Origin of the sequence: Cellulophaga sp. RHA_52 (genome assembly GCF_007827205.1) — a bacterium.
Taxonomy (GTDB): domain Bacteria; phylum Bacteroidota; class Bacteroidia; order Flavobacteriales; family Flavobacteriaceae; genus Cellulophaga; species Cellulophaga lytica.
On the sequence record NZ_VIRZ01000001.1, the window covers coordinates 2436201 to 2493563 of the forward strand.

Annotated in this window: 62 protein-coding genes and 1 tRNA gene (2 of these 63 running past the window's edge); 16 read left to right on the plus strand and 47 right to left on the minus strand. The window is 30.9% G+C overall.

Annotation, left to right across the window (positions count from 1 at the left end):
• The 4 genes from JM80_RS10765 to JM80_RS10780 all read right to left on the minus strand — a co-directional run.
• A protein-coding gene (locus JM80_RS10765; protein WP_144710065.1) for a hypothetical protein crosses the window boundary here: on the minus strand, window positions 1-156 show its 5' end (the start). It extends 558 nt beyond the left edge of the window; 156 of the gene's 714 nt are visible here — the first part of the coding sequence; it begins with the start codon at window positions 154-156; the stop codon falls past the left edge of the window.
• 25 nt (window positions 157-181) lie between these two features.
• On the minus strand, window positions 182-1129 hold the full coding sequence (locus JM80_RS10770) for a tRNA-dihydrouridine synthase (RefSeq protein WP_013622804.1): 948 nt from the start codon (window positions 1127-1129) through the stop codon (window positions 182-184).
• 71 nt (window positions 1130-1200) lie between these two features.
• Window positions 1201-2304, minus strand: coding sequence for a toxin-antitoxin system YwqK family antitoxin (locus tag JM80_RS10775; protein ID WP_144710067.1), 1104 nt, complete (start codon window positions 2302-2304; stop codon window positions 1201-1203).
• Window positions 2305-2554: 250 nt separating this feature from the next.
• On the minus strand, window positions 2555-3088 hold the full coding sequence (locus JM80_RS10780; RefSeq protein WP_038507035.1) for a hypothetical protein: 534 nt from the start codon (window positions 3086-3088) through the stop codon (window positions 2555-2557).
• Window positions 3089-3286: 198 nt separating this feature from the next.
• On the opposite strand from JM80_RS10780, the gene JM80_RS10785 reads away from it, so the two are divergent.
• Window positions 3287-4501 carry a hypothetical protein gene (locus JM80_RS10785; RefSeq protein WP_144710069.1) on the plus strand — a complete coding sequence of 405 codons (1215 nt, stop codon included), beginning with the start codon at window positions 3287-3289 and terminating at the stop codon, window positions 4499-4501.
• Between the two features lie 49 nt (window positions 4502-4550).
• Here the strand turns inward: JM80_RS10785 and JM80_RS10790 are convergent, their stop codons facing one another.
• Together JM80_RS10790 and mnmE are read right to left on the minus strand one after the other, a co-directional pair.
• Window positions 4551-4784 (minus strand): hypothetical protein, encoded by a 234-nt coding sequence (locus JM80_RS10790; protein ID WP_144710071.1) that lies wholly within the window; start codon window positions 4782-4784, stop codon window positions 4551-4553.
• An 83-nt stretch (window positions 4785-4867) separates the two neighbouring features.
• A complete protein-coding gene (gene mnmE / locus JM80_RS10795; RefSeq protein WP_034645492.1) occupies window positions 4868-6256 on the minus strand; it encodes a tRNA uridine-5-carboxymethylaminomethyl(34) synthesis GTPase MnmE in 1389 nt (462 codons plus the stop codon).
• Between the two features lie 225 nt (window positions 6257-6481).
• Between mnmE and JM80_RS10800 the strand changes: the two genes are divergently transcribed.
• The 3 genes from JM80_RS10800 to JM80_RS10810 all read left to right on the plus strand — a co-directional run bounded on the left by JM80_RS10800 (window position 6482) and on the right by JM80_RS10810 (window position 10163).
• Window positions 6482-9007: a DPP IV N-terminal domain-containing protein gene (locus JM80_RS10800; protein WP_144710073.1), complete on the plus strand. Its 2526-nt coding sequence runs from the start codon at window positions 6482-6484 to the stop codon at window positions 9005-9007.
• Window positions 9008-9180: 173 nt separating this feature from the next.
• Complete coding sequence (locus JM80_RS10805; protein WP_034645375.1) at window positions 9181-9549, plus strand: DUF4870 domain-containing protein; 369 nt, start codon at window positions 9181-9183, stop codon at window positions 9547-9549.
• 125 nt (window positions 9550-9674) lie between these two features.
• Complete coding sequence (locus tag JM80_RS10810; RefSeq protein ID WP_013622763.1) at window positions 9675-10163, plus strand: hypothetical protein; 489 nt, start codon at window positions 9675-9677, stop codon at window positions 10161-10163.
• Window positions 10164-10245: 82 nt separating this feature from the next.
• Here the strand turns inward: JM80_RS10810 and dnaN are convergent, their stop codons facing one another.
• From dnaN to JM80_RS10835, 5 genes are all read right to left on the minus strand, one after another.
• Window positions 10246-11367, minus strand: coding sequence for a DNA polymerase III subunit beta (gene dnaN, locus JM80_RS10815; protein WP_013622762.1), 1122 nt, complete (start codon window positions 11365-11367; stop codon window positions 10246-10248).
• A gap of 129 nt (window positions 11368-11496) precedes the next feature.
• Window positions 11497-13164 (minus strand): gliding motility-associated ABC transporter substrate-binding protein GldG, encoded by a 1668-nt coding sequence (gldG, locus tag JM80_RS10820; RefSeq protein WP_144710075.1) that lies wholly within the window; start codon window positions 13162-13164, stop codon window positions 11497-11499.
• A complete protein-coding gene (gene gldF, locus JM80_RS10825; RefSeq protein WP_013622760.1) occupies window positions 13164-13895 on the minus strand; it encodes a gliding motility-associated ABC transporter permease subunit GldF in 732 nt (243 codons plus the stop codon). Before gldF ends, gldG begins: the two co-directional genes overlap by 1 nt.
• Before the next feature lie 4 nt (window positions 13896-13899).
• The gene (locus JM80_RS10830; protein ID WP_013622759.1) at window positions 13900-14196 is read right to left on the minus strand and encodes a putative quinol monooxygenase; all 297 of its coding nucleotides are present in this window, start codon (window positions 14194-14196) and stop codon (window positions 13900-13902) included.
• Window positions 14197-15027, minus strand: a complete 831-nt coding sequence (locus JM80_RS10835; RefSeq protein WP_144710077.1) for an S-adenosyl-l-methionine hydroxide adenosyltransferase family protein — start codon at window positions 15025-15027, stop codon at window positions 14197-14199.
• Window positions 15028-15155: 128 nt separating this feature from the next.
• Here JM80_RS10835 and JM80_RS10840 point away from each other — a divergent pair, with 128 nt between their 5' ends.
• Complete coding sequence (locus tag JM80_RS10840; protein WP_013622757.1) at window positions 15156-16109, plus strand: PhoH family protein; 954 nt, start codon at window positions 15156-15158, stop codon at window positions 16107-16109.
• Window positions 16110-16118: 9 nt separating this feature from the next.
• Window positions 16119-17069, plus strand: coding sequence for a phosphoribosylaminoimidazolesuccinocarboxamide synthase (locus tag JM80_RS10845; protein WP_034645384.1), 951 nt, complete (start codon window positions 16119-16121; stop codon window positions 17067-17069).
• A 47-nt stretch (window positions 17070-17116) separates the two neighbouring features.
• Here JM80_RS10845 and JM80_RS10850 read toward each other — a convergent pair whose 3' ends face one another.
• A complete protein-coding gene (locus tag JM80_RS10850) occupies window positions 17117-17521 on the minus strand; it encodes a response regulator (protein WP_013622755.1) in 405 nt (134 codons plus the stop codon).
• Between the two features lie 6 nt (window positions 17522-17527).
• Window positions 17528-19822 (minus strand): PAS domain S-box protein, encoded by a 2295-nt coding sequence (locus JM80_RS10855; protein ID WP_144710079.1) that lies wholly within the window; start codon window positions 19820-19822, stop codon window positions 17528-17530.
• Window positions 19823-20092: 270 nt separating this feature from the next.
• On the opposite strand from JM80_RS10855, the gene JM80_RS10860 reads away from it, so the two are divergent.
• A complete protein-coding gene (locus tag JM80_RS10860) occupies window positions 20093-20479 on the plus strand; it encodes a YchJ family protein (RefSeq protein WP_089119213.1) in 387 nt (128 codons plus the stop codon).
• Window position 20480: 1 nt separating this feature from the next.
• Here JM80_RS10860 and JM80_RS10865 read toward each other — a convergent pair whose 3' ends face one another.
• From JM80_RS10865 to JM80_RS10895, 7 genes are all read right to left on the minus strand, one after another.
• On the minus strand, window positions 20481-21824 hold the full coding sequence (locus JM80_RS10865; protein WP_144710081.1) for an exonuclease domain-containing protein: 1344 nt from the start codon (window positions 21822-21824) through the stop codon (window positions 20481-20483).
• Window positions 21821-22594, minus strand: coding sequence for a LexA family transcriptional regulator (locus JM80_RS10870; RefSeq protein WP_013622751.1), 774 nt, complete (start codon window positions 22592-22594; stop codon window positions 21821-21823). The genes JM80_RS10865 and JM80_RS10870 overlap by 4 nt, the downstream gene beginning before the upstream one ends.
• Before the next feature lie 122 nt (window positions 22595-22716).
• Window positions 22717-23793 carry a cytochrome d ubiquinol oxidase subunit II gene (gene cydB, locus JM80_RS10875; RefSeq protein ID WP_144710083.1) on the minus strand — a complete coding sequence of 359 codons (1077 nt, stop codon included), beginning with the start codon at window positions 23791-23793 and terminating at the stop codon, window positions 22717-22719.
• Window positions 23794-23795: 2 nt separating this feature from the next.
• On the minus strand, window positions 23796-25127 hold the full coding sequence (locus tag JM80_RS10880; RefSeq protein WP_144710085.1) for a cytochrome ubiquinol oxidase subunit I: 1332 nt from the start codon (window positions 25125-25127) through the stop codon (window positions 23796-23798).
• A gap of 144 nt (window positions 25128-25271) precedes the next feature.
• The gene (locus tag JM80_RS10885) at window positions 25272-25859 is read right to left on the minus strand and encodes a methyltransferase domain-containing protein (RefSeq protein WP_034645399.1); all 588 of its coding nucleotides are present in this window, start codon (window positions 25857-25859) and stop codon (window positions 25272-25274) included.
• Window positions 25859-26155: a thioredoxin gene (gene trxA / locus JM80_RS10890; protein WP_144710087.1), complete on the minus strand. Its 297-nt coding sequence runs from the start codon at window positions 26153-26155 to the stop codon at window positions 25859-25861. Before trxA ends, JM80_RS10885 begins: the two co-directional genes overlap by 1 nt.
• A gap of 136 nt (window positions 26156-26291) precedes the next feature.
• Window positions 26292-26365: transfer RNA gene (locus JM80_RS10895), tRNA-Met, on the minus strand.
• A 138-nt stretch (window positions 26366-26503) separates the two neighbouring features.
• Between JM80_RS10895 and JM80_RS10900 the strand changes: the two genes are divergently transcribed.
• Window positions 26504-26887, plus strand: a complete 384-nt coding sequence (locus JM80_RS10900) for an START-like domain-containing protein (RefSeq protein WP_013622743.1) — start codon at window positions 26504-26506, stop codon at window positions 26885-26887.
• 54 nt (window positions 26888-26941) lie between these two features.
• Window positions 26942-27787, plus strand: a complete 846-nt coding sequence (locus JM80_RS10905; RefSeq protein ID WP_144710089.1) for an aminotransferase class IV — start codon at window positions 26942-26944, stop codon at window positions 27785-27787.
• Here the strand turns inward: JM80_RS10905 and JM80_RS10910 are convergent.
• The 5 genes from JM80_RS10910 to JM80_RS10930 form a co-directional block, all read right to left on the minus strand.
• Window positions 27784-28344, minus strand: a complete 561-nt coding sequence (locus JM80_RS10910) for a YqgE/AlgH family protein (protein ID WP_013622741.1) — start codon at window positions 28342-28344, stop codon at window positions 27784-27786. The genes JM80_RS10905 and JM80_RS10910 overlap by 4 nt on opposite strands.
• Before the next feature lie 113 nt (window positions 28345-28457).
• On the minus strand, window positions 28458-28730 hold the full coding sequence (locus JM80_RS10915) for an HU family DNA-binding protein (protein WP_013622740.1): 273 nt from the start codon (window positions 28728-28730) through the stop codon (window positions 28458-28460).
• Window positions 28731-28906: 176 nt separating this feature from the next.
• Window positions 28907-29854, minus strand: a complete 948-nt coding sequence (fmt, locus tag JM80_RS10920) for a methionyl-tRNA formyltransferase (RefSeq protein ID WP_144710091.1) — start codon at window positions 29852-29854, stop codon at window positions 28907-28909.
• Between the two features lies 1 nt (window position 29855).
• Complete coding sequence (locus JM80_RS10925; protein ID WP_144710093.1) at window positions 29856-31754, minus strand: ATP-dependent DNA helicase RecQ; 1899 nt, start codon at window positions 31752-31754, stop codon at window positions 29856-29858.
• Entirely contained in the window at window positions 31754-32296 is a 543-nt protein-coding gene (locus tag JM80_RS10930; RefSeq protein WP_013622737.1) for an AAA family ATPase, read from the minus strand. Before JM80_RS10930 ends, JM80_RS10925 begins: the two co-directional genes overlap by 1 nt.
• Before the next feature lie 95 nt (window positions 32297-32391).
• On the opposite strand from JM80_RS10930, the gene JM80_RS10935 reads away from it, so the two are divergent.
• The 3 genes from JM80_RS10935 (at window position 32392) to murA (ending at window position 34765) form a co-directional block, all read left to right on the plus strand.
• Window positions 32392-32679 (plus strand): DUF493 family protein, encoded by a 288-nt coding sequence (locus tag JM80_RS10935; RefSeq protein WP_013622736.1) that lies wholly within the window; start codon window positions 32392-32394, stop codon window positions 32677-32679.
• Between the two features lie 103 nt (window positions 32680-32782).
• The gene (locus JM80_RS10940; protein ID WP_034645409.1) at window positions 32783-33442 is read left to right on the plus strand and encodes a DUF4290 domain-containing protein; all 660 of its coding nucleotides are present in this window, start codon (window positions 32783-32785) and stop codon (window positions 33440-33442) included.
• Between the two features lie 15 nt (window positions 33443-33457).
• Window positions 33458-34765 (plus strand): UDP-N-acetylglucosamine 1-carboxyvinyltransferase, encoded by a 1308-nt coding sequence (murA, locus tag JM80_RS10945; RefSeq protein WP_013622734.1) that lies wholly within the window; start codon window positions 33458-33460, stop codon window positions 34763-34765.
• Here murA and JM80_RS10950 read toward each other — a convergent pair whose 3' ends face one another.
• The 13 genes from JM80_RS10950 to JM80_RS11010 form a co-directional block, all read right to left on the minus strand.
• A complete protein-coding gene (locus JM80_RS10950; protein ID WP_013622733.1) occupies window positions 34766-35206 on the minus strand; it encodes a hypothetical protein in 441 nt (146 codons plus the stop codon).
• A 108-nt stretch (window positions 35207-35314) separates the two neighbouring features.
• Window positions 35315-35779, minus strand: a complete 465-nt coding sequence (locus JM80_RS10955; protein ID WP_144710095.1) for an SRPBCC family protein — start codon at window positions 35777-35779, stop codon at window positions 35315-35317.
• A 2-nt stretch (window positions 35780-35781) separates the two neighbouring features.
• Complete coding sequence (locus JM80_RS10960) at window positions 35782-36249, minus strand: TspO/MBR family protein (protein WP_370511815.1); 468 nt, start codon at window positions 36247-36249, stop codon at window positions 35782-35784.
• The gene (locus JM80_RS10965; RefSeq protein WP_013622730.1) at window positions 36230-36415 is read right to left on the minus strand and encodes a Lacal_2735 family protein; all 186 of its coding nucleotides are present in this window, start codon (window positions 36413-36415) and stop codon (window positions 36230-36232) included. Before JM80_RS10965 ends, JM80_RS10960 begins: the two co-directional genes overlap by 20 nt.
• A 2-nt stretch (window positions 36416-36417) precedes the next feature.
• Window positions 36418-36951 (minus strand): glutathione peroxidase, encoded by a 534-nt coding sequence (locus JM80_RS10970; protein ID WP_051456081.1) that lies wholly within the window; start codon window positions 36949-36951, stop codon window positions 36418-36420.
• A 16-nt stretch (window positions 36952-36967) separates the two neighbouring features.
• Window positions 36968-37651, minus strand: a complete 684-nt coding sequence (locus JM80_RS10975) for an SDR family NAD(P)-dependent oxidoreductase (RefSeq protein ID WP_013622728.1) — start codon at window positions 37649-37651, stop codon at window positions 36968-36970.
• Between the two features lie 96 nt (window positions 37652-37747).
• A complete protein-coding gene (locus JM80_RS10980) occupies window positions 37748-37969 on the minus strand; it encodes a hypothetical protein (RefSeq protein WP_013622727.1) in 222 nt (73 codons plus the stop codon).
• Between the two features lie 4 nt (window positions 37970-37973).
• On the minus strand, window positions 37974-38660 hold the full coding sequence (gene folE / locus JM80_RS10985; RefSeq protein WP_013622726.1) for a GTP cyclohydrolase I FolE: 687 nt from the start codon (window positions 38658-38660) through the stop codon (window positions 37974-37976).
• Between the two features lie 57 nt (window positions 38661-38717).
• Entirely contained in the window at window positions 38718-38993 is a 276-nt protein-coding gene (locus tag JM80_RS10990; RefSeq protein WP_013622725.1) for a TIGR03643 family protein, read from the minus strand.
• Complete coding sequence (locus JM80_RS10995; RefSeq protein ID WP_144710097.1) at window positions 38990-40414, minus strand: SDR family oxidoreductase; 1425 nt, start codon at window positions 40412-40414, stop codon at window positions 38990-38992. The genes JM80_RS10990 and JM80_RS10995 overlap by 4 nt, the downstream gene beginning before the upstream one ends.
• Window positions 40415-40417: 3 nt before the next feature.
• Complete coding sequence (locus JM80_RS11000; protein WP_144710099.1) at window positions 40418-41032, minus strand: flavin reductase family protein; 615 nt, start codon at window positions 41030-41032, stop codon at window positions 40418-40420.
• A 6-nt stretch (window positions 41033-41038) separates the two neighbouring features.
• On the minus strand, window positions 41039-42349 hold the full coding sequence (locus JM80_RS11005) for an AarF/ABC1/UbiB kinase family protein (protein WP_144710101.1): 1311 nt from the start codon (window positions 42347-42349) through the stop codon (window positions 41039-41041).
• Between the two features lie 4 nt (window positions 42350-42353).
• Complete coding sequence (locus tag JM80_RS11010; RefSeq protein ID WP_034645423.1) at window positions 42354-43013, minus strand: TetR family transcriptional regulator C-terminal domain-containing protein; 660 nt, start codon at window positions 43011-43013, stop codon at window positions 42354-42356.
• Window positions 43014-43201: 188 nt separating this feature from the next.
• Between JM80_RS11010 and JM80_RS11015 the strand changes: the two genes are divergently transcribed.
• Together JM80_RS11015 and JM80_RS11020 are read left to right on the plus strand one after the other, a co-directional pair.
• Window positions 43202-44053, plus strand: coding sequence for a T9SS C-terminal target domain-containing protein (locus tag JM80_RS11015; RefSeq protein WP_144710103.1), 852 nt, complete (start codon window positions 43202-43204; stop codon window positions 44051-44053).
• Between the two features lie 108 nt (window positions 44054-44161).
• Complete coding sequence (locus JM80_RS11020; protein WP_034645427.1) at window positions 44162-45007, plus strand: DUF2911 domain-containing protein; 846 nt, start codon at window positions 44162-44164, stop codon at window positions 45005-45007.
• Between the two features lie 77 nt (window positions 45008-45084).
• On the opposite strand, the gene JM80_RS11025 is transcribed toward JM80_RS11020, so the two are convergent.
• The 9 genes from JM80_RS11025 to JM80_RS11065 form a co-directional block, all read right to left on the minus strand.
• Complete coding sequence (locus JM80_RS11025; RefSeq protein WP_075695724.1) at window positions 45085-46794, minus strand: sodium:solute symporter; 1710 nt, start codon at window positions 46792-46794, stop codon at window positions 45085-45087.
• A 109-nt stretch (window positions 46795-46903) separates the two neighbouring features.
• Window positions 46904-49402: a PIG-L family deacetylase gene (locus tag JM80_RS11030; protein WP_144710105.1), complete on the minus strand. Its 2499-nt coding sequence runs from the start codon at window positions 49400-49402 to the stop codon at window positions 46904-46906.
• 121 nt (window positions 49403-49523) lie between these two features.
• A complete protein-coding gene (locus tag JM80_RS11035; protein WP_051456083.1) occupies window positions 49524-50567 on the minus strand; it encodes a magnesium and cobalt transport protein CorA in 1044 nt (347 codons plus the stop codon).
• A gap of 11 nt (window positions 50568-50578) precedes the next feature.
• On the minus strand, window positions 50579-51121 hold the full coding sequence (locus JM80_RS11040) for a mechanosensitive ion channel domain-containing protein (RefSeq protein ID WP_013622714.1): 543 nt from the start codon (window positions 51119-51121) through the stop codon (window positions 50579-50581).
• Window positions 51118-52053, minus strand: a complete 936-nt coding sequence (locus JM80_RS11045; RefSeq protein ID WP_144710107.1) for a septum formation inhibitor Maf — start codon at window positions 52051-52053, stop codon at window positions 51118-51120. Before JM80_RS11045 ends, JM80_RS11040 begins: the two co-directional genes overlap by 4 nt.
• Before the next feature lie 34 nt (window positions 52054-52087).
• A complete protein-coding gene (locus tag JM80_RS11050) occupies window positions 52088-52678 on the minus strand; it encodes a Maf-like protein (RefSeq protein ID WP_013622712.1) in 591 nt (196 codons plus the stop codon).
• Window positions 52679-53206, minus strand: a complete 528-nt coding sequence (locus tag JM80_RS11055; protein WP_013622711.1) for an HAD family hydrolase — start codon at window positions 53204-53206, stop codon at window positions 52679-52681. It abuts the gene before it with no gap.
• Window positions 53190-53954 (minus strand): Rossmann-like and DUF2520 domain-containing protein, encoded by a 765-nt coding sequence (locus JM80_RS11060; RefSeq protein WP_013622710.1) that lies wholly within the window; start codon window positions 53952-53954, stop codon window positions 53190-53192. The genes JM80_RS11055 and JM80_RS11060 overlap by 17 nt, the downstream gene beginning before the upstream one ends.
• 34 nt (window positions 53955-53988) lie before the next feature.
• Entirely contained in the window at window positions 53989-54363 is a 375-nt protein-coding gene (locus tag JM80_RS11065) for a hypothetical protein (protein ID WP_144710109.1), read from the minus strand.
• Window positions 54364-54460: 97 nt separating this feature from the next.
• Here JM80_RS11065 and JM80_RS11070 point away from each other — a divergent pair, with 97 nt between their 5' ends.
• Window positions 54461-54862 carry a group III truncated hemoglobin gene (locus JM80_RS11070; protein WP_034645444.1) on the plus strand — a complete coding sequence of 134 codons (402 nt, stop codon included), beginning with the start codon at window positions 54461-54463 and terminating at the stop codon, window positions 54860-54862.
• Between the two features lie 107 nt (window positions 54863-54969).
• On the plus strand, window positions 54970-57363 hold the 5' portion of the coding sequence (ccsA, locus tag JM80_RS11075; RefSeq protein WP_186439766.1) for a cytochrome c biogenesis protein CcsA. The gene runs 804 nt beyond the window's last position; the window shows 2394 of its 3198 coding nt (coding positions 1-2394); its start codon is at window positions 54970-54972; its stop codon lies off the right edge, out of view.

Consider the following 57363-nt stretch of genomic DNA (forward strand, 5'->3'; position numbering starts at 1 on the left):
AATTATTGGCAGAATATTATCGGTTAATGGAAATTTAGTATTTAAAAGAAGTATTATGAATCCAAAAACTAAAAGAGCATAACTAGAATAAACTATTTGTTTTGTTATAGAAAGTTTTTCTTTAATAATTCTGTATTTATAAGCAGTAAATTTCAAATTATATTAGGTATTTATTTAAATTCTATCTTTGGTCTTTAATAATATCTGCTACAGCTTGTTTGTACTTAAATTGGTTACCAGCCTTTTTTATTGCTTTGTATGTTTTTTTTGGGTTGTTAGTTGCTAATGAAAAGAACTCCCAAAATCCTAACATTTTCATTTTTATAGGTGTTGGTCCAGACAATAATTCATCATACTGATGGTAAATAGTATCGTGAAATTCTTTAAAAATTTGCCATCTACCTTTAGGATATTCTGTTGAGTTGTTTTTTATCATACTTGGTAAAAACGGATCTGCAATTAATCCACGTCCAATCATAAAATGTTGTATGCTAGGAAACTGTTCTTTCATTTTTTTAAATTGAGCCACAGTAGTAATATCACCATTATAATACAATGTATGTTTGGCAACATCTACACATTTTTGAAAACCTTGTAAATCTACACCACCTTTATATAATTGTTTGCCTAACCTGGCGTGTATAGCAATACTTTTTAGAGGATATTTATCTAGTACAGAAAAAGACTCTAATATTTCATTACTATTCTCGTATCCTAGTCTCATTTTCATAGAAACGGTAACATCTGTTTCACTATGTGCACGGTCTAAAATATGGTCTATTTTCTCTGGATTACAAATAAGTCCAGATCCCATTCCGCTATTGGTTACCATAGGGTAGGGACAACCTAAATTCCAATTAAGTTCTTTATACCCTAAAGATTGTATGTATTTTATAGCAAATATAAATTGATCTGCATCTGCCGTCATTACTTGTGGTATAAGGTCTAAAGATGTATTTACCTCCGGATTTAAATCTCTTTGGTAAGAGCCCTTTATTACCATTTTTTTATTAAACCTAATGTAAGGCGCATAATAGGTATCTATACCACCAAAAAATTTTTGATGTGCATTTCTAAAGTTATAATCTGTAAAGCCTTGTAAAGGAGACGATAATAGTTTGTATGACATTAATTGGTTTTAAAGTAACAAAGATAAACCTTTGCTATCCTCTTTTTTAAATTTAAGTTGATTAGAAAATTTTAGTTATAAGTCTTCTCTAAAACTACTTTGTCATTTTTGTATTCAATTTCTTTAGAAATTTTACCATTTAATTTATAATATTTCCAAGCGCCTGTTTTTTCATCATTCTTATACAATCCTTCACTTTCTACTTTTGCTGCTTCATTATATGTTTTAGCAATTCCGTTTCTTCTTCCGTCTGCATATGTATAGGTAGTTTCTAGCATATCATCACTGTTGTAGTGTTTCCACTCGCCAGATTTATATCCTATTTTAAAATGACCTTCTGTAACAAGATTTCCGGTTTTATAATATTTTTGGTACAAACCATCTTTATAACCGTCTTTTGAGTTTACTACTTCTTTTTTATTACCGTTATCATAAAAACTAGTTTCTGTAATAGGATAACTAGCAGCATATGTTCTTTCGCTTAATAAAAGTCCGGCAGAGCTATAATATTTACTAATCCCATCTTTTTTATTATTTACATATGTTTCTACAGAGGTTAGTTTGCCATTTGGGTAATATTCTTTTTTAATATAATTTCTAGGAGCGGTATATTCTTTTTCCCAAATTACACGGTTGTCTTCTGTTTTCTGAGACCATTTACCTGTTGCCTTATCAGCATTGTAAAAAGATGTTTCTACCAGTTTAGTACCCATATTTCCATCTTTTAAATAGGTAACCCATTTACCGTCTTTTAAGTCTTTTTTGTAATTTTCTAAACGTTGTACTTTCCCTTTTTTATCATAGGTTTTCCACTCACCATCTTTAAGTCCGTTCTTATAATTAAAATCTTCAAAAACATCACCATTTGTGTAGTATGATGTACTTTTTCCATTGGCTTTTCCGTTTTCATCAAAAACCATTTCTTGTTCCAAATTACCAGAAAAATCATAGTTTTTTTTAGTTCCAACCATTTTACCATTTGCAAAAGTCACCTCTGTATATGCACCACTGTTTTCTGCAATTTTGTAGCTTCCGTTTAAAACTTTATTATCAGTTTTAAATAATGTTTCTTTACCAAAACGTTGTGTATCTACGTTTTCCCACATTAAGTAATTTACTTGTGCATTTGTAGTTACAGCAAGCAAAAAGGTTAGTATTAGTACAATGTTTTTCATAATTAAAAAGGTTTTGTTTTATGGTAATGTTATTATCTTTTTTAAATGTACTTTATACTTGGCGTATCTAAATACCGCAATGTTTTTTGTTTAGATTATAATATATTTTCGTGAGTATTTGACATATATTCTGTTTTAGTTTTTAATGAAAAAAAGTAAAATAACGTGGTAATAGTAAAAACACATAGGCATTAAACAGGCAATATTACTTGTTTAAAAATAAAGGTTCTTATATGTGTTTTGGGCTACATTATAGTATTCTTCTATTTTCTGTAATTGCTTCTTTATAAACTTTAGACTCTTTTAACTGTAGATCTGTAGCTAAGGTTTTTATAAATGGAATACCTAAATCTTCCCACTCACTAACTTGTGCAGCATTCAACCTTATTTCTCTAACTTGGTTTGCAATACCGCCAAGAAAAATCCATAAATGGTAATGGTTTGTACTTGTTTTACTAAATATATAAAACCAATCTTCCCAATGTATAAGGGTATCTTTAGATTTTAATAGTTGTAAGTGTATTTGCTTAATACTTATGTTATTATCAAGCACATATAACTCAAAAAAATCTTGGTTACTATTGTTTACATAGTTAAATATTTCTGATTTATTTTTATCAGATAGTTTATAATCAACCTTTAAAAAAATGACTAATTCCTCTAAATTTGTAAAGTTTAATGAGGTTTTGTAGTAATATAATTTGTCTTGCCAAACTTTATAACTAGTAGTAATTTTAGATAAAATAAACTTGTCTGTTTTGGTATAAATTAAATCTAATGGCATTTGTAAGTATTGTGTTTTTTAAACTAATGTATGTTTATTTTAGTCTAAAGACGTCTATTTTCTCTCTTTTTTGTTTAACCAAGCAGCCTGTAAAAGTTTTTTTTAATATTATTTATTTACAGATATAAATAAATGCAACTTTGTTGCGTTAATGATTCATTTGCATATATTTGTGCATTAATAATTAAAAACACACAAATGAAAAAGACTTATTTATTACCTCTTTTAGCTATATCTGCTTTATTTACAGCTTGCTCTAAAGATGATGACAGCGTAAATGACGATGTAGATCATAATGATGAACATAAAAACGCATCATTACTAATTTCTGATGCAAATTCTGCTACATTAAATTTTATTAATGTAGATAATGAAGAAGTTACAGCTTACCAAGCATCTTATGCAAAAGGTAGTGTATATGTTACAGAATCTGGTAGGTATGCTGTTATAACGCATAGAGATAATAACTATACAGAAACATTTAATATTGGTGGAGAAATTGACCACGGAGACCATAGTCATAATTTAGGAGAAACTGGTTTTGGAGCTATAAAATTTGAAAGTCAAAAGCCAACACACTTTAAATCTGAACAAGATTATGTCGCTGTTTATAATGACGGAGATGCTACTCTAAGTATTTTTAATGAAAAAACTATAGAGAATAGTACAACTGTTAAAAATATACCAACAGGCACTACTGCACATCATGGCGCAATGGTAATTTTTAAAAACGGAAACATAGCAGTTACAAATTTAGGAAACGGAGCTGTTTTGCCTGAGAAAGTACATATTATAAATCAAGATGGTGAAGTTGTGTCAAAAGAAGAACAAAGTTTAAGTACCTCCGGAATTCACGGTAGTGCAGGTAACAACACAACGGCTCTTTTTGGTTCTAATACCGGTGTGCTGGTTGTAAAAGACAACGGAGAACAAAAAATTATTGATTACCCAACTAATTTTGAAGAAAACGTATGGTTTGGAAGTATACTAGGTACAACTTCTGATGCTATTTTTGTTGGATATACCTCTAGTAAAGGTGCTTACTTTATTAATATAAATAGTGAGGAAATTACACCAATACATGAAACTGCAGAATTATTTAAATGTATGGTTTCTAGAGATAAAAAAGAGGTTTTAAGTTTAACAAAAAATGGAGATATTAAAGTTACCAATGTAATATCTAATTCTGTTGTATATGAAGGTAAATTATCTATTACAATGGATACAGAATCTGATGGCCACGGATCTGTTACTAGTAATATAGATTATTTTGATGATTCTTTATACATATCTATTCCGTCAGAAGAAAAAATTATAAAGTGTAACTTAGAGGAAATGGAAGTTGTTAAAGAATTTAATTTAGGTATAACACCATATCAATTTAAAATATTGGAATACGATATAGAGCACTAGAAAGAACTTATTTTATAAAAGAAAAACCGAGTCTTTTGCTCGGTTTTTTTTATTGTTTTTGTAAAAACAATCTAATTTCTTTACGTAAGGATATTTCTGGCTTTGGCAAGGGTATTGTTTGTCTAAATTTTTTACTTCTAGTAAATTTAGAATAGGTTATTTTATGTTTTTTCCAAACCTCAGGATACAACTCTAAGAACTTATTAAAAAAACTCTGTTCGTTAATTTTACCTTCTATTTTAGAAAGTACTTCTTTAAATTTCTGTTCTTGTTCTATAATCATCTTGTAAACTGTTTGTTGGTATTGCCTAGTTTTTAAAGGCAATTAATATATAGAAATAGTTAATAATAAAGTAGTTTAGCTAGTTATTTTCCAATACAAAAATTAGCAAAAATATTACCAAGTAGTTCATCATTAGAAACCTGTCCGGTAATTTCACCTAAGTGGTACAGGGCATCTTTTAAGTCTATAGCTAGTAAATCTCCAGAGATACCACCATCCATACCAAGTTGTACTCTTTCTATACCTTCTAGAGACTTTAATAAAGCATCAAAATGCCTAGTATTGGTAACAATAGTTTCGTTATTACGCAACGCACCTGTATTTACAAACTCTAAAAGTTTGTTTTTTAAGGTTTCTACGCCATCGCCAGTTTTGGCAGATATAAATAGCGTAGAAGGTATTTCGGCCTCTATAGTTTCTATTTGTTCTGGCGTGTATAAATCTTTTTTATTGGTAATTACAACAAGTGTTTTTAACGGAAACTGATTTTTTATTCGCTCAATTTCTACTTTAATACTTTCTAAGTTTTCTATAGCAGGTGTAAGCGGACTTAAATACAATACCACTTGGGCTTGTTCTATTTTTTCAAACGTTTTTTTAATTCCAATACTTTCTACAACATCTGCAGTTTCTCGTATACCAGCTGTATCTATAAATCTAAAACCAACACCACCAATAGCTATTTCATCTTCTATTGTATCTCTTGTGGTACCAGCAATATCACTTACAATTGCGCGGTCTTCATTTAAAAAAGCATTTAATAAGGTAGATTTACCCACATTTGGTTCGCCAACAATAGCTACAGGAATTCCGTTTTTTAGTACGTTACCAACAGCAAAGGAATCTATTAATCGTTTTAAAACCTCTTGTATTCTAGACAGTAGCGTTATAAACTGTGTGCGGTCTGCAAATTCTACATCTTCCTCCGCAAAGTCTAATTCTAACTCTATTAAAGACGCAAAATTTAAAAGTTCTTCACGTAGCTTTTTTATTTCTGATGAAAATCCGCCTCGCATTTGCTGCATTGCAATTTGGTGACTAGCCTCATTGTCAGACGCTATTAAGTCTGCTACAGCTTCAGCCTGACTCAAATCTAACTTGCCATTTAAAAAGGCGCGTAGTGTAAATTCACCAGCATCTGCCATACGGCAACCATTACGCAAAAACAGTTGTATAATTTGTTGCTGTATGTATTGTGATCCGTGACAAGATATTTCAATAACATTTTCACCTGTGTATGAGTTAGGACCTTTAAAAAGTGATACCAAAACTTCATCATATACCTTTGTACCATCTACTATATGCCCTAAGTGTATGGTATGCGTTTTTTGCTTGGTTAAATCTTTATTACGTACAGATTTAAACTTAGCATTTGCCAATGTAATTGCGTCTGGCCCAGAAAGCCTAATAACTGCTATGGCACCAGCGCCAGATGGTGTTGCTAATGCAACTATAGTATCTTGTGAAAACATAAATGCAAAAATACAAATTATTAAAGTTGATGTGTATTCATTTTTCATTAAATAAATACTGTAAATAGCAAGAGAACGTAAGGTGTAACTTGTTAAATAGAGAAAGGCGCAATAAAAAAGCAACTATGCATCATAACAAAAAGTTAAATCTCACTAGGTTAAGATGTGTAATTATATTTTTGTTAACAACTAACAGAAACCTAACAAACTCAAAAAATCTAAAAAATGATTAAAAAAATGGCCTTGTTGCTATTGTTTGCCGTATGTACTACGGTAACATTTGCACAAGAAGAAACTAGCAATGTGCCAACACCTAATTACAGGCAAGCGGCAAAATTTTCCCCAGATAATTTAAAAAAAATTGTACATTCTACCACAGTTAGACCTAATTGGTTAAAAAAAGGAAATCGTTTTTGGTACCAGTACAAAACTACAGAAGGAGCAAACTTTTATTTAGTTGATGCCGACCGTGGAACCAAAACAAAACTGTTTGATAATGCAAAAATGGCACAGTGGTTAACTTTAATTACCAAAGACCCGTATGATGCTAAGCACTTACCACGCTTTAATTTTAAGTTTGTTAAAAATGAAACAGCCATACGCTTTAGAGTAACATCTAAAGAAAAAGTAGATGTTGTTGATGATAAAAAAGACGATAAAAAGAATGATACCATTTCTAAAGACTCTACTAAAGCCAAGAGTGCTAAAAAAGCACCTAAAAAAGAGAACAAAGTATATTATTTAGAATACAAATTAGGAGGTAATGGTTTAACTGTTATTAATAATAAAAAAGAAGACGAAAACAAAAAACGATGGGCTAATATAGCTCCAGATAGTAGCATTGTATTGTTTTCTAAGCAGCACAATTTATATTGGATGGATAAAGCCAACTATTTAAAAGCTGTAAAAGATGAAAAAGATTCTACCATTGTAGAACACCAATGGACTAAAGATGGTGTAGAAAACTATGGCTATGGTGGTGGCTCATGGGGAGAGAACAACGAGACTAAAGAAGAGAATAAAGACAAACGTAAGGGGATAAGAGGGTATTGGTCTCACGACTCTAAAAAGTTTGTGTACCAACGATCTGATTCTAGAGATTTAAAGGATTTATGGGTTATAAATTCGGTTGCTAAAAAAAGACCAACTTTAGAAACGTATAAATACCATATGCCGGGAGAAAAAGAGTTCTCTAAACCAGAAATTTTGGTTTTTGATATACCTTCTAAAGAAAAGCTTGCTGTAAAGTTAGACACTACAATACAGCAAAGTATTGATATTTATAGCGCACCTACTAAAAAAATGAATTTTAGTGATGATTTTAGACCTTCATTATTACTTTCTAAAAAAGGTAAAATTTATTTTAGTAGTACTAGTAGAGATCGTAAAAAAGTACATATTAATGTTGCAGATATAAACACAGGGGAGGTTAAAACGCTTATTAAAGAGGAACTTAATACCTATGTAGAGACTAAGGACATTGTGTTATTTAATAATGAGCAAGAAATTATTCAATGGTCAGAGAGAGACGGTTGGGCACATTTTTATTTGTATGATGCAAACGGTAATTTAAAAAACCAGATTACCAAAGGTAGTTACCACTCTAATAGTTTTGTGGGTGTTAATGAAAAAGAGCGCACATTATTTTTTACTGCTAATGGTGTTACTAAAGAGCAAGACCCGTATTACGAGCATCTTTTTAAAATTAGCCTAAATGGTACAGGATTAAAAAACTTAAATAAAGGAGACTATAATACTAGTACTAGTATGGCAGACTCTAATAGGTTTTTTGTAAACAATTACTCTAGGGTAAATACAGTTCCAAAATCTGAACTAAGATCTAGTAATGGTAATGTGGTATTAAAGTTAGAAGAGGCAGATTTATCTGCACTTATGGCAACAGGTTACAAATTTCCAGAACCGTTTAAAGTAAAGGCAGACGATGGTATTACAGATCTTTACGGAGTAATGTATAAGCCTTTTGATTTTGATGAAACTAAGAGTTACCCGCTTATAGAATATGTATACCCAGGACCACAAACAGAGGCTGTAAATAAATCTTTTTCTGTTTCTATGAATAGGTTAGACAGGTTAGCGCAAGTTGGTTTTGTAGTAGTTACTTTAGGTAACAGAGGTGGACACCCAAATAGATCTAAATGGTACCACAACTACGGTTATGGAAATTTAAGAGATTATGGTTTAGCAGATAAAAAATACGTTGCAGAGCAATTAGCAGATAAGCATAACTTTATAGATATTTCTAAAGTAGGAATTTTTGGCCACTCTGGAGGTGGATTTATGTCTACCGCAGCAATGCTAGTATACCCAGACTTTTTTAAAGTAGCAGTATCTTCTGCAGGTAATCATGATAACTCTATGTACAATAGTTGGTGGAGTGAAACGCACCACGGAGTAGAAGAGGTAAAAGATGCTAATGGTGTTATTACATATAAATACGATATTGATAAAAACCAGACTCTAGCAGCTAACTTAAAAGGTAAATTAATGCTGGTAACTGGTGATGTAGATAACAATGTGCATCCTGGTGCTACAATTAGAATGGCAAACGCACTAATTAAAGCAAATAAGAGATTCGATTTTATGATAATGCCTGGCCAAAGACACGGTTTTGGTAGTATGACGGAGTATTTCTTTTGGTTAAAAGCAGATTATTTTAGCAAACACTTTTTAGGTGTAGAGGCTACAAATGTAGATATGTTAGAAATGAATAGAGCTAAACCAAAACACTAACTCTAGTTGGTAATATAAATGTATAAAACGCTCATATTGTATTATATACGAGCGTTTTTTTAGTTTTTATGTTGATGATTTTTTAGATTTAAAAGAAAATTTTATGCTTTTTAGTGTAACATTTTATAAAATATAACTACTGATATAGTAATAACATCAAAATCAATCAAAAAATGGAAATCATCAATCAACAAAAAACAACATCAAGGTCTGATAACGGATTATTAGCAGTTACACATTTAACACAATTACTACATTATTGTACAGGTGTAGGAGGCTTTATAGTGCCTTTAGTACTTTGGTTAACTACTAAAGATAGCGTAGAAGGTATGAACGAGCACGGAAAATCAATAGTAAATTTTCAGTTAAGCTTACTGCTTTATATTATAATTAGTGTTCCCGGAATTTTATTATTTGGTTTGGGCTTATTAGGCTTTTTATTTGTTGGTATTATAGGTTTTGTAATGCCAATAGTAAATGCTGTAAGAGCTGCAAACGGAGAGTCGCCAAGCAAATTTATGACAATCTCATTTATATCTTAATGCACTAATAATAAGTATTTTACAAAATCTGTTTCTAAAATTTATTTAGAGACAGATTTTTTTTTGATTTTATATCAAAATTATAGTCTAATTTTGCACCACACACATTAACTATAATTAAAATTATGAAGAAGATTGTATTAGCAGTAATGCTATTAGCACTTAGTGCAACAAGTTTAACAGCACAAGAGCAAAAAACAGAAAGCGTAGAAAAAGTAGAAAACACTAAAACTACAGAAGAAGTATTAAAAGCAGAAGAGGAAGCAAAAGCCAAGACTGAAGAGGCAGCTAAATTAGCAGAAAAAGAAGCTAAAAAATTAGAAAAAGAGCAAAAGGCTGCAGAAAAGAAAGCTAAAAAAGAAGCCAAAGAGGTTAAAAAGAAAGAAAAAGAGGCCAAAAAAGAAGCAAAACTAAAAAGCGCAATTGCCAAGCAAAAGAGAAATGTATCTAAAGTAGAAAGAAAAATTACAAAATTAGAGAATAAATTATCTCAGGATACTGCAGCAGGCAAATTATCTCCTGTAGCTATAGAAAAACTAAAATCTTCTATAGCAAAGCAAAAGCTTAAATTGGTAAAAGAAAATGTAAAGCTTAATAAATTAGAACGCAAGTAATAAGATATTAGTAATACAATTAAGAATAAAAAAAGAGGACATTATGTCCTCTTTTTTGGTTTTTTATGTTGGGTATTTTAATTTATGCGTTGTTAAGCATAACTGGCATTACAAGCATAGTTACGTGCTCGCCTTCATCTACACCATCTATAGGTGTTAAAATACCTGCTCTGTTTGGTAAACTCATTTCTAAAGAAACATCATCAGAACTTAAATTACCTAGCATTTCTACTAAAAATCTAGAGTTAAATCCTATTTGCATATCATCTCCTTGGTAAGAACAAGTTAAGCGTTCTTCTGCTTTATTGCTGTAGTCTATATCTTCAGCAGATATATTTAACTCTGCACCAGCTACTTTTAAACGTATTTGGTGAGTAGTTTTGTTAGAGAAAATAGATACACGTCTAACAGAACTTAAAAGCTGAGTTCTAGAAATACTTAATACATTTGGATTCTCTTTTGGTATAACCGCTTCATAGTTAGGGTATTTACCATCTATTAGTCTACAAATTAGTTCTGTATTGTCAAAAGTAAATTTAGCATTACTTTCATTGTACTCTATGGTTACATCATTTTCACTACCACCTAATATCCCTTTTAATAAAGTTAAAGGTTTTTTAGGCATAATAAATTCTGCTACCTGAGATGCAGTAACATCTGTACGTTGGTATTTTACAAGTTTGTGAGCATCTGTAGCTACAAACGTTAAATTTTCTGGAGAAAACTGAAAAAATACACCACTCATAACTGGTCTTAGGTCATCATTACCAGCAGCAAAAATTGTTTTGTTAATTGCAGTTGCTAAAATATCACCTAAAATAGTTGTAGTACTTGGGTTAGATAATTCTACAGCGTTAGGAAATTCTGCACCATCTACGTATGCTAAAGCATATTTACCGTGGTTACTACTAATTTCAACTGTGTTGTTTTCCTCTACAACAAAAGTTAATGGTTGCTCTGGAAAAGTTTTTAGTGTTTCTAATAATAATTTTGCTGGTAAAGCAATTGTACCTTCATTATCAGAATCTACCTCTAAAACAGAACTCATTGTGGTTTCTAAATCTGAGGCAGAAACAGTAAGACTGTTTTGCTTTAATTCAAACAAAAAATTATCTAAAATTGGCAATGTGTTACTGTTATTAATAACACCGCCTAAAACTTGTAATTGCTTTAACAAATAAGTACTAGATACTATAAATTTCATCAGCTATATAATTTTCTTCATTTATGGTTAGGCTCTCAAATGCCTTTAAGTATTTTTCAAAAAGTTTAAAAAATCCTTGAAACAAAGATATTTTAATTGTCCTTTTAACGAAAACAAACTTATTAACACTTATTTACCGTATTTATGTTTTCTATAATAATTAAATATTAAACCAAATAGTAGCGTTAAAACCACTGGTAATGCTATGTTTATAAGTTGCCACTTGGTTTTTTGAGCTACAATTTTTTCTTTATCTAAGAACGGAATTGCAACTTTTTTTGTTCGGATGTTTATAAGTCCGCTATCATCTAACAGGTAATTTATGCTATTTACCATAAAATCTTTGTTCCCGTAAGCGTTATTTGTCCATTTGTCATAACCAAGTTGTAAAGGCTTTCCTTTGCTTATTTGGTTTTTTATAACATCACCATCTGCAATAACCAACATTTTATTGTTTGTACCAACTTCTTTGTTGTTTTTTAGCGCAAATGGTTTTATGCGGTTATTGTAAACAGATTTAAATTTACCTTCTACCAAAACAGCTAAAGGTTTATTACCATTGTTGTATTCTTCTTTGTTAGGGGCTTTATTAACCAAATCTAAGCTAATAATATTTGGTGTGCCTACCACTGTAGATAAGGGAGAACTATAGTATAAAATATGTTTATTATACTCGTTATTATTTAAAACATCTATACTGTTTGCAAACTGTAAACGTAAAGCTTCTAAATTGTTATTTATAGGGTGGTCATTTCTAGAAAAAACCATTGGGTTAAATGGCCAAGGTACAGGGTTGTATTGAGAGTTATTGCCATCTCCTTGTGCTAAAACAATTTGTGTAGCGTATATATCTTTAACCAAAGCAGGGTTTATACGTATGCCATATTTAAAAAAGAAATCTTTTAAGTTTAAATCTCTAGGAAAAGCTAAAGATTTACCTTCATTATTAAATAAACTATCTAGCTCCATACTAACGTTATCTATAAGCCACATAGATTTTCCGCCATTTACAATGTATTGGTCTAACACATATTTTTCTTTATCTGTAAAAGGCTCCGTAGGTTTTGCAATTAAAGCAAGATCGTACTCTTTTAATTGAGTTAATGTTTTCTCTGGATTACTAGCAACAGAGTCTAAGGTAAAAGCTCCAATATTATAATATTCTTTAATAGTAGAGAGGTAATCTGCAAGGTAAATATCTTGTAATTCACCATTACCTTTAATAACGGCTATTCTCTTTTTGTCTTTAATATTTAGTTTGCTAAAAGCATCTGCAAAAGAATACTCTAAATGTTGTATAGAGTTGGTTACGCGCTCTTCTGTAGTAGCTCCTAATTTATTTTTAAGCAGGGCAACTTTTACAGTTTTATTGTTGTAGTTAACTATTGCCCAAGGAAAAACAAATTCCTGAGACACTTTTCCGTTTTCTTCTACAGTAACATTAGCAGGTGTTAGGCCTAGTTTTTGCATTTCTGCAATTGCATTTTCAGATGAGCCTGTAGTTTCTAAAGGGTTAATAAAATTAAATTTTATATTGCTATTTTCAGCCTTAAATTCTTCTAATATTTGTTTTGTTTCGGACTGTAATTTTACAAATTCACCTGGCAATTGTCCTTCTAAAAGAACATCTATAATTACAGGATTAGTAAAATTTTGTACGGTTTGTAAAGCAGCAGAAGATAATGTGTATCTGCTGTCTTCTGTAACATCTATTCTTGTGTATATGTAGTTAGATGCAATATTAAGTACAACTAAAGCAATAATACCAATAGCTATGGAGGTAAGAGTTTTTTTCATTATTGGTTTAAGTTTTTAAGTTGAACAACAGTTAAAAACAAAAAAAACACTGTAAGGCTAATAAAATAAATTAAATCTCTAGTGTCTATAACACCGCGTGCAATACTCTCAAAATGTGCTTTCATTCCTAATGAGGCTATAGCAACAGATGTGCTACCGTCTGTAAACAATGTGCTAATACCTTGAAAACCGTAAAAGCAGGCAAAACAAAGAATTAAAGCCAGTAAAAATGCAACTATTTGATTTTGAGAAAGGGTAGAAGCAAAAATTCCAATAGCTGTGTAACTAGCCATTAAAAATAAAAGTCCAAAATAAGAACCAAACACAACTCCCATATCTATATTACCAATTGTTTGCCCTAGCTGAGATAAAGAGTATACATATAAAAATGTAGGTATAATGGCTATAATTACTAAGGTAAGAGTTCCTAAAAATTTACCAATAACTGTTTGCCATAAAGATATTGGTTTAATAAATAACAGTTCTAAAGTTCCTGTTTTACGTTCTTCAGAAAAACTTTTCATTGTAATGGCAGGTATTAAAAATAAAAATACCCAAGGAACAAGAAAAAAGAAGTTGCTTAGGTCTGCAAAACCATAATCAAAAACATTGTATTCTCCTTTAAAAACCCATAAAAACAGGCCGCAAAATATTAAAAATAAGCCAATGACCATATAGCCAATTGGCGACGTAAAAAACGACTGTATTTCTCGTTTGTAAATGGCGTACATCTAATTAATTTAAAGTTTCATTTTTATTTACAGTCCAAGCTTCTGGTTTATCTGCAAATAGTATTTTAGTTTTTGCCCAAACACCAATAAATAAATCTGAGTGTCTGTAAGCCTCTAAAGCATTTTCACTATCCCAATAACTATATGTAAAAAATATAGCAGGGTTATTTTTGTCTTGGTATAGCTCTAAAAAGTTACATCCATCAAAATTTCTAATTAAATGTTTAGACTGGTTAAATATATTTTCAAAGCTAACAATATTTTCAGTTTTAAACGTCAATTTTACAATGCGTACTATCATTTATAAAAAATTAATGGTTATGGTGTCTCTATAATCTAATCCTAATAGGGTAGATGCGCCACCAACAGTGGTTAAATTGCTTTTATAAATAGCAAGTTCTAAAAACTGAGATGAGTTAAAAAGTGCTAATAAATCTCCAGGACCATTGCGTCGGTTTTTTTCTGCATCAAAGTTAATAATATCACTATACTTATTATGTATTGTTTTTAATACTTTACCACGTACTCTAACCTCATAATCTCTACCATTTTTATAAGCTTCAAATAAGTTTTTTTGAATATTGCTAACAACGTTTCCGTAATTATCTATGTAAACAATATTGCCAATTATGGTTTTGCCTCCATCTATTAATTGCGGAACAAAGTCTTTAAAAGTCTTTAAATTGGTAAATGGCTTGCCTACAACTTCCATTTTACCACCACGAGCTAAATGGCAAGCAGCTTTTATAAAAACATCGTAAGTAGGGAAAGAGCCATTTTTAGTGTCTGGTATGTTAATAGAAACTATTTTTTCTGGTTTAACTTCAGAAGTTATTAAACAAACAACGCCGTTGTTAGCACTTATAAAATAATGCCCATCAACATAAGTAATAATATGTTCATTTTCTTTGGTAAGCTCGGCATCTACACCTACAATATGCACTGTACCCTTAGGAAACGTTTTGTACGAGTTTTTAAGAATATAGGCACATTCCTGTATGCTAAACGGATTTATGCTGTGTGATATATCAACAATAGTTGCATTTTCAATTTCGCTGAAGATTGCTCCTTTTAGTGCGCCAACAAAATGGTCTTTGTATCCAAAATCAGTAGTTAGTGTTAGTATTGTCATTTATGACTGTTGATATGTTTTTTGCCGTGGTGAAGTGATTTTGATTAAATTTGTTATACAAAATTACATAAAAAAATAGCCAACTAAAATTTATATTTACGTCCTAACCTTTTAATACATTTTTTCATTTGAACGAAATCATAATTGAACTCACAGAAATAAGTCCCAGAGAATTTTTTGGGCATCAAAATGCGCATATAGATTTATTGAAAAAATACTTTCCAAAACTAAAAATTGTTGCCCGTGGCAGCAAGATAAAAGCTTACGGAGATGATGAGCATTTAGAAGAATTTGATAAGCGTTTAGATATGCTTATGACCCATTTTGCTAAGTACAATAAAATAGACGAAAATGTAATTGAAAGGGTTTTTACTAGCAATAGCCAAGAAGATTACGCCACAAAACAGAGTAGTGGAGATGTTTTAGTACACGGTGTTAGTGGTAGACTTATTAAAGCACAAACTGCTAACCAGCGTAAACTAGTAGAGGCTGCAACCAATAATGATATGGTTTTTGCTATTGGCCCTGCAGGTACAGGTAAAACATATACTGGTGTTGCTTTGGCAGTAAAAGCTTTAAAAGAAAAACAGGTAAGGCGTATTATTTTAACTAGACCAGCGGTAGAAGCAGGAGAAAATTTAGGTTTTTTACCAGGAGACTTAAAAGAAAAGCTAGACCCTTACATGCAACCGTTGTATGATGCTTTGCGTGATATGATTCCGGCAGAAAAATTAGCACATTACATAGAAAACGGAACCATACAAATTGCACCAATGGCATTTATGCGTGGTAGAACACTAGATAACGCTTTTGTTATTTTAGATGAAGCACAAAATACTACGCATGCCCAAATGAAAATGTTTTTAACACGTATGGGTAAAAATGCAAAGTTTTTATTAACAGGAGATCCTGGCCAAATAGATTTGCCACGTAGAGTAATTTCTGGTTTAAAAGAAGCTTTACTAGTTTTGGGTAATGTAGATGGTATAAAAATTATTTACCTTGATGATAAAGACGTTGTAAGGCACAAATTGGTTAAAAAAGTTATAGAAGCATACAAAAATATAGAGCATCAAAATTAAAAAGCACTAATGAATACAATTACAGATACCAATTTTAAATTTCCTAAACAAGTAAACGTTTACAAAGGTAAGGTTAGAGAAGTATATCGTTTAGAGGATGATATTATGGTAATGGTAGCAACAGACAGACTTTCTGCATTTGATGTGGTTATGCCTAAAGGAATACCATATAAAGGGCAAATACTAAACCAGATAGCTACAAAAATGATGAATGATACAGCAGATATTGTTCCTAATTGGTTATTAAAAACACCAGATGCAAATGTAGCTATTGGTCACGCTTGTGAGCCTTTTAAGGTAGAAATGGTTATACGTGGGTATATGTCTGGACACGCAGCTAGAGAATACAAAGCGGGAAAAAGAATGCTTTGTGGTGTGCCTATGCCAGAGGGATTAAAGGAAAATGATAAATTTCCTTCTCCAATTATAACACCTGCTACTAAAGCAGAAATGGGAGACCACGACGAGGATATTTCTAGAGAAGATATTATAAAACGAGGTATAGTTTCTGAAACCGATTATAAGCAGTTAGAAGATTACACTTTTGCTTTATTTAAAAGAGGAACAGAAATAGCAGCAAAACGAGGTTTAATTTTAGTAGATACTAAGTATGAATTTGGTAAAACTAAAGACGGTAAAATTGTTTTGATTGATGAAATACATACTCCAGATTCTTCTCGTTATTTTTATGCAGATGGTTATAAAGAAAGACAAGAAAAAGGAGAGCCACAAAAACAATTGTCTAAAGAGTTTGTACGCCAATGGCTAATAAGCAATAATTTTCAAGGGTTAGAAGGGCAAACATTGCCAGAAATGACAGATGAGTATATAGCGTCTGTGTCTGAGAGGTATATAGAGTTATATGAAAATATAACAGGAGAAACTTTTGTTAAAGCAGACATCTCAAATATTCAAAAAAGGATAGAAACTAATGTTTTAGAGTGTTTGCAAACACTATAGTATACTTAAAAAGTAAAAAGACCGTAATATAACGGTCTTTTTACTTTTTAAGCATTTAAGTTTTCTATAATAGATTTTAATTGTCCTGGTTTTATAGGTTTAATAATGTAACCATTAATTTCAGATACATTATTAGCACGTTCTATATCTACAGGGTCTACAGAAGATGAAACCATATAAACCGTAATTTTTTTGTCTAATTGAGGTTTAAATTTTACGTATTCTTCCATAAATTGAAAACCATCCATTATGGGCATATTGTTATCTAAAAAAATAACATCGGGAAGTTCATAATTATTTTTAATGTTATCTAGCATAAAATCTTTTGCTTCTTCTCCATCAGAAAAAACCATAATTTTTTTTGCCAAGCCTAATGCTTTAATTGTTTTCACTATTGTAAATTGATAGATATCATCATCATCAATAATACATACGTTAAAATGGTTTTTCATAATTTTTTAGTTTAGGGTTACTATAAAGGTTGTTCCTTTATTAACGTGGCTTTTAGCGCTAATTGAGCCGCCAAGAGATTCTATTTGTACTTTGGTCATAAATAAGCCTATACCTTTTGCTTCTGGATGTCTATGAAAAACTTTGTTTAAGCCAAATAATTTGTGGCCGTGTTTTTCTAAGTCTATACCTAAGCCATTATCTTTTATGGTTAAGGTTATTCTGTTTTTTATTAAAGTTGTTTTTATCTCTATTACAGGGTCTCTATCTGGTGATTTATATTTAATTGCGTTACTAATTAGGTTTAAAAAAATACTTTCTAAATATAACTTGCTATATAGTACTGTATTTACAGAAGAGAAATCGCTAACTATTGTTGCGTTTGTAGCTTCTATTTCACCAGTTAAAATTTCCTTAGTTTTATTTAAAATGTCTTCAAATTTTAATTTTTTAAGCTCGGTTGGTGCTCCATTAGAAGTCTTTAAGGCTTCTACAAGTGTGTCTAATGTTTCTGTTAAATGGCCAATAACAATTTCAAACTTGCTAAAAATCTCTGCTTTATCCTCTTCATCTGTAGCGCTATTATAAAAACCTAAAAGAGAGTTTAAATTACTTACTGGAGCTCTTAAGTTATGTGATGTTATATGCGCAAAATCTGCTAGCTGTCTGTTTTTATTTAATAGGTTATCGGTTAAAACTTCAAGTCTTTCTTTGGCTTTTAATATTTTATACTCTGCGTGTTTTTGCTCTGTAATATCTCTTATGGCAACAGAAATAAGTAAACCTTCTTCTGTCTCTAAGGGAGATAAACTTATTTGAATTGGTATTTTTTCTCCATTTTTATGTAATGCATATAAATCTTCACTTTTTTCTGCTTCACTAGTTTTAATAGTTGTAAAAAAGTTATTATTATTGGTTTTATATGTATGCATAAACTTCTCTGGTATAAGAAGTTCTACAGGTTTATTTTTTAATTCTAGAGATGAGTAGCCAAACAACTTTTCGGCCTGTTTATTACTAATTTGTATACAACCTTCCTCATTTACAATTAGCATTGCATCTGGTGCAGATTCTAACAGTCCTCTAAACTTTAATTCTGCCATACGTAACTGCGTTACATCTTGGCAGGTTCCCATCATTTCTATGGGTTCTCCTAACTCATTGGTAATAAGTTCTCCTAATAAATGTACCGTTTTTGTAGTACCATCTTCTAATACAATACGGTGTAAAACATCTGTAAACTTACCTTCTTTTACAGTTATATCAATAAAGTTAGAAACCTCTTTGCGGTCTTCTGGATGAATATGATTAAAATACGTGTCAAAAGTTACATTTTTTAATGTATTTGGGTCTCTACCAAAAATATTATACATATTGGCAGACCAAGTAATGTCATTATTTACCATATTCCAGCTCCAATTCCCCATCATGGTAATTTGTTCTGCGTAGCTTAAAAGCTGATTTTTTTTAAGGAGTTCAGCTTCTGCTTTTTTACGGTCTGTTATATCGTAAAAAATACCCAAAATACCCAGGTATTCATCTAAATCATTTTTAAGTGGAGTTAGGGAAAGTTCTACAGGAAAAAGAGTTCCATTTTTTTTACGAAATGTCCATTCTCTTGTATCTTTAATATCTTGTATTCCTAATTCATAAAAAGGATTGTAATTTTTTATATGTTCTTTTCCAAATTTAGAAGCAAATTCTTTACTAAAGTTGGCTAACTCTTCTTTTAAAAGAATTGAAGTAGGAGGTAAGTTTCCAATTACTTCACTAGCAGAAAATCCTAAAAGTTTTTCTGCACCAGAGTTAAACTGCATAACACCTCCTTGTTTGTCAATAGAAACAATAGAAACGGCACTAGAGTTTATTATAGATTTTAATTCACTGTTAACAGAGTGTAATTGTTGTTCTGTTTTTTTTGCTTCTGTAATTTCCTGAAAAATACCGTAAACACGAGTTACAACACCATTTTTTTTATCTGCAAGCCCAATTTTACGAGCCCATATTTTTTTTCCTGTAACTGTTTCTAAAGCAACCTCTTTATCAAAACTAACACCATTGGTAATGAGGTTAGTCATACCTTCTTTAATATTTTTTCTATGTACTTTATCTGTAAAAAGAGTAATGGTCTCTTTTAAGTTTATTTTATTTCTATCTTTTAAATCTAAAATGTCACTTGTAATTTTATCCAAAGTATAATCTTTGGTTTCTAGGTTAAGCTCCCAAATACCAATACGTGCCACGTTATTTATACGGTCTAACGTATTTTTAATTTTAGGATTTTTTTCAATTGCGTTATGCATTCTAAATTAATTTATAAGCTAATTAAGCGTTATTGCTATTTCTTGGGGGAATAGAATATTCTAAAAATAACTATTTTAATGAAATTAACAATTATAGTAGGTAATAAATGTTTTTCTTTTTACTTTTTTTCGATAAAATACTTCTTAATTCTTCCTTTTTTTAATTATTTAGTTTAATTAAAAAATATTAGTTATATTATAATTGTAAAAACAATTTATTACTTTTAGGGCTTAATTATCAGTTGTTTACTGTAAATACCCCAAAAAAATATGCAATGTCCTTGTACACCTACTCAACTTTATGAAAATTGTTGTAAAAAGGCCCATTTAGATATTACAAATGTAGAAACAGCGGAGCAGTTAATGCGTTCTAGGTACAGTGCGTTTGTATTGGCTAATATGGATTATTTATACAAAAGTCATTACAGCAAAACTAGACCAAAAAAAAGGGAGCGTAATGAAATAGAAAAATGGACAAACTCTGTACATTGGATAAAATTATCTGTGTTAGATATAGATAAAGGAACAAAAACTGATAATACAGGTATAGTAGAGTTTAAAGCATACTATATGGAAGATTCTAGCATCATTATTTTACATGAAACGTCTAATTTTTGCAAAGAAAACGGACACTGGGTATATGTAGACGGTAATTAATTTATACTATTTTTTTATTTGTAAAACCACGTAATATTTTTTGAATATCTAAGTTGTCTTTTTGTGGTATTAAGTAGTTTTCTAACTGTTCATTGTTTGTAATAATTTCAGTTTTACTTATAAAACCATATCCCATATAACTGCCATTTTTTAATAATACAAACGCTTCTTCATCTTCGGTTCTACCTTTTTCTTTAAGTACTTTTATTTTAGCTACATCTTTAATATGTTGTATGGCTTTGTCTACTCTTAAGTTATACTCTTCTGGAGTTTCATTTTGTCTACAAATACCATTGCAAGCACTAATTTTATGGTGGTTGCAGGCTTGTACACCTTCTTGTAGATGACAGTATTTAGGGCACAAATTAAATAAAAAACACAGCTCTTCTACATAAGCTCTACATTGCCTTACATTAGAAAAAATTTTTAAGGGATTAGGACTGTTTTTTACGGAGTTGTAAGCTAAATGTATTATTCCTTTACGGTCTGTATAGCTAAAAACAGCATAGTTTTTAAGGGTTCTTTTTGCTAGCTGGTTATACTCTGGGTAATGTTGTTTTATAGCAGCATCCTCCATTAGTAAAGCAACAAGCTCACTACCAGAAAGTTCAAAATCTATATCAGCTGTTTCTCTACACATATCTAAAGATTTCTGTGTTTTGCTGTAAAAATGAGAAAGCACTCTTTTTTTTAAATCAACAGCTTTACCTATGTATATAATTTTACCTTTTTTGTTTTTAAAGTAATAAATACCAGGTGTATTAGGTATTTTATTAAAAACTTCTGTTGGTAAATGAGATGGCAATGTACCTTCTTTTGATGTCTTTTTTAGAAAGCTATTAAAAACAGTTTCAGAACCTTCTTTATTAACTAAAATCTTAAATAAAGTTACAGTAGCTTCGGCATCACCTCTGGCTCTGTGTCTGCCTTCTATAGCAATGTCTAAATCTTTGCATAGTTTGCCTAAACTATAGGAGTTATGTCCAGGTAATAGCTTACGAGAAAGTCTTACTGTGCATAATTTTTTACGTCTAAAATCTTTGTCTACAGCTTTAAACTCGTTACGTATAACATTATAATCAAAATTTACGTTATGAGCTACAAAAATGGTGTCTTCTGTAATATCTAATACTTGTTGGGCAATTTCTGCAAAGGTAGGAGCGTTTGCAACCATAGCGTTGTCTATACCTGTTAGTGTAGTAATGTAGTAAGGAATTACATCTTCTGGATTTACTAAAGACGTAAACTCATCTACAACCTTATCACCATCAAACTTAAATATAGAAATTTCGGTAATTTTATTAGTTTGGCCGGTAGTTTCTACATCAATAATTGTGTACATCATTTTAAAGATTTTTCTAATGCTTTTAACTCTACACCAAGTGTATTAAACATTGTAATTATGCTACTTATTTTAAGTTCATCTTCTGTATATTCTTGAGTGTTAATACTACAGGTAAATTCCCAAATCTCTAACACTTCATCAATAGCTACTTCATAAGGCTCATATGCGTTGTTGTCTGATACTAATTTTAGAGTATTGTTTTTTTCAATTTGATTATAAACTCTTTTGTAAACCATACCATCATTAAGTGTAACTAAAACATATGTTTTACCACTGGTAATATCTCTTCTGTCTTCTATAAACTTGCCAATTACAAATGCGCCATTTTTCATAGGCAGCATAGAGTCGCCCTTAATAGGAAAAGCTCTGTGTTTACCTGTGGGTAAAAAAGGAAGTTTAATTTTAGATAATTGCTCTATATACTCAGGATCATCATAGCCAGCTAAATAGCCAGCAGAAGCAGCAACAGGTACAATTTCTATTAAATTGTCATTACTATCGTCTACTTGTATAGGAAAAAGTACACGCTGGTTGCCAATTTCTATAAAAGATGCATCTGTAGCTTTGCTTAGATCATTACGTACTAAGACATCTATGGGTAACTTAAAATAATCAGACAGTTGTATAAGAGTCTCAATAGTAGGAGCAGAACGACCTTCTTCATAAGAACTTACACGGGCTCTTGTTATACCTAAGTCTATGGCTAAGCTTTGTTGTGTAACACCTTTTAAGCTTCTTAAATGGCGAATGTTTGTAGCAATAAAAATCATAATGCTACAAATGTAAACAATAATTGCAATTAATTGTAGCTAAAAAACGTACTTAAAAGTTTATTTATAATTAAAATATTGTAGTTATTTGGTTTTTAGAGGTTTAATTATTTGTAGTTTTTTTAATGTTCCCCGTAGCCTACATTATCCATTTTTCCTTTAAAAACCTTGTATTGTATAACCATATAAATAGCAACTAGTACAACTGCAATAGCAAACCAATAAACACCAACAGAGAGTCCGTATTCATCTGCAGCAACATTGTAGAGTGTTAAGTCTGGATTTATAGAGTTTGTAGATGGCAAAACTTTAGGAAAAATTGAAGCTACGGTAGATGTAAGTCCGCCAAATAAAAATAAGGTAGAAAATAAAAAGCCCAGTCCGTGCTTTTTAAAAGATTTTACTTTAAATAAGCCAAATAAACCTGTAAATGTTATTATTGGAAAAATCCACAACCAAGGCATATCTATAAAGTTGTGAAAAGGATGTGGCTCTATTATATGCCAAACCAGTAATGATAGTATTACAAGTACTACTAAAACAATATTTAAATTAAAAATTACTTTTTTTAGTTTTTCATTGATATCAGAATTAGTTTTAAATATAATCCAGTTTGCACCGTGTATTGTAAGCGCAATTACACCAATAATACCTAATAGTAGGGTAAACCAATCTATAATACCTAATTCTTCTGCGTGCGGACTAAAACTAGGGTTCCATAAAGGTAAAAAGAAATAATGTGCTTCATGTGTAGAAACACCATCTACAACATTACCTAAATTTACACCTCTAACAATATTACCCAAAGCTACACCAAAAAATAGAGCTAAAAGTAAGCTAGCAATACCAAAAGCTTTATCCCATATGGCTTCCCAAATTTTATTGTGTATTTGACCTCTAAGCTCTAAGCCAATTGCTCTAAAAATAAGTAACCACAAAATTATAATTAATGGCAAATAAAATCCACTAAAAGACGATGCATATAATGTTGGAAAAGCAAAAAATAAAACACCTCCAGAAGCTATTAACCATACTTCATTAGCATCCCAAAAAGGACCAATAGCATTAGTAATTGCTTTTTTATCCTTTTCTTTTTTAGCAAAAAATAAGTGTATAATTCCTGCTCCAAAATCGTAACCATCTAAAATTACATAAATAGCAAGCATTGTCATTAAAACGATATACCAAAATAGTTCCATAATTAGTGGTTGTTAAGTTGTGGCCCTTTATTAATAATTTTTCCTGCAAGCATTAAAAATAGCAAGCCAAGTAGCAAGTATAGGCCAATAAAGCCCAATAAGGTGAATAGTGTATTACCAGATGAAACTGTTGGCGAAGCCCCATCTGCAGTACGCAGTAAATTATAAACAAGCCAAGGTTGTCTTCCTAACTCTGCTGTGTACCAACCGGTAGTGTTAGCTATATACGGAAAAGGTATAATAAACATAAGAAACCATAAAATCCATTTTGTTTTGTAAAGTTTTTTGCGAAATAGTTGTACAACAGCTATAAGCATTAAACCAATAAAAATTGTACCTAAACCCACCATTATGTGGTAAGCGTAATACAGACCAGGTACATTTGTAGGATGTACATCTTTATTAAACTCATTTAAGCCTTTAATTTCTGCATTCCAGTCTTGGTATGTTAAAAAGCTTAATATGTTTGGTACCGCAATTTTATTGTCTAATTTTTTTTCTAGCATATTGGGTTGACCAATAAGTACAATTTCAGAACCTCCATCTTCGGTTTCAAAAATACCTTCCATAGCAGCAAAAGTAACAGGCTGGTGTTTTGCTACGTTTTTAGCAACCAAATCTCCTGTAGGGAAAGCAACTAATAAACTAGAAATTAAACCAAAAATAACACCTGTTTTTAAAAAGAGTTTGCCAAACTCATTATGTTTATTGTTTAAAAGATAAAAAGCTCCTATAGCAGCTACAACAAATGAAGAAGTTACCAAAGATGCCGCTTGGTTATGTAAGTAGGAAGGTAACAACCATGGATTAGAAAAAAGAGCTCCAAAATTGTTTAAAACAAACTTACCATTTTCTAATATTTCATATCCTACAGGATATTGCATCCAAGAGTGCGTAGCTATAATTAAGTATCCGCTTGCCCAAGAACCTAAAAAAACAAGAAAGCCAGTAACAAAATGTAGTTTGTGTCCTAAAAGTTTTTCTCCAAATAAAAACAGACCTAAAAAGGAAGATTCTAAAAAGAAAGAAAACATACCTTCCATAGCTAAGGTCTGACCAATAATACCTCCGGTTAACTCAGAAAATTTAGCCCAATTGGTGCCAAACTGAAATTCCATTGGTATGCCAGTTACAACACCCATAGCAAAGTTAAGTGCAAAAATTTTCATCCAAAATTTAGCAGCTTCATTATATTTTAGAGTATTTGTTCTAAGAAATTTCCATTTAAAATAGACAATCATTAAAGATAAGCCCATTGTTAATTGCGGAAATAAATAATGAAATGTGATAGTAAACGCAAACTGCATTCTATCATAAAATAGCATGTCCTCCATATGCTTGTAAGTTTAGACTATAAAAATACAACACAGATGCTAAAAACTATGTAACATTTATTACAAAAAGCTTATTATTTAAAAGCTTTTAGAAATTTTATAAAATTAGAGTTTAAAAGAAAATTAACTTCTTGCTTAAAGCAATTATTTTTCTTTTTTAGTAATGATAAAAAACAACTCTTTTCCTGCTCTTGGCTTTATAGAGTTGTATGCTTCTTCCATAGTTTTTATTTCAAAATATGGCTTAAAGTACGTAAGATATTCATTTTTAGATCCTCCAAAAGGTGGTTCATTAGTATTTAATGGAATATTAAATAGTAAACCGGCTACTTTTCCGTTTTTATGTAATAAACTATGTGCTTTTACAGTATAATCTAGTCTTAGCTTAGGGTTAATAGCACAGAAAAATGTTTGTTCTATAATTAAATCAAAATTTAAGTCTAAATCAAAAAAGTTAGAGTGGAGAAGGTGTTGTTTAGGAAAATTAGGTACTCTAGCATTAAAATTATTTAGCGCTGTTTTAGAGACATCAACTACATAAATATTTTTAAATCCGTTTTTATGCAAGTATTCTGCTTCATAACTATTTCCGCCACCAGGTATTAAAATACGTGTTTCTTTATTTTTTAATTGGTCAAAATAATTTTTTAAAGGTGTAGAAATTTCACCAATATCCCAACCAATATCGCTTTTTTTATACCTATTGTCCCAATAATCTTCAGTAAGGTTCATTAGTTAGCTTGTGTAATAATAGATAGTAATTCGTTTTTTTGTAACACTCCAGACTGTCTCCAAACTTGTTTGCCGTTTTTAAAAAGCACTAAAGTAGGCACGCCCTTTACTTGGTATTTAGCAGCTAGTTTTTGGTTTTTATCTACATCTATTTTAACAATAGAAACCTTGTCTTGTAAATTGTCTTTTACTTGTTTTAAAATAGGACTCATTGTTTTGCAAGGCCCGCACCATTCTGCATAAAAGTCTACTAAAACAGGAATTTCTTTGTTTATAATTTCTGAAAATTTACTCATCTAAATAAAGATATAATTAAATAACTATAAAGGTATGAAATTAGAATATGTTTAAAAATGATTTAAGAAGTAAAGCTTAAAAAATGGAAGCATAAAAAAAAGCGATTTAGTTTTTACTAAATCGCTTTTAATGTTGTAGCGAGAACGAGAGTTGAACTCGTGACCTCCGGGTTATGAATCCGACGCTCTAACCAACTGAGCTACCTCGCCAGGTGTTTTTTTTAACGGGTGCAAATATATATATCTTTTTTCTGTTTATCAAAATTAATTTTGATAAAAATATTATAGCTGTTTTAGTTTTTTTATCATACAGAAATATATATATTGCCTTTTCTAAACATTACGAGAATGAGCGATAAAATTAACTATGAACTAGAGTTTGTGATACAATCCTCACCACAAATGCTTTACCAATATATATCTACACCATCTGGCTTATCAGAATGGTTTGCAGACAACGTTAACTCAAGAGGAGAAAAATTTACATTTATTTGGGACGGATCTGAAGAAGTTGCTAATTTATTAAAGAAAAAAAGTGATGAATTTATTCGTTTTGCTTGGGAAGATGACGATGATGATTGTTATTTTGAACTTCGTATTAAGGTAGATGATATTACATCAGACGTGTCTTTATTTATTTCTGACTTTGCTGAGGAAGATGAAGTAGAGGAAGGTAAATTATTATGGACAAATCAAATTTCTAGTTTAAAACAAGTCTTAGGATCTGCCTAGAAATTATGAAATAAACAATATCTTTGGCCTTGAATTTTTTTCAAGGCTTTTTTTATGATAAATTTTAACGGAGAACTAGTAGAAAACAATACTTTATTTTTAAATGAAGAAAACAGAGGATTGCGTTATGGCGACTCATTGTTTGAAAGTTTACGTGTTGTAAATGGAAAAATTTATTTTTGGGAAGATCATTATTTACGCTTAATGGCTTCTATGCGTATTTTGCGTATGGAAATACCAATGAATTTTACAATGGAGTATTTAGAAGAACAAATTTTAAATACTATTGAAGCTAGTAATGTACAAAATGAAGCTTTGCGTATACGATTAACGGTTTTTAGAAACAATGGAGGTTTGTACTTGCCAAATTCTAATAATGTTAGTTTTATTATAGAAGCAAAAGTATTAGAAAATGCTTTTTATGTGCACTCTAATGAGCATTATGAGGTAGAGCTTTTTAAAGATCATTATGTAAATACAGGTTTATTGTCTACATTAAAGTCTAACAACAAACTTATAAACGTTTTAGGTAGCATTTACGCTAAGGAAAATGGTTATAACAACTGTTTGTTACTTAACAACCAAAAACAAGTTGTAGAGGCTTTAAATGGTAATTTGTTTTTAGTTAAAGGAAATTCAATAAAAACACCACCACTAAAAGATGGTTGTTTAAATGGTATTACACGTAAAAAATTAATTGCAAGTTTAGAGAAATTAGAGAATTATACGCTTGAAGAAGCATCTATATCTCCTTTTGAACTGCAAAAAGCAGATGAGTTGTTTGTAACAAATGCAATTACAGGCATACAATCCATTACAAAATACAGGAAAAAAGAATACGCTAATACTGTTGCTAAAGATTTATTAGGAAAACTAAATGCAATAGCTAGGTTGTCTTAGTTTAAAGCAGGGTTTTCTGGAGCATTAGACCATAAAAGGTAATCACCTCCTAATTGGTCCATTTTTTCTTTCCATAGGTTATTGGTGCATTTTTCTAAAATTAGACTTTTGTGCTCGTTTGTGGCAATTATCCAAGATTTTGACGTTAACTCATAGTCTAATTGCATAGAATCCCAACCAGAATATCCTAAGAAAAAACGAATATCATTTTGGGTAATAATGTTGTTGTTGATTAAACCAACAATTTTTTGGAAGTCACCACCCCAAAAAATACCATTAGATATTTCTATACTGCCTTCTATAAGGTCTGGTACCTTATGTATAAAGTAAAGGTTGTCTTGTTCTACGGGGCCGCCGTTATAAACTCTAAAAGAGGGTTTTATATCATCTACAAGGTCATTAATGGTATATTCTAAAGGCTTGTTTAGAATAAAGCCTACAGAGCCATCATTATTGTGTTCTGCTAATAATACTATAGACCTATTAAAAGAAACATCACCAGTTAGTGATGGTTCTGCTATAAGGAGGTTTCCTTTTTGTGGTTGGTTTATTGGCATATTATAGTGTTTATTCAATTAAATTAAATAATTTTTATGAGATATAAAAGGTAACCACACAAAAAAAGCGCTTCTACAGGTAGAAGCGCTTTTATATTTTACAAAAGTAAAGCTTAGTTTACAGAGTTGCTTAACTCAGTACCTGCTTTAAATTTAACAACGTTTTTAGCTGCAATCTTGATAGTTTTACCAGTCTGTGGGTTTCTACCGTCTCTTGCTTCTCTTCTAGTCACAGACCAAGATCCAAAACCAACTAAAGAAACTCTGTCACCTTTTTTAAGTGATCCTTCTACGTTTCCTAAAAAAGATTCTAATGCTTTTTTTGCTGCTGCTTTAGTGATGCCAGCGTCAGCTGCCATAGCATCGATTAATTCTGTTTTGTTCATAATTAAATTAAATTAATTGTTGTTTTTAATAACTTATATTCTACTAACAAATTTATATGGATTTAACGTTAACGCAAGTAAATTGCAGGGAAATGCATCATTTTGTTAATAACTAAGACTGTTTGTTAATAAAGTAGGGCTTTTTCTACGTCTTTTTATGTTAAAAATGGGCTTAGCTAGTCTAAATATGCGGTTTCTTTTAATTGTAAACCGTTTAAAACATCGCTAGTTTTCATTCTTCGCTTACCAGAAAGCTGTATTTCTAACAATTTTATGTACCCATTAGGTACGGCTACTTTTATAGTTTTTTTATCAAAAACTAATTTTCCGGGGTTTAGGTTATGTGTTTCTTCTATTAATTCTGTTGTGTAAATTTTTAAATCTATTTTACTATCATTATTATATAAAGTAGTCCAAGCTGCAGGATACGGACTAAGACCTCTTATTAAGTTGTAGGTTTTTGTGGCATCTGCTGTCCAATCTATTTTACAGGTGTCTTTATGTATCTTGTAAGCTAATTTTAAATTGCTATTTTCTTCTTGTTTTTTTGTAGTTACTTCTTCTTTTTCTATTAACTCTACAGTTTCTATTACAAGTTCTGCTCCTAAATGCATAAGCTTGTCGTGCAATGCGCCTGCATTTTCAGTAGCAGAAATGTTTGTTTTTTTATGTAGAATAGTTTCTCCTGTGTCAATTTTATCATCTATAAAAAAAGTAGTAACACCAGTTTCTGTTTCCCCGTTTATAATAGCCCAATTAATAGGAGCGGCACCGCGGTATTGTGGTAATAAAGAAGCGTGCAAATTAAATGTGCCATATTTAGGCATTTGCCAAACCACTTTAGGTAACATCCTAAATGCAACAACAATTTGTAAGTTAGCCTCAAGAGCTTTTAATTCTTCTATAAAAGCAGGGGCCTTTAGGTTTGTAGGTTGTAAAATAGTAAGGTTGTTTTTCTCTGCATATTGTTTTACTGCAGAAGTGTGTATTTTTCTACCACGCCCAGCTGGCTTGTCTGGAGCTGTAATTACACCAACCACATTGTATTTGTGTTGTATTAAACTATTTAAAATGGTAACGGCAAAGTCTGGCGTTCCCATAAAAACAATACGTAAATTACTCATATTATTGTAGGGTATATTTATTTTCTGTGTTAATATCTATTTTGTTATCTTCTAATAAAAGTTGTAAAGCTTCTAAAACTGTTTCTTGTCTGTAAGGCAATAATTGTATTAATTCTCTAGAACTTAAATTGTTATTTTTTAGTTTATCTATTATTTCTGATGTTATGAACTCTAAAATACTATTGCTAGTGCTGGGGCCTTTACTAATACACACATCGCACTTGCCGCATTTTTCTTTTTTTTCACCAAAATAGGCTAGTAGTTGTACATTTCTGCAAATTTTATCATTATTAATGTACTGCAGTATAGCATCAATATTATTTATTTTAACCTGTTGTAATTCTTTTACTTTTTTAGAGAATGAATTAATTGTTTGGTCATCTTCTCTAGGAACTAAAAATGTAAGTTCTAAATCGCTATTTTGTGCAGTGTAATTTACAATCTCATCTTTTTGAAGCTTTTCTAATGCTTGAAGAATTGTATTCTCATCAACTGTAATTTTTTTAGCTAGTAAAGAGGTGTTAATTTTAATAGGATACTCAAAAATACCACCATAGGTTCTTAATAACGCTTGTATAATTGGTACAAGTTTGTGGTGGGTACTTAGGTATTGGTTAAGTGTAGGCTTATTAGCTATAAATTGTACAGTGGCTTGTTTATTGTAGTTTTCTACTAATGATATTACAGAGTGTTGATCTAATATTTTTAGTGCATTATAAGTTAGCATTCCTTTTAACTTATATGTATTGCAAAAATTATTAAAGTTTAATTGAAAAGTCTCTTGTGTATCCTCACCATATGATATCTGAAAATAGTTGTTTAACTTATTATATAGGTGTTTTAAAAAAGCAATATTTGGTAAAACACTTAAAAATTGTTGTTTAACCTGGTTTTCATCTTCTTTGTTTAAAAGTAAAATAGCACTAGACTCTTGTTGGTCTCTACCAGCTCTACCAGCTTCTTGGTAATAATTTTCTATACTATCTGGAATTTGGTAGTGTACAACCAAACGAACATCTGGTTTATCTATACCCATACCAAAAGCATTGGTAGCTACTATAATTTTGGTAGTATTATTTAGCCAGTTATTTAGTACTGTTTTTTTATCTTTTTTAGGAACACCACCGTGAAAAAAAGTAGTAGCAAATCCGTTTGTGTTTAGGTAGTTAGATATTTGTTCTGCTAATCTTCTGGTTCTAACATACACAATAGCACTATTATTGGTTTGTGCACAAAGTTGTTTTAATTGGTACATTTTATCCTCTGTCCATAAAACCTTATATGTAATATTATCTCTAGAGAAAGAATCTTTTATAGTTAAAGAGTTTCTAAACTGAAGATTTTCTGTAATATCTAATGCTACTTTTTTAGTAGCTGTAGCAGTTAAAGCAATAACTGGTACAATAGGAAAAATGTCTCTTAGTGTACTACAATTTTGGTATGCAGGCCTAAAATCGTTTCCCCATTGAGAAATACAATGTGCCTCATCAATTGCAATGAGGTTTACATTCATTTGTTGTAAGCGCTCTTTAACCAAGTCTTGTTGTAAACGCTCTGGTGATAGGTACAAAAATTTGTAGTTGCCAAAAACGCAATTATCTAAAAGGTTGTTTACCTCTTCAAAAGAAATACCTCCGGTAAGTGCCAATGCCTTTATGCCTTTATCTTTTAAGCTATTTACTTGGTCTTCAATTAAAGCAATTAAGGGAGATACTACAATGCAAATGCCCTCTTGTAATAGAGCGGGTACTTGGTAGCAAACAGATTTTCCTCCTCCGGTAGGTAATAAAGCTAAAACATCTTTTTGCTCTAAAACAGCAGTAATTATTTTTTGTTGCGAGCCCCTAAAGCTGGCATAGCCCCAGTATTGTTGTAAAATATCTTGCGGACTCTTATGCACTAGCTAATATTTAGAGTTTTTAAAATAAAATTAGTACGCTCTTCTACAGTACCTGTTGGTACAATAATAGGAGTGTAGCCAAAATCTCTATATGTTTTATCTAACAAATTATGCAGCCTTTTAGCTTCTTCAAAATCCTCATACCTTTCATTGTCGTTAGAGTGAATTTCTTCCCAAGGCGGAAATATAAAAACAACATCATATTTTGTATTTGTACAAGCTTGGTTGTAATTATCACCATAAGCAATGTCTGTTCCGTTTAAATAAGCAACAACGTCTGGTACACCACGATCAAGAAAAACAATATCCTTGTTTAGCTCATTGGCATTTTGGTATTGTTTTATGCGCCCTTCTAACAACTTATCACTAAATAATAAAGGATTAGTTAAAAAAAGTTGCGTAATACCTTCTTCTCTGGCAGCTAAGGTAACATCTCTAGATATTTCATGTAAACAAGTATACCCAAGAGCATCTATTTTATTAATAACTGTTGTTTTTCCTGTACTAGGACCGCCTGTAATAACTATCTTTTTTGGTTTCAATATGCAAAATTAATGTTACAAAGATAACTAAAATAGGAACTACACAAAAAGTAGTATAAAATACAGTATTACATTATATTTGTAAAAAATAAAGTATGAACAAGGATAATCCAGAAGAATTTTATGCAAGGTTAAAGGAACAACTAGAGTTAAACAACAGTTGGCCATCTAATTACCTGTATAAATTTATTATTCCTACAGATGTAGAAAAATTTAAGCAAATAGAAGAAGTTTTTAATAATACAGGAGCAGTTATAGAGTCTAAAAAGTCTAAAAACGGTAAATATACAAGCGTTTCTGTAACTGTAAATTTAAAAAATCCGGATGCTGTTATAGCAAAATATAAAGAAGTTGGTAAAATAAAAGGAGTAATATCTTTATAAAACCACCTATAAATGGTGTTTGTTTTATTTATTTTAGTACTTTGCAGAACCTAAGCGTATAACTTCACGTTTAGAATATAAATTAGCATAAATCTTTTTTAGTTTGAATTTAGTAGAAAACTTACAGTATAATACTGAGCGAGACCAGCTCATTATTCCAGAATATGGTCGTCATTTTCAAAAAATGGTAGACTACGCAGTGTCTATAGAAGATGCAGAAGAACGCAACAAAGTGGCTAAAGCTATAATTAGCGTTATGGGTAATTTGCAGCCTCACCTTAGAGATGTGCCAGATTTTCAGCATAAGCTTTGGGATCAGTTATTTATAATGTCAGATTTTAAATTAGACGTAGAATCTCCTTTTCCAATAACAACAAAGGAAATGTTGCAAGAGCGTCCAGAACCATTAGAATATCCTCAAAACTTTCCGAAATACAGATTTTACGGTAATAACATTAAGCGTATGATAGATGTTGCTGTAGAATGGGAAAAAGGAGATATGAGAGATGGTTTAGAGTATGCAATTGCTAATCACATGAAAAAGTGCTACCTAAATTGGAATAAAGATGTTGTAGATGATAGTGCTATTTTTAATCATTTATATGAGTTAAGTGATGGCAGAATAGATTTAGCAGCAAAAAATGAAACACTAACAGATAGTGGTCAGTTTTTAAAGAATAGGGTTGCAAAATCTAACACTAGATATACAAACGGAAAAAATAATCAGAGAAATAACAACAACCGAGGTAAAAAACGGTACTAAATAATATAGTCTTTAATGGGGACATTTAAAATTGAAGGCGGTCAACGTCTGCAAGGAGAAATTACTCCGCAAGGAGCAAAAAACGAAGCATTACAAATACTATGTGCGGTATTATTAACACCAGAAGAGGTGCAAATTAATAACATACCAGATATTGTAGATGTAAATAAACTTATAGCTTTATTGGAAGATTTGGGTGTAAAAATCCAGAAAAGAGGTAAAGGATCTTACACTTTTAAGGCAGATGATGTAAATTTAGATTACTTACAGTCAGACCAATTTAAGGAAGATGGTCGTGGTTTACGTGGTTCTATTATGCTTGTTGGGCCGTTATTAGCACGTTTTGGAAAAGGATACATACCAAAGCCAGGCGGAGATAAAATTGGCCGTAGAAGATTAGATACGCATTTTGAAGGTTTTATTAACCTAGGCGCTAAATTTAGATACAATAAAGAAGAGTATTTTTACGGAGTAGAGGCAGATAAGTTAAAAGGTACTTACATGCTTTTAGATGAAGCCTCTGTAACAGGAACAGCAAACATAGTAATGGCAGCTGTTTTAGCAGAAGGAACAACTACAATATACAACGCAGCCTGTGAACCATATTTACAACAGCTATGTAAAATGCTTAACCGTATGGGGGCAAAAATTACAGGTGTAGGCTCTAATTTATTGGTTATTGAAGGTGTAGATGAGCTTGGCGGTACAGAACACAGAATGTTACCAGATATGATTGAAATTGGTAGCTGGATTGGTCTTGCTGCTATGACAAAAAGTGAGCTTACTATTAAAAATGTTAGTTGGGATGATCTTGGGCAAATACCAACTGTATTTAGAAAATTAGGTATTACACTAGAACGTAAAGGTGATGATATTTATATACCAGAGCATAAAGATGGGTATGAAATACAAAATTATATAGATGGTTCTATTTTAACAATTGCAGATGCACCTTGGCCAGGCTTAACACCAGATTTGTTAAGTATTATATTAGTTGTAGCTACACAGGCAAGAGGTGAAGTGTTAATACACCAAAAAATGTTTGAAAGCCGTTTGTTTTTTGTAGATAAATTACTAGATATGGGAGCAAAAGTTATTTTGTGTGATCCGCACAGGGCAACAGTTATTGGTCACGATTTTAAATCTACATTAAAAGCAACAACAATGGTGTCTCCAGATATTAGAGCAGGGGTATCTTTGTTAATTGCTGCATTATCTGCAAAAGGAACCTCTACAATACACAACATAGAACAAATAGACCGAGGTTATGAAAATATAGACGAGCGTTTAAGAGCTATTGGAGCAAAAATTACGCGAGTTTAACTAGTTTGTAACTAACCAAAAATTTGTACTCTGTACAGTTTTTAAAATAGTCCAACCTAATAAGAATGTTAATATAATAATTCTTATTAGGTTGTTGTTTTTTATAGCACGTTTGGCTTTTTCTAAAGAACCAACACCTTTAATTATTATAGCGTGGTTTGCCTCAATAATTACGTAATGTTGTACCCACAATGCACAAATAGTTATAGAGCTAACAATGGTGTATAAGTCTTGTTTGTGTACCAACTGCAAAATTATAGAAGTAAGGTGTATAGGTCCTAAAAGTATAGCAAATAAGTATATTTGGTCTCTCTTATCTCTATACCAATTTACTAATTCTTCTTTAGAGAAATAATTAAATGATGGGTATATAATAATATGGAGTAAACTAAAAACAATTAGCGAACCAAACTCAAACATAAGCCTTATAATATCAATCATTTGGTGGTAATTTAGGGTTGTGGTTAGTTTTTAGTTTACGTACTATCATTTAAAATAGTAAAAAAAACAATAAAGGAGCTACTATTTTTAGAGTAGTGTTACTTTTTTTTACTTTAAAATACCGAATAAGGACTCTAATTTTTCTTTTCTGTATTCAAAAATTTCTTCTAGTTTGGGTTTTACTACAAAAGGATGTATTAATTGTCCTAATATTCCAAAAGGTACTTTATAATCTATAATATCCTCCATTTCTATACCACCTTCTACTTCCTTAATAAAATGTTTATGGTGCCATAACGCATAAGGGCCAAATCTTTGCTCGTCTACAAAATACTTATTTTTTACCATATGCGTAATTTCTGTTACCCATTTGGTTTTTATACCTAGTACAGGTGTTACTATGTATTGTATTATTTGTCCTTGATACATTGGCCTATCTGCACCAGATAAAATGAAGAAGCCCATATAATCTGGCGTAATTGTTTTTAAATTTTCTGGTTTAGATAAAAACTCCCAGGCTTGATCTATAGTAATAGGTAATTTTTGTTTTTTATGTAATGTATAGATTTTCATATTTAGTTATAAATTAAAATATATGCATTTAATGATGTAGCTATACACAACCAAATAATATATGGTAAAATTAATATTGATATATTTTTAACTATAGACTTGTACTTGTAAAACATATAAATTACTAGTAAAGTTAATGCTGTAATTAGTACTAAACCTATACTTATGTAATGTTGATTAAAAAAGGCAAAATTCCATCCAACATTTAAAAACCATTGTATGGCAAATAGTAAAATAAACTTAAAGTTTTTACTCTGTTTGGCTAAAAAACCTAAATAAGCTGCAAAACAAATCATAATGAAGGTCCAGGCAGCACCAAAAACCCATCCTGGAGGCGTCCAAGGAGCTTTATTTAGTTGTGAGTACCAATTAGATTGCGCTCCGTTATCCATTAACAATACACCTAATGCTAAAGCACTAAAATTTAGTATTAAAAATAGAGTAATATATTTAGCTAATTTCATTTTCATTTTTCATTAACAGCGCTATTTTGTCTTGTATAACCTCTGCTTCTGCAAATTTAGCATCACTAGCGCTACGGTTACTAACAGAAAGAGCATGGTACTCTTTCATCAGTTTTTTGTATTGCTCTTGTAATTTTTCTACAGGTGATTTCTTTTTAAATAATCCAAACATATTTATGGTTTTAAATGTTTTGTTATTTTTTTGCTTAAGGGACTTGTAGTAGAGTAGTAGTAGTCTACAAAATTCCCGTCTTCATCAATTAAATATTTCTGAAAATTCCATTTAACAGAAGTATTTGTATTACCGTTAAGCTCTTTTTTAGTAAGCCAGGCATATAATGGGTGTTGGTTACTGCCTTTAACTTCTAATTTTTCAGTCATTAAAAATGTAACACCATAATTTCTCTGGCAAAAAGTTTTAATTTCTTCTTCTGTGCCAGATTCTTGACCGCCAAATTGGTTACAAGGTGCACCAATTATCATTAAATTGTTTTTATAGGTATCATAAAGTTTCTGTAATTCTTCATACTGACCTGTAAAACCACATTTAGAGGCAACGTTTACAAAAAGTATCTTTTTACCTTTGTAATCTTCCAAATTAATAGGTTTACCTTCTAAACCCATTACTTTAATATTGTAAATACTAGTGTTGGGTTTTGCTTTATGTTTAGATGAGCATGAAGAAAATATAGTGAGTAATGTTATCATAAGTAATGGTTTCATTTTAGAGTTTAAAATTTACAATGCCACAATCTACTTCCAGTATTTGGCCAGAAATGCTTTGTGTTTTTTCACTAATTAAAAAGCTGGCCATATGTGCAACATCTGTAGGGTCTAAAAAACGCTTTAAAGGATGTCTTTCTTTAATATTTTCAATCATTTTATCATTACGCAATAATTTAGCAGCTAAATCTGTATTAGTTACTGTAGGTGCAATAGCGTTAACACGTATGGTAGGTGCTAATTCTGCTCCTAAAGATTTAACTAAACCTTCTACACCAGATTTTGCGGTAGCAATACTAGCGTGGTATGGCATACCAAGTTTTGTGGCAACGGTACTAAATAGTACTATAGATGGGTTTGTACCATTTTTTAAAATATTTAAATAATGTTTAATGGTTTTTACAGCGCCAATAACATTAATTTCAAAATCTTCCTTAAAGTCATCTATACTTAAACGTCCAATAGGTTTTAAATTAATGCTACCAGGACAGTAAATAAGGTTGTCTATAGCATCTATTTCTGGTAAATTATCTGTAAGTATATCACAGCTAAAATGTGTTAGGTTTTGGTGCTCTAACTTTGGTGCAGTTCTGCTAATAACAATAACTTTTTGTGTGCTAATAAGCTCTTTAGTAATAGCAAATCCTATTCCTTTGCTACCCCCAACAATAACAGTAGTTTTCATTAGTATTATTTTAAATTAGAGCAAAGGAATACCTGTTGGACAAGTATAGTTTGCCAATTATGTACAAATATTTTAGGGTGTTTTTTGTTAACTACACTATGGTAGTGGCTGCATATTTAGCCTTTTCTCTACTTTACGTTTTATTGCAGTAAGACGTTTCATTAAATCCATAATTTCTTCGTCCTTATTTTCTTTATAAATTGTATTAAGCTCAAGAATAAGGGATTTAGCTTCACGAGAAATTTCAACTCTTTCGCTGTTAGATAATGACTTCATCTTTCTTTTCTCAAACTCTAATGCTTTATCTATAATCTCCATATTGTTAATGTTTTAAATAGTTTTGTATTTCTGTTATTTTTGTGGCGTTGTTAAACTCACCACCATAAAAAGCAGTTACTGTTGTAGAGGTGTCATCTTTTACACCTCTAGATGCTACACATAAATGTTTGGCATCTATAATGACAGCAACGTCTTCTGTATTTAATATTTTTTGGAGCTCCACGCCAATTTGGTTGGTTAAGCGCTCTTGAACTTGTGGTCTTTTAGCGTAGTATTGTACAATTCTGTTTAATTTAGACAAGCCTATTACATTGCCAGAAGATTTGTACGCTACATGTGCTTTGCCAATAATTGGAACAAAATGATGCTCACAATTAGAGTAAAAAGTAATGTTTTTTTCAACAAGTATTTGGTTATATTGGTATTTATTTTCAAATAAAGCAATTTTTGGCTTATTTTTAGGGTTTAAACCACAAAAAATTTCATCAATGTACATTTTTGCAACACGTTTTGGTGTTCCTTGCAAAGAATCGTCTGTTAAATCTAAGCCCATAACGTCCATAATTTGCCCAAAAAGGTTTTCTATTTTTTCCTTTTTTTCTTCATCAGACAATGCAAAAGCATCTGGTCTTAAAGGTGTTTCTAAACCTGTAAACAAGTGATCGTCTCCAATATCTTCTACAGAGATATTGTTAGAAATGCTTGCTAAATTTATTGTATCTATACTCATTATAATATATAATAATTATGGCAATAAACTACTTATTATTAATAAAAAACAGTTTATTTAATATCTTTTACTTATAGTGTTATTGGTAATATGCTTTTGTCTGCTACATTTAAAGCGACCGCTAACGAATGTTCTTAGTTTTGCGTGCTTTGTTTTGCGTCCTTGAACCCGTTTGCGCCACATTTTAAAACTACTTGGTTTCATTTCTGTGCGCATTAATGTAATCACTTCTTTTTCAGACAAGCCAAACTGAAATTTAATAGCATCAAAAGTGGTTCTATCTTCCCACGCCATTTCTATTACACGATCTATTTGTTGTATGCTTAAGCTCATTTTGCCACTAATTTGTTAATCATTCCATTAAAAATAAACATATGAAAAGGGAGTACGCTATACCAGTACAACCTACCAGCTAAACCTCTTGGTCTAAATGTAGCTGTTTGTTTAAGTATGTTTTCTTCAATCTTAAATTCTAACCAAGCCTCTCCAGGTAACTTCATTTCAGCGTACAACAACAATTTTTGTTGTTCTTTATCTGCAAATATTACACGCCAAAAATCAAGAGCATCACCAGCACTTAAATCTGTAGAGCTAGTTCTTCCTCTACGTAAGCCTATGCCGCCAAATAACTTGTCTAAATAGCCTCTAAATTTCCATAAAATAGTACCATAATACCATCCTGTGGGGCCACCTATAGCCCAAATTTTATTAATAGTCTTTGTTTTATTAGTAACCTTACGCTCTTTATAATCTGTAAAACAACCATATTTTGGTACGTTTATATATTTGTGTAAGTTGGCTTTTAGCCTTCCGCTACTTATAATGGAGTCTTTCCAACTAGATAAAATACTATTTTGTTCTATTTTTTCAAAAGCTAGTTGTACAGCTTCTTTGTATGTAATTGGTTTTATATTTAAAATGGAATTAATATCACTTGGTTTCCCAATAATTTCTACGCCCATACTTTTTACCAATGTAGTTGCTAATTTGTACGATGTAGAAGTAACAAAATATAACCAGTAAGACGATAGTTTAGGAGTCATTACAGGTACAGTAATTATACTTCTTTTAAGACCTCTAACCTCTGCAAATTGCAATAGCATTTGTTTGTAAGTTAGTACATCTGGGCCAAAAATGTCTATGCCTTTATTGTATAATTCTTTTTTTACTATTGCTTTAGATAAAAATAGAAGTACATCTCTAACAGCTAATGGTTGTGTTTTAGTATCTAACCATTTAGGAGCAACCATAATGGGTAATTTTTCAACCAAATCTCTAATAATTTCAAAGGAAGAACTACCAGATCCCACAATAATACCAGCTCTAAATGTAGTAAGAGCATATTTGTTAGATGCAAGTGTTTCTTCTACCAACTTTCTAGAAGATAGGTGCATAGATAGTTTTGGGTCGTTGGTAATACCGCTTAAATAAATTACTTGCTGGGTGTTTGTTTCTTCTATATAATTTTTAAAATTAATAGCACATTCTTCTTCTAGAGATTTAAAATTACTTGAGGAATTGGACATAGAGTGAATTAAATAATAAGCTATGTCTATATCTTTTGGTATTATTGATAGCGTATCTTTTTGTAAAAAGTCAGCTTCAACAACAGTAATTAAAGGTTCGTTTCTATACCATTCTTCTGCTCTTAATTTATCTCTAACAACACATACAACTTTGTGGCCCTCTTCTATTAAAAGGGGCACCAATCTTTTGCCTATATAGCCTGTTGTACCTGTTACTAGTATTTTCATTTGTTATTTTGGTCTTTGGTATTCAAATCTTGTATTTGTTTTTGGTATAGCATAAGTATCTAATCCGTTAATGGCAGCCACATTACCTTTTGCTAAATCTATCAATCCATCTTGTTGCAAAAGATTTTCTTTTACATATAAATTAATAATTTCTCCAATCATTAAAATGGTATCATTAGCAGCAATAGGCAACTCTTCTATAAATTTTAATTGCAATTGTACAGGAGCATCTTTTAAAAATGGAGCAGTGCAATTGTCTTTATATTCGGGTATTAGTTTTGTTTTAGTAAACTCAGATACATCTTCTGGATATTTAGCAGAAGTATGGTGTGCATCTTCTAAAATATCTTGGTGTATGTGGTTTATTGTGTATGTTTTAGTTTCTATTATATTTTTGTAAGTATGCCTAGGTACTGTTGTTGGCCTGCAAATAAAACCTAATAATGCAGGATTAGACCCAAGGTGAATTACTGAACTAAAGACAGCAATATTTTCTTGGCCTTTTACAGATTTTGTGCCAATTAAGTTGGCAGATTTGTAACCTGTAGCACTATTTATTAAATTAATTTTATACAAGTGCTCTAGTTCTTTTATATTGTTTGTACTGTATTTTATCATTTTTTTTTAGAGCGATAAATAGTTGTTTATTTTAATGTCTTTAGATTTTAAATCAAACATTAGGTTATAAAGTCCAAAAAATGTTCTGTTTATGTAAATAAAGTGTTTAGAACCTCTGTTTCCGTTCATTTTACGTAGCTCTGTACTTTTGCTATATTTTTCGCCAAGTTCTGCAATTTGGTTAAAGAAAACAGGGTCAGAGAAATCAAACGTTTTATTGTGAAAAGGTTTTGTGAATAAACTTAACATTTCATAAAAAAGATCAGAGAAAAAAGCAACTTCTTCTTTAGAGTCTTCTTTTTTTAATATTTCTAACTGATGCATTTTTTGTGAAAATAAAACAGGATTGTTTATAATCTCTGGTTTAGCCAGTTCAAAATAAGGAGTGTAAAAATTGCTAGGTACCTCTTTAATACATCCAAAATCTAAAGCAATTAAATTACCCTCTTTAGAAATTAAAAAATTACCTGGGTGCGGATCTGCATGTACTTTGCGTAGTACGTGCATTTGGTACATATAAAAGTCCCATAGTGCTTGGCCAATTATGTTAGCTTTATTTTGGTTTGTATTATGGGCAGTAAACTCGCTTAAGTGCTCGCCAGTCATCCAATCCATAGTAATAATACGTTCCGATGAAAATTGTTCATAATACTCCGGAAATCTTAAGTTTGGTATATGCTCACAGGCTTTAGCCATTTCTTTACTTTGCTTAATCTCTAACAGGTAATTGGTTTCTTCAATAAGCTTGTTTTCTACTTCTGCAAAATATTTATCTGAGTCTTTTCCTTTTATATTAAACATCTTTATAGCTATAGGTTTAACCATAGCTAAATCTGTAGAAATGCTGTCTGCTACACCAGGGTACTGAATTTTTACGGCTAATTTTTTGCCGTTAGCTTCTGCATAATGTACTTGTCCTATACTGGCTGCGTTTACAGAGTTAACATTAAACGTATCAAAAATTTCATTTGGAGTTTTGCCAAAATATTTTTTAAATGTTTTTTGTACTAAAGGAGCAGACAATGGTGGAACAGAAAATTGCGCTAACGAAAACTTCTCTACGTACGCTTGTGGCAGTATACTTTTTTCCATACTTAACATTTGCGCAACTTTTAAAGCACTCCCTTTAAGCTGTTTTAAACTATCATAAATATCTTCTGCATTGTTTTTATTTAAACGCTCTTTAGCTTCTATTTCAGTTTTTGTTAATTTATCTCCGTAGTATTTTAAGTAATTAACACCAACTTTTGCGCCTGTAGTAACCAACTTACTGGCACGTTGTATTTTAGATGTAGGTATTGTGTCTATAGTTTTCATAGGCTTACAAGTTCATATTAATTTTTTCTTTATAAATAAACTTTCCTAGATCTATAATACTTTGTAAGGGTTTAGTGTCTAGTAAATCAAACGTGGTATTAACACTTTTTTCAATAAATATATCTGTTTTTTCAAATGAAGACGAAGTATCATCTAACCAAAACTTTATTGTAATTAGCAATTGTATCCAAGCAGATTCATTAAGTGTTTTTTGCTGAATTTTTTCTAATTTTTCTTGCTTAAGATCAATTGTTTCAATTTCTAAATGTGTAATATAATTTGTGAAACTTTCTTTAAGTTTAGACAAAATACCTACATACTTTAATTTGTTCTTATGCTTACTTAAAGCATATACTACATAACTTCTGTTTGCGGTAAGCATCTCAAAAAAAGTATAGTAAAAGCTTAATAATTTTGTTCTGTTATTAAAGTCTAAATATGCTTTATCTGCTTCTAAAGCTTTAATAGTGTAATTGTAAAAAGCGTTAAAAACTTCTTTTTCTAATGTTTCAAAAGAGTTGAAGAAATTATAAAAAATGGCCTCATCAAAATTATTTGACTTAGAAAACTTGTATACAGAAGACGGTTGCTTTTCGTTTTCTAATACATAATCCATATAAAAACTTATAATATCCTCTGCTGTAATCTTCTTTTTCTTTGCCATAATTTTTGTATTTCTAAAACAAAGATACAAAAATGTCTAACTATTTCACTAAAAGATTAGACAAAATTGTTTTTATGTCTGTTTTACTGCTATTTTGAACTCTAAAATGTTAGCTTTTACTTAAAACTATTTATAGTCTTGTAAGTTACACGTAGCTTTGCATCTAATTATAAATTAAGTATTTATTAATGAAGGTTAAGTTAACACTGTTATATATTTCTGCTTTGGCATTAGGCGCTTTTTTTGGTCAATTTACCAGTTCTTTAGTAGGCGTTTTACCAGAAGTTGTTTCAGAGTCATCAGGTTTACTTTATTTTGATGATACTTTAATTTCTCACAACGATTCTGGTAATGCACCAATCTTATATCAACTTAATAAAAAAACATTTAAGGTAGAGAAAGAGATAGAAGTTGTAAATGCTAAAAATATTGATTGGGAAGATTTGGCTCAAGACCAAAATTATATTTATGTGGGTGATTTTGGAAATTATTGGGGAGACAGAGAAGACCTTGTGGTATATAAATTATCTAAAAAAGATATAAGAACATTAAGTAAAGTAACAGCAGAAAAAATTTATTTTAGCTATCCAGATAAAAAAAATAACACGCGTAAAAGCAGTAGTAATTTTGATGCAGAAGCTATGTTTTGTAAAAATAACGAGCTTTATATTTTAACTAAGCAATGGAGAGAGAAGAAAACTAGCGCTTATAAAATTCCTGTAAAACCAGGTAAATATGTGGCAACAAAAGTGGGTGAATACAACACAAAAGGCTTGGTAACGGGTGCAACTTATAATAAACAAGATAACAGCGTACTTTTGGTTGGTTATAATATGTTTATGATGCCGTTTGTGGTTGAAATAGAAAATAGTAGTGCTAATAATTTGTTTGCAGGGACTGTTAAAAAGACACAGTTAGACTTGGGTTTTGTGCAAATGGAAGGGGTAACTACTTATACAGATGGCACTTATTATTTATCTTCTGAGTCTTTTACAAAATTAGGTGCTAGCGCAAGTATTTATAAGTTAAACGCCAATTAGTGTGTTGTTTTTTTAAGTAATTTTATGTAATAAAATTTAAGGTTTTGTTAACATTTAAAGGGATAGGTGTGCCTTAATTTTGAAGAAACTTAAAAAACTATAAATCAAATGAAAAAAATTGCATTAGTATTAGTTGCTGTGTTTGCCTTAACAGGAGTACAAGCACAAATTGAAACACCACAACCTAGTCCGTTTACTAAAATAGAACAAAAAGTAGGTTTAACAGATGTTACTTTAGAATACTCTAGACCATCTATGAGAGGAAGAGAAGTTTTTGGTAACCTAGTACCTTTTTCTAAATTATGGAGAACAGGAGCTAACAAAAACACAACAATTACTTTTAGTAACAACGTTACTATAGGTGGTAAAGAAGTAAAAGCTGGTTCTTATGCGGTGTTTACTAAACCAGGAGAAAGCTCTTGGGAAATTATTTTTTATGCAGATACTAACAATTGGGGAACACCTAAAGCTTGGGACAATGCTAAAGTTGCTGCTACAGTTAAAGCAGATGTTGTAAAAATGCCTATGAAAATTGAAACTTTTACAATGACTTTTGATGATTTAACAGCTAGTTCTGCTGTATTAGGTATTTTATGGGAAGATGTATATGTAGGTGCTAAGTTTGATGTACCAACAGATAAAACAGTTACTGCTGCAATTACTAAAACAATGAATGGCCCAAGTGCACAAGACTACTATGCTGCTGCTGTTTATTATAAAGAAGCTGGTAAAGATATTAACCAAGCAAAAACTTGGATGGAGAAAGCTATGAGTATGATGGAGAAACCTGCTTTTTACCAATTAAGACAATTGTCTTTAATTTATGCTAAGGCTGGTGATAAGAAAAAAGCCATTGAAACTGCTAAAAAATCTTTAGCTGGTTCTAAAGAAGCTGGTAATGCAGATTACATAAAAATGAACGAAGACTCTTTAAAAGAGTGGGGAGCTAAATAACCTCTATTATTAAAATAATAAAAGCCCGTAAAACAATTGTTTTACGGGCTTTTTTGTAGATGAAATTTTATATTATATTATATTTTCATTTCGTTTTCGGTTTTCATCATTCGGTCAAAACCCTCTAACATTATTGCTATAGAAATTACTAAAGCACAGCCAAAGGCATTTAGCCATAGGTAAGACATCCAATCAAAAGCCCAACCAAATATTACAATAACCTGCGTAATAATTGCAGCAACAAATACGGCATTACCTTTTACATATTTAAAAAAGAACGCTAGTAAAAAGATGCCCAACACGTTACCGTAAAAAATAGAACCTATAATGTTAACCAATTGTATTAAATTATCAAACAAGCTAGCTACACAGGCAATTAATATGGCTAAAATACCCCAAATTAGTGTTAGTACTTTAGATGCTTTAACGTAGTGTTCTTCTGTTTCTCCTTGTTTAATACTCCTTTTATAGATATCTAAAGCGCTAATAGTACCCAAAGCATTAAGTTCTGATGCTGTTGAAGACATAGCAGCAGACAATATTACGGCAAGTAAAAGACCTATAATTCCTTGTGGTAAGTAGTTTAATATAAAATGAATAAAAACATAATCTGTATCATTTGTTTCTACAGAATCATCTGCTTGCTTAATTAAATTTTTGCCTGCATCTCTACCTAACTTTTCTTGCTCATTTAGGGTTATAATTTCATTTTTAGCTTTCTTTTGTGCCCCAATATTGTTTTGGTCTATTGCTACAGATAATTTATTTTGAGCAACTATTTTTTGCTCTGTTATGTACTTGTGTTCTTCCTGTAAAAGTTTGTAGTCTTCTGCGTGAATAGAGTTTTCTACTTTAGCAGTAGCAGCAGGGTTAAAGTTTAAAGGAGATACGTTGTATTGATAAAACACAAATACCATTACACCAACTAATAAAATAAAAAATTGCATTGGAATTTTTAAAATCCCATTAAAAATTAAACCAAGCTGACTCTCTCTTACTGATTTACCAGATAAATAACGCTGTACCTGACTTTGATCTGTACCAAAATAAGACATAAACAGGAAAAATCCACCAGTTAATCCGCTCCAAACAGTGTACCTACTCTGTGTGTCTAAACTAAAGTCTAAAATATTTAATTTATCACTTGCACTAGCAACCTTTAAGGCTTTGCTAAATGTAATATCGTCTGGTAAATAATCTAAAATAAAATAAAAAGCCACAAACATACCCAGCATAATAATAAACATTTGCTGTTTTTGGGTAACGCTTACTGCCTTTGTACCGCCAGATACGGTGTAAATTATAACCAGAATACCAATTAAAATATTCAAAATTCTTAAATCCCAACCTAGTACTGCAGATAAAATAATAGAAGGAGCGTAAATGGTTATACCAGCAGCTAAGCCACGCTGAATTAGAAATAAAAACGCAGCAAGTGTTCTGGTTTTAACATCAAACCTGTTTTCTAAAAACTCATAAGCAGTGTATACCTTTAGTTTGTGATATAATGGTACAAAAACCATACATATTACTACCATAGCTAATGGTAAACCAAAGTAAAATTGCACAAAGCCCATTCCTGAGTTATAGGCTTGTCCTGGAGTAGATAAAAATGTAATTGCGCTAGCTTGTGTAGCCATTACAGACAACCCAATTGTCCACCATTTAGACTGGTTGCCACCTAAAACATAATCGTTTACATTTTTACTTCCTTTTGTTTTGTACACGCCAAAACCAACAATAAATAGTAGCGTTCCAATAAGTAAATACCAATCTATTTCTGCCATACTAATTGTAAATTTTCATTATTATAAAAAAAACAATGGCATACATTAAGTTTAATAGTAACACCCAAGAATATTCTTTTTTCCAAATAAATTTATCTTTCATAGTGTTTTATTTTTTTTTAGGAAGTGATAATAAATTGGCAAATAATTTATATGCCCCTGGTACACCAGCAGGTAATTCTCTAAAAAAGCTAATTCCTGTATATACGTAATTTCCTTTTCCATAAGCAGCAATTAAAATACTACCTTTTTTTGCCTCTTCTCCTTTATCTGCCATTGCTAAAATAGGAGTAAATTCTTTACCCCATTTGTTAGGAAAGTATAAACCACGTTCTTGTACCCAATTATTAAAGTCGTTAGTAGTAATTTTGTTTGGAGTGTTTACCACAGGATGATCTTTTGCTAAAATGGTAACTTCTGCAAACTCATTAGTAACTCTGTCTCTAGAAAGTTCTAATGGGTAAGGGGCAAGGTTATCTACACCTAGTTTGCTGCGGCCAGCTGTATTATATTGTATTACTAAATTACCTCCGTTTTTAACATAGTCTAATAAAAAGTGTTGTTTAAATTTTAATTGGTCTACTACATTATAAGCTCTAATACCAACCACAATAGCATCAAAACCTTTTAATGAAGCAGTATTGATGCTGTTAGGGTCTATGATAGAAACATTGTAGCCAATTTGCTCTAAACTCTCAGGAATTTTATCTCCTGCACCAGTAATGTAACCAATGTTTTTTCCTGTTTTTTTAATGTCTAAACGTACTACTTTAGCTTCAGACGGTAATAAAACAGATTGTGTAGGTATATGATCATAAGATATAACTACAAGCTCTTTATTAAGTTCTTTGCCATTAATTTTTACAACTGGTAAAATAGAACCTTCAGATTCGCTATTTGGAGGCGTAACAGTAAATGTAATTGTTTTTGAGTCTCCACGTTTTTTAATATTAAAATTTTGTTTTGCATTAGCTACTTTCCATCCTTTAGAAAAAGTTAATTCTATTTCACCAGAAATATCATCTGCTAAAGCCTTAACTGTTACTGGTATTTGTTTTGAAGATTCATCAGAAAAAATAATAACTTTATCTTTTATACCAACACTAGCTTCCGGTAAAACTTCAAAAGGTCTGTACAATTCTCCTTTGTCTGGTTTAGAGTAGTGATAAACAACAGGTTTGGTAATAGTTAAAGTGTAATTGTTAATACTAAGTTCAAAATCTGCATTAAAAGCTCTTGGTGTCTCTGGTTTGCCTATTAGTTTTTTATCTTTTACAGTGTACATACCTAGTGTACCTTTTTCCATTAACCAATAAGGGCTAGTGTATTTTGTATCTGCAGGTACAGCAACATCTAAAGTTAGGTTTTGCTTTGTGTTGTTTTCTAACAAAATATTAGGCGTTAGGGTAGTAGTACCAACGTTTACAGATTTTAAAACAATATTTGCAGTGCTTCTGTTTAACGCTTCTATAGATACTTTAAAATTACCAGAAGGCGTACTGTTGGTATAATTAGCATTTGCTTCTAAATACAAACCAGCTACAGCAGTAATAATATTTTCTAGTTCTTTAGATTTAATATTTTTCCAGTGTTTATCTGTAGATTTTTGTAGTAATTTATAAGCCTCTATAAGCTCTGGTAAATGTGAAGACGGATTTTTGAAATTAAAATTTTCTTCAACCTTGTTTAGTATTTTTCCAATAGCATCACCACCATCTATTCTAGACCAAGTAGTATTAATGCCTTCAAAAATATCATCGCCTTTAGGCATATCACCTTTTAAAAGCTCAATATACTCATCTTGGCTACCTCTTGTAGATATTCTACCAAAACCTTGGCATAAATGCTGACTGCTAGCAAGTGCAGCAATTTCATTATTAGAAACACCTAGTATTGGGTAAAAGACACCAACATCTAATTTCATTAATTTACTTTTGTCAGCTTTATTAAAAGCTTCTTCACTACCATAAAACCACCATGAAGTATTAAAAAACATACGTTTTGGTTGCCAAGTTTCAGTTAGTTTTAATTGTTCTGGATATGCATTAGCATCATTTACCAAATCAAAAGCCTCTACGCTTAGCATTGCAGAAGTAGTGTGGTGACCGTGTGTAGTACCAGGAGTTCTGTGGTTAAATCTGTTTATAATAACATCTGGCTTATATTGCCTAATAATTTGTACAACATCTCCTAAAACTTCTTTTTTATTCCAAATGGCTAAAGTTTCATCTGGGTGTTTAGAGTAACCAAAATCATTTGCTCTAGAGAAAAATTGCTCTCCACCATCTTTACTACGTGCACCAAGCAATTCTTGAGTACGTAAAACACCTAATTGCTCTCTAATTTCTGGTCCAATTAAGTTTTGTCCGCCATCTCCGCGAGTTAAAGATAAATATGCTGTTTTGGCTTTTACGTTGTTAGATAGGTATGATATTAATCTGGTATTTTCATCATCTGGATGAGCAGCAATGTATAACGCAGAACCTAAAAAGTTTAGCTTTTGTAAAGAGTGATAAATTTCTGTAGATGAATTTTTTTTGGGGGCTTGAGAAAATCCTAAGTTAATGCATAATAGAGAAATTACGCAGGATACCAATAGTTGGCGCATAAATGTTAATTTTGGTTGATGTCCAAATATAACAAGTTCTAAGCTTTACAAAGAGAATTTTAAAGGTTCTTTAACACCGTTTTTAAGAGGTTTGTTAACAATTTTAAATTTTGATGAGAAATTATGAAAACCATTTTTTTCTTTTGATGAATATTATAGATACTATAGACACCAAAACCATAACACCTAATAATATAAAATAGCCATATTCAGTTTGTAGTTCTGGCATATTTTTAAAGTTCATACCGTAAATGCCAGCTAAAAAAGTAAGCGGAATAAAAATTACAGAAAATATAGTTAAGGTTTTCATTACCTCGTTTAACCTATGGTTTTGTATACTAAACATTAGGTTTAAAGTGCTATCTAATTGGTTTAGGTTAAAATCAATTTCATCACTCATTAAACCAATTTGTTCTTTAATTTCTATAAAATACTTTATGTCAAACTCAAAACAATCAATATTTTCTAGTTGGTTTATAGCATCTTTAATGCTAATAGTCATTCTTTTAATTTGGTTAAGTTGTCTTTTATTGTTTTCAACTTTTAAAGCAAACTCAGGTGTTGGTTTGGTTTCATTTAAATTGTCTAGACCAATATTAGCTTCGGTAAGTTTATCATAAGCAATGTAATAATTGTCTATTATAGCTTCCATTAGGAGGTAAAACAGGTAGTCTGCACCTTTTTTTCTAATAATACCTAGGTTTTTTTCTATACGTTCTCTTAAATGTTGAAAATGATCTCCTTCTACCTCTTGTATGCTCCAAACGTAGGTTTCGCCAACAACAAAAACCATTTGCTCAAACTTTGTTTCGTTACTTTCGGAAGAATAATAAGGAGATTTTAATGTTAAAAAAAAGCAATCATCTAGTTCTATTACTTTATTTCTATGGTTGTTATCTATAACAAGGTTTATTAAAAATTCATCCATATTATTGTCTGCAATTATTTTGCGTACAGCTTGCGAATGCTGAAAACCATAGATGTTTAACCAAGAAATAACAGAGGTATCTTTTGTTATAGATATTTCATTTAATTCTTCTCCTTTTAATAAATGATAACTTTCTTTAGAGTAGGTTATTAAAGATGAATTTGCTTTAAACTCTTCAATATTAAAACTTTTTTTATCAGAATACGGATTTACTTTACGCCTGTTTTTTCTTTTCATACAGCAACTTTTTAAATGTAATCTCCTTCTGTAGTATCGTCATTATCATCTCTATTAATAAGTACAACACCTTTTTGTAAAAGTAAATTGTTTGGGTAGGTAAGGAGTTCCCCGTTGTCTTTTTTAAGGTAAATATGGTAAGCCTTAATGTCTAAAATGTCTACTTCTTCAGCAAAATCTCCATCTAGTATTTTTATACGATCTCCTATTTTAAAAGGGAAAGAGAAAAATAAAATAACGCCAGCAGTAATATTACTTAATATAGACCATGATGCAAATAATGCAACACCTAATACGGCAAATACAGATGAAAAAATAATTCCAAGATCTTCAAAATTTACTTGCCAAATGTAAACAATAACTATAAAGCTTATAGCCATAAATAATATGGTTATATATCTAATAATTAACTTGGTGCGCACTCTGTTAATGTCGCTTATTCTTCCTATTTTATGTATTGCTTTAGCAGTTAGGTAGCGAATAATAAAAAAGGCAATAAAACAAATTAAGCTATTAATAAGTTGTTGTTGGTGTGTGTCTATAAATTCATTCATAATCCTAAACTATCTCTAAAATGTAAGTCCTTATTGCTGTTTTGTTGCCAATAAGCAGTGTTTATCCTTTTGTTTAATGTTGCTTTTGTGGTTAGCATTTTAATATCTGTTCCAAAGCCACTTTTATGTGTTTCTGTAAAGCTTTCTATAGTGTGCGGAAAAGCAGTAGTGTATGTTATTGTTAAGTTACGTTTTAAGTCAGGGTAATCTATGCTATAAACGGTTACGTTGTCTTTTTGAGTTTTAGTAATGTTTGCGGTGTATGCCTTAAGTTTTTTATGAGAAAACCTTATATATTGAAAAGAAGGTATAATTTGTAATTTGCCTGTTGGTAAACTATCTGGGTTAATTCTAATTTTAGCCCATAAATCGTTCTCTAAAATGTTTTTATCTAAACTAAAATTTTTATCTCCTTCACTTTCAAAATAAGAAAAAGATGAAACTTCAAATTTATCTTTGTTATTTAACTGAGAAAAAACTTGTCCGCACCATTCCTGTACAGAGTTTGTGATTTTTAATGAAGCAGAATTATCGCCAACTGGATAAAAGGTGCTAGACATAACAGAGTATGGATAAATACCAGTATAGAATTTTTTAGTGCTGTTTAATTTTAAAACAGGAACGCTTGTTTTGTCTGGGTTATCTGCTTTTACTTGATTTTTAGCATTAAAAGGTTCTGTAACAAAAACCAAAACAGCAGAACCTTTTCTTAATTCTCCGTATCTAGCCTGTTCTAAATTGTAGGATGTTATTTCTGCAGTACCATTGTACCAATACTTTTTAAATTGATTAGACAGTGGTTTTGGTTCTTTTTTTTCAATAACCTTTTCAGGAGTTACAGCAGCAACATCTTGGGTTTGTATTTTTTCTTTACACGCATTAGATACTAATAGTGTAGCGGCTATTATACCTAGTTCAACTAATTTTTTCATAACAAATACATTTTAAGTAAAATTACTTAAAATGTTATGCATTTGCTATAGTTAACAAAGTTTTATAAACTAAATGCGTAGGTAGGCCAACAACGTTAGGGTAGGAGCCAATAATTTCTTCAATGGCAATTAGGCCAATCCACTCTTGTATACCGTAAGCACCAGCTTTATCTAGTGGTTTATAGTTTTCTACGTAATATGTAATTTCTTCTAAGCTAAGTGCTTTAAATTTTACTTTAGTAATATGACTTTCTGTAATTTGTTTGTTTTTTGAAGTGAAACAGACAGATGTAGCTACTTGGTGCCAAGAGTCAGACAATTTTGTAAGCATTTTAATAGCATCTGCAGCATCTTTTGGTTTTCCTAATTGCTCGTTATTATGCCAAACAATGGTGTCTGATGTTATTAAAATATCTTTTTCTTGGAGAGATGCCTTAAATGGTTCAGCTTTTAGTGCAGCTAAATAATTTGTAATTTCTTCGGCTTTTAAATGATTAGGAAAAACCTCTTCAATAGGTCTAACATCAACTTTAAAGTTAATATCTAATTCTTTAAAAAACTGATGCCTTCTAGGAGAGCCAGAAGCCAATATAATGTTGTAATCTTTTAGTTTTTCAGAAAGCATTTAGTCGTTTTTAGCGCTATAATTATCATTCCACTTGCCTTGTGCTTTTAAAACCTGCTCAATAACATCTCTGGCACAACCATTACCTCCGTTTTTTTGAGAAATATACTTACTTACGGCTTTAATTTCAGGTATAGCATCTTGCGGACAAGTAGGCATACCAACAAGTTTCATAGGAGGAACATCTGGCATATCATCACCCATATACAAAACATTTTTAGGATCTATATTATTAGTAGATAAGTACTCTTTTATAGGTTCTATTTTTAGGTGAGCGCCTAAGTAAATATCTTTAACGCCTAAACCTTTAAATCTAGTACGTACACCTTCGCTAGTACCGCCAGAAATTATACAAACATTAAAGCCTTTTTGTATTGCAGTTTTAAGTGCGTAACCATCTTTAACATTCATTTTACGTAGTAATTCTCCGTTTTCTGTAATAAGCACAGATCCGTCTGTAAAAACGCCATCTACATCAAAAACAAAAGTGGTAATATTGTGTAGGTATTCTTTATAACTTTTTTCCATAAGTATTGGTAATAGATTTGCTTATAACGCTGTATATTTCTTTATGCGTATTGTTAGTTAGTTCTGTTATATGGCGTTGCATTGTACCAATATCATTACGTTTTGCAGGTCCTGTTTGTGCATTGTAAGGAGATAAGGTATTTAGTTTTGCAACGGTTTCTTGTATTAAAGGTGATAAAATTGAGAAAGGAACTTTGTTTTCTTCACAAATCTCTTGCCCAATTTGGTACATATGATTGCTAAAATTATTTACAAAAACCGCAGCCAAATGTATGGATTTTCGTTGTTCCGATGATATTTTATGTACACTGTTAGAAACACTTTCTGCTAGTTGAAGAAGTAAGGCTTCATCAGTCTTATTTTCTGCTTCTATACAAACAGGAATGCTTTTAAAATCTACAATAGCTCCTTTGCTAAAGGTTTGTAATGGGTAAAAAGATCCTTTGCGGTTTTTATCATTTAAAACGCTTATTGGTACACTGCCAGAAGTGTGTACAACTAATTTGTTTTGCAGTTGTAATTGTGTAGATACTTTAGCAATACTATCATCAGCAGTTGCAATAATGTATACATTAGCGTTTGGTAATTTTGTAAAATCAGTAGTTGTGTTTACCTCATTTTTAAAAGGCAACAAAGCTTTTTCTGTGCGGTTGTATAGCATTGTAACGGTAACATTGCTTAACTTGTTAAAGGCAGTATATAAATGTGTGCCAATATTCCCTATTCCTATAATTACTACGCTAATCATACTACAAAAGTACAGCTAATCTATTTAAAAAAAATTATTCTTTACAGCCAATTGTTACAGCGTGCGTGTGTCCTGCATTGGTACTTGTTGCAAGTGTAACAGCATTATTAGTCTTTAAGTTTGTAAAATGTTCTGCGGTTATGGTAAGCATATGTGTATGTCCTGTAGCACCATCTAATGTATAATTTTTTTGTGTGCCATTTGTAATGTCTTGTATTGTAATGTTTAGAGTGTGACTATGATTGCCTGCAATGGTAATTTTAGCACCATTTTCTATACAGTTGCCTTTTGCTGCATTTTCCTCTGTAGAGCTAGATTCGTCTTCATTAGAACAACTAATATTACAAGTTAATAACACCAAAAAAAGGGTGTGATAAATATACTTTTTAAGCGGTATACTATTAAACATAATTTTACTTTTTTAACTGTTATTAAGGCTTTGTTGTTTAGTTTTGTAACTAATACAGGCTTAATTATTTGCTAATGTATTAAATAGTATTTGTAATATGAAAAAACTTGAGCTCACAACCAAAGAGAATGTATTTTTATTAGTTTCATCTTTTTATGATAAAATACGCAAAGATGAAACTTTAGGTCCTATTTTTAATGGTATAATAACAGATTGGGATCACCATTTACAGCATCTTACTAATTTTTGGAGTAATCAGTTATTTATAGAGCGTGGTACCTATAAAGGTAACCCTATAGCGGTACACAATAAAGTAGATAATTACACCAATAATACAATTAACGAAATGCATTTTGGTATCTGGTTAAATTATTGGTTAGAAACGTTAGATGAACTTTTTGAAGGAGACAATGTTAATATAGCTAAAAACAGAGCTCGTAATATGGGGTCTAATATTCACATTCATATTTTTAACGCTAGACAAAACACTAGTTCATAAACAGTTTAAACATTAGGTTTTCATTAACACATTTATTGTTGTTTTAGGTATAAAAAAACACAAAAAGGGCGTATTTTTGCAAACCAATTCATTTACTATTATCCAAGATGATAAATTTAATTAAGAAGTTCTTTTTTTCTACACGTTTAATGTCATTTTTATTCATAGCATTTGCTACCGCAATGGCTTTTGGGACATTTATTGAAAGCTGGTATAGCACTGATACAGCAAGAATATGGATTTACAACACAGTTTGGTTTGAGGCTATTATGGTCTTTTTTGTAATTAATTTTATAGGAAACATAGCTAGATACAACTTGTTACGTAAAGAAAAATGGGCAGTATTATTATTACACCTTTCTTGGATTTTTATTATTATTGGTGCTTTTGTAACTAGGTATATTAGTTATGAAGGAATGATGCCTATACGTGAAGGTGAAACAGAAAACGTATTCTTTTCAGATAAAACATACATCTCTACAATTGTGTATGGTGAAAAAGATGGTGTAAAAATGCAAAAAAAGAGTGAATATCCTATTCTTGTTACAGCAGAAGCATTAAAATCTGACTTGCCAATACACACTAATTTTGATAAAACTGAATATACTATAGCATATGCTGGTTTTATAGATGGTGCTAAAGAAGGTTTAATAATTGGAGATGAAGGAAAAAACTTTTTAAAAATAGTAGAATCTAGCAGTGGTGGACGCCATGATCATTATTTAGAAGAAGGTGTAGTGCAAAGTATACACAATGTGTTATTTGCTTTAAATAAGCCTACAGAAGGAGCTATTAATATTACTGCAACAGACTCTAGTTATACAATACAATCTCCTTTTGAAGGGACATTTATGCGTATGGCAGACAGGTTAGAAGGTGGTGTTAAAAAAGATACAGTACAAAAACTACAATTGCGTTCTTTATACCAAATGGCAAATATGCAGTTTGTTATGCCAGATTCTTTGGTTAAAGGTAAAAACGGAATTATACGTATTCCAGACGAAGAGCGTACAGAAAATATGCCAGATGCGCTAATTTTAGATGTTACTGTAAATGGCAATACTGTACGTAAAAAACTATTAGGATCTAAAGGAATGATGCAGTATTCTGATCCGTTTAAAATTGGCGATTTAGAATTTAGAATGTCTTACGGATCTAAAATTCATGAGTTGCCTTTTGCTATTAAATTAAATGATTTTATAGCTGAAAAGTATCCTGGTACAGAAAAAGGTTATGCATCTTTTATGAGTAAGGTAACTATTGAAGATGAAAAACCTTTTGACTATGATATTTTTATGAATCATATATTAGACCATAGAGGTTATCGTTTTTTTCAAGCTAGTTTTGATCCTGATGAGTTAGGAACAAGGTTATCTGTTAATCATGACCAATGGGGAACTTGGATTACTTATATTGGTTATTTTATGTTATATGCGGGTTTAATGGGGATTATGTTTTTTGGAAAAACAAGGTTTAAAGATTTAGGAGCTTCTTTAAATAAAATTAAAGCTAAAAAAGCAAAACTTACATCTGTTTTAATTTTAGGTGCTTTATTAAATTTAACTTCTCAAAGTGTAAATGCACAAGATCATAGTCCTGGTGATGGCCATAATCACTCAGCTGTACCAAGTCCAGAGGTTGTAGACTCTATTATTTTAGCAACTGCGGTACCTAAAGAACATGCAGAGGAATTTGGTAAGCTAGTAATACAAGATGAAGGTGGGCGTATGAAACCTATAAACACTTTTACATCAGAGCTATTGCGTAAGCTAAGTTTAAAAGATAAGTATTTAGGCTTAACATCAGATCAAGTGTTTTTATCAATGATGTCTAACCAACAATTGTGGGCTAATGCACACATTATTGCTATTGATAAAAAAGGATATAATGATAGTATACGTAAAGTTATAGGTGTGCCAGCTGGGCAACGATATGCAACTTTAATGGACTTTTTTGATGAAAAGCAAAGTTACAAGTTAGATCCGTTTTTGGTAGAAGCTACTGCAACTAATAACCCTAATAAATTTCAGCAAGATTATAAAGATGTTAATATTAGATTAGGGCTTTTAAACAGAGCTTTAAGTGGAGAAATTTTAAAGATTTTTCCGTTGCTAGGTGTAGATAATAATAAATGGATATCTGCTTTAGAGTATAGAAGTAATAATGGTCAGTTTCCTGTGCAAGAAGAATTGTACGATAATTTTATAAAAAATGCTATACCTTATTATTTATTAGAATTGCGAAAAGCAAGAGAATCTGAAGATTATACAAAAGCTAATACAATGTTAGCTGGTTTAAAACAAAATCAAATAAACCACGGAAAAGAAGTATTACCATCAGACAGAAAAATAGAAATAGAGGTAGTGTACAATAAGCTAAATATTTTTAATGTCCTATATAAATCTTATGCGGTTGTAGGCTTGTTGTTGTTCTTTATTCTTGTTTTTCAAATTTTTAAAGACCGTAGTATTTGGCGTGTGGCTGTGTACTTTTTTAAAGGA

Bases quoted from the DNA above. Each gene is read 5' to 3' on its own strand.
- JM80_RS10845 (WP_034645384.1), top strand. From the start codon at position 16,119: ATGAATACAATTACAGATACCAATTTTAAATTTCCTAAACAAGTAAAC.
- JM80_RS10915 (WP_013622740.1), bottom strand. From the start codon at position 28,730: ATGAACAAAACAGAATTAATCGATGCTATGGCAGCTGACGCTGGCATC.
- JM80_RS10980 (WP_013622727.1), bottom strand. From the start codon at position 37,969: ATGGAGATTATAGATAAAGCATTAGAGTTTGAGAAAAGAAAGATGAAG.
- JM80_RS10860 (WP_089119213.1), top strand. From the start codon at position 20,093: ATGCAATGTCCTTGTACACCTACTCAACTTTATGAAAATTGTTGTAAA.
- JM80_RS11045 (WP_144710107.1), bottom strand. From the start codon at position 52,053: ATGAAAAAATTAGTTGAACTAGGTATAATAGCCGCTACACTATTAGTA.
- JM80_RS10995 (WP_144710097.1), bottom strand. From the start codon at position 40,414: ATGAAAATACTAGTAACAGGTACAACAGGCTATATAGGCAAAAGATTG.
- JM80_RS11065 (WP_144710109.1), bottom strand. From the start codon at position 54,363: ATGTTTAATAGTATACCGCTTAAAAAGTATATTTATCACACCCTTTTT.
- JM80_RS11020 (WP_034645427.1), top strand. From the start codon at position 44,162: ATGAAAAAAATTGCATTAGTATTAGTTGCTGTGTTTGCCTTAACAGGA.
- mnmE (WP_034645492.1), bottom strand. From the start codon at position 6,256: ATGTTTTCACAAGATACTATAGTTGCATTAGCAACACCATCTGGCGCT.
- JM80_RS11025 (WP_075695724.1), bottom strand. From the start codon at position 46,794: ATGGCAGAAATAGATTGGTATTTACTTATTGGAACGCTACTATTTATT.
- JM80_RS11070 (WP_034645444.1), top strand. From the start codon at position 54,461: ATGAAAAAACTTGAGCTCACAACCAAAGAGAATGTATTTTTATTAGTT.
- JM80_RS10775 (WP_144710067.1), bottom strand. From the start codon at position 2,304: ATGAAAAACATTGTACTAATACTAACCTTTTTGCTTGCTGTAACTACA.
- JM80_RS11030 (WP_144710105.1), bottom strand. From the start codon at position 49,402: ATGCGCCAACTATTGGTATCCTGCGTAATTTCTCTATTATGCATTAAC.
- JM80_RS11040 (WP_013622714.1), bottom strand. From the start codon at position 51,121: ATGAATGAATTTATAGACACACACCAACAACAACTTATTAATAGCTTA.
- dnaN (WP_013622762.1), bottom strand. From the start codon at position 11,367: ATGAAATTTATAGTATCTAGTACTTATTTGTTAAAGCAATTACAAGTT.
- JM80_RS11015 (WP_144710103.1), top strand. From the start codon at position 43,202: ATGAAGGTTAAGTTAACACTGTTATATATTTCTGCTTTGGCATTAGGC.
- JM80_RS10865 (WP_144710081.1), bottom strand. From the start codon at position 21,824: ATGATGTACACAATTATTGATGTAGAAACTACCGGCCAAACTAATAAA.
- JM80_RS10800 (WP_144710073.1), top strand. From the start codon at position 6,482: ATGATTAAAAAAATGGCCTTGTTGCTATTGTTTGCCGTATGTACTACG.
- JM80_RS11035 (WP_051456083.1), bottom strand. From the start codon at position 50,567: ATGAAAAGAAAAAACAGGCGTAAAGTAAATCCGTATTCTGATAAAAAA.
- JM80_RS10910 (WP_013622741.1), bottom strand. From the start codon at position 28,344: ATGCCAATAAACCAACCACAAAAAGGAAACCTCCTTATAGCAGAACCA.
- JM80_RS10955 (WP_144710095.1), bottom strand. From the start codon at position 35,779: ATGAAAATCTATACATTACATAAAAAACAAAAATTACCTATTACTATA.
- JM80_RS10965 (WP_013622730.1), bottom strand. From the start codon at position 36,415: ATGTTTGGATTATTTAAAAAGAAATCACCTGTAGAAAAATTACAAGAG.
- JM80_RS10830 (WP_013622759.1), bottom strand. From the start codon at position 14,196: ATGATAGTACGCATTGTAAAATTGACGTTTAAAACTGAAAATATTGTT.
- JM80_RS10960 (WP_370511815.1), bottom strand. From the start codon at position 36,249: ATGAAAATGAAATTAGCTAAATATATTACTCTATTTTTAATACTAAAT.
- fmt (WP_144710091.1), bottom strand. From the start codon at position 29,854: ATGAGTAATTTACGTATTGTTTTTATGGGAACGCCAGACTTTGCCGTT.
- JM80_RS11050 (WP_013622712.1), bottom strand. From the start codon at position 52,678: ATGCTTTCTGAAAAACTAAAAGATTACAACATTATATTGGCTTCTGGC.
- JM80_RS10990 (WP_013622725.1), bottom strand. From the start codon at position 38,993: ATGAGCTTAAGCATACAACAAATAGATCGTGTAATAGAAATGGCGTGG.
- JM80_RS10975 (WP_013622728.1), bottom strand. From the start codon at position 37,651: ATGAAAACTACTGTTATTGTTGGGGGTAGCAAAGGAATAGGATTTGCT.
- JM80_RS10855 (WP_144710079.1), bottom strand. From the start codon at position 19,822: ATGCATAACGCAATTGAAAAAAATCCTAAAATTAAAAATACGTTAGAC.
- cydB (WP_144710083.1), bottom strand. From the start codon at position 23,793: ATGGAACTATTTTGGTATATCGTTTTAATGACAATGCTTGCTATTTAT.
- JM80_RS10780 (WP_038507035.1), bottom strand. From the start codon at position 3,088: ATGCCATTAGATTTAATTTATACCAAAACAGACAAGTTTATTTTATCT.
- gldG (WP_144710075.1), bottom strand. From the start codon at position 13,164: ATGAAAAAAACTCTTACCTCCATAGCTATTGGTATTATTGCTTTAGTT.
- JM80_RS10790 (WP_144710071.1), bottom strand. From the start codon at position 4,784: ATGATTATAGAACAAGAACAGAAATTTAAAGAAGTACTTTCTAAAATA.
- JM80_RS10805 (WP_034645375.1), top strand. From the start codon at position 9,181: ATGGAAATCATCAATCAACAAAAAACAACATCAAGGTCTGATAACGGA.
- folE (WP_013622726.1), bottom strand. From the start codon at position 38,660: ATGAGTATAGATACAATAAATTTAGCAAGCATTTCTAACAATATCTCT.
- JM80_RS10905 (WP_144710089.1), top strand. From the start codon at position 26,942: ATGATAAATTTTAACGGAGAACTAGTAGAAAACAATACTTTATTTTTA.
- gldF (WP_013622760.1), bottom strand. From the start codon at position 13,895: ATGTACGCCATTTACAAACGAGAAATACAGTCGTTTTTTACGTCGCCA.
- JM80_RS11000 (WP_144710099.1), bottom strand. From the start codon at position 41,032: ATGATAAAATACAGTACAAACAATATAAAAGAACTAGAGCACTTGTAT.
- JM80_RS10810 (WP_013622763.1), top strand. From the start codon at position 9,675: ATGAAGAAGATTGTATTAGCAGTAATGCTATTAGCACTTAGTGCAACA.
- JM80_RS10970 (WP_051456081.1), bottom strand. From the start codon at position 36,951: ATGATAACATTACTCACTATATTTTCTTCATGCTCATCTAAACATAAA.
- murA (WP_013622734.1), top strand. From the start codon at position 33,458: ATGGGGACATTTAAAATTGAAGGCGGTCAACGTCTGCAAGGAGAAATT.
- JM80_RS10950 (WP_013622733.1), bottom strand. From the start codon at position 35,206: ATGATTGATATTATAAGGCTTATGTTTGAGTTTGGTTCGCTAATTGTT.
- JM80_RS10835 (WP_144710077.1), bottom strand. From the start codon at position 15,027: ATGACAATACTAACACTAACTACTGATTTTGGATACAAAGACCATTTT.
- JM80_RS10885 (WP_034645399.1), bottom strand. From the start codon at position 25,859: ATGAACCTTACTGAAGATTATTGGGACAATAGGTATAAAAAAAGCGAT.
- trxA (WP_144710087.1), bottom strand. From the start codon at position 26,155: ATGAGTAAATTTTCAGAAATTATAAACAAAGAAATTCCTGTTTTAGTA.
- JM80_RS10770 (WP_013622804.1), bottom strand. From the start codon at position 1,129: ATGTCATACAAACTATTATCGTCTCCTTTACAAGGCTTTACAGATTAT.
- JM80_RS10870 (WP_013622751.1), bottom strand. From the start codon at position 22,594: ATGATTTTTATTGCTACAAACATTCGCCATTTAAGAAGCTTAAAAGGT.
- JM80_RS10880 (WP_144710085.1), bottom strand. From the start codon at position 25,127: ATGGAGGACATGCTATTTTATGATAGAATGCAGTTTGCGTTTACTATC.
- JM80_RS11060 (WP_013622710.1), bottom strand. From the start codon at position 53,954: ATGATTAGCGTAGTAATTATAGGAATAGGGAATATTGGCACACATTTA.
- JM80_RS10785 (WP_144710069.1), top strand. From the start codon at position 3,287: ATGAAAAAGACTTATTTATTACCTCTTTTAGCTATATCTGCTTTATTT.
- JM80_RS10935 (WP_013622736.1), top strand. From the start codon at position 32,392: ATGAACAAGGATAATCCAGAAGAATTTTATGCAAGGTTAAAGGAACAA.
- JM80_RS11005 (WP_144710101.1), bottom strand. From the start codon at position 42,349: ATGAAAACTATAGACACAATACCTACATCTAAAATACAACGTGCCAGT.
- JM80_RS10900 (WP_013622743.1), top strand. From the start codon at position 26,504: ATGAGCGATAAAATTAACTATGAACTAGAGTTTGTGATACAATCCTCA.
- JM80_RS11010 (WP_034645423.1), bottom strand. From the start codon at position 43,013: ATGGCAAAGAAAAAGAAGATTACAGCAGAGGATATTATAAGTTTTTAT.
- JM80_RS11055 (WP_013622711.1), bottom strand. From the start codon at position 53,206: ATGGAAAAAAGTTATAAAGAATACCTACACAATATTACCACTTTTGTT.
- JM80_RS10850 (WP_013622755.1), bottom strand. From the start codon at position 17,521: ATGAAAAACCATTTTAACGTATGTATTATTGATGATGATGATATCTAT.